Annotated in this window: 59 protein-coding genes (2 of these 59 only partly in view); 33 read left to right on the top strand and 26 right to left on the bottom strand. The window is 55.6% G+C overall.

Translation table 11 applies throughout. From position 1 onward, the window contains the following. The 3 genes in view from Q1A43_RS15055 to Q1A43_RS15045 are tightly spaced (each overlapping or abutting the next) and all read left to right on the top strand, a layout consistent with a single transcriptional unit that may run on beyond the window. A protein-coding gene (locus Q1A43_RS15055) for an Mrp/NBP35 family ATP-binding protein (RefSeq protein WP_299936494.1) crosses the window boundary here: on the top strand, positions 1 to 875 show its 3' portion. Its footprint begins 187 nt before the window's first position; only the last 875 of its 1,062 coding nucleotides appear in the window; its start codon lies off the left edge, out of view; it ends in the stop codon at positions 873 to 875. After that, positions 872 to 1,579: a biotin/lipoate--protein ligase family protein gene (locus tag Q1A43_RS15050; protein WP_299936491.1), complete on the top strand. Its 708-nt coding sequence runs from the start codon at positions 872 to 874 to the stop codon at positions 1,577 to 1,579. The genes Q1A43_RS15055 and Q1A43_RS15050 overlap by 4 nt, the downstream gene beginning before the upstream one ends. After that, the gene (locus Q1A43_RS15045; RefSeq protein ID WP_299936488.1) at positions 1,576 to 2,058 is read left to right on the top strand and encodes a DUF6505 family protein; all 483 of its coding nucleotides are present in this window, start codon (positions 1,576 to 1,578) and stop codon (positions 2,056 to 2,058) included. Before Q1A43_RS15050 ends, Q1A43_RS15045 begins: the two co-directional genes overlap by 4 nt. 74 nt (positions 2,059 to 2,132) lie before the next feature. Here Q1A43_RS15045 and Q1A43_RS15040 read toward each other — a convergent pair whose 3' ends face one another. The 5 genes from Q1A43_RS15040 to Q1A43_RS15020 all read right to left on the bottom strand — a co-directional run bounded on the left by Q1A43_RS15040 (position 2,133) and on the right by Q1A43_RS15020 (position 5,283). Continuing rightward, a complete protein-coding gene (locus Q1A43_RS15040) occupies positions 2,133 to 2,933 on the bottom strand; it encodes a substrate-binding domain-containing protein (RefSeq protein ID WP_299936486.1) in 801 nt (266 codons plus the stop codon). After that, a complete protein-coding gene (locus Q1A43_RS15035; protein ID WP_299922058.1) occupies positions 2,930 to 3,634 on the bottom strand; it encodes an ATP-binding cassette domain-containing protein in 705 nt (234 codons plus the stop codon). Before Q1A43_RS15035 ends, Q1A43_RS15040 begins: the two co-directional genes overlap by 4 nt. Before the next feature lie 5 nt (positions 3,635 to 3,639). Beyond that, entirely contained in the window at positions 3,640 to 4,344 is a 705-nt protein-coding gene (locus tag Q1A43_RS15030) for an ABC transporter permease (RefSeq protein WP_299921996.1), read from the bottom strand. 193 nt (positions 4,345 to 4,537) lie between these two features. Then, positions 4,538 to 5,143 carry a DedA family protein gene (locus Q1A43_RS15025; protein WP_299936485.1) on the bottom strand — a complete coding sequence of 202 codons (606 nt, stop codon included), beginning with the start codon at positions 5,141 to 5,143 and terminating at the stop codon, positions 4,538 to 4,540. Beyond that, positions 5,140 to 5,283 (bottom strand): hypothetical protein, encoded by a 144-nt coding sequence (locus Q1A43_RS15020; RefSeq protein WP_299921994.1) that lies wholly within the window; start codon positions 5,281 to 5,283, stop codon positions 5,140 to 5,142. Before Q1A43_RS15020 ends, Q1A43_RS15025 begins: the two co-directional genes overlap by 4 nt. A 31-nt stretch (positions 5,284 to 5,314) precedes the next feature. Here Q1A43_RS15020 and Q1A43_RS15015 point away from each other — a divergent pair, with 31 nt between their 5' ends. Both Q1A43_RS15015 and Q1A43_RS15010 read left to right on the top strand, forming a co-directional pair. Next, entirely contained in the window at positions 5,315 to 5,770 is a 456-nt protein-coding gene (locus tag Q1A43_RS15015) for a hypothetical protein (protein ID WP_299936482.1), read from the top strand. Between the two features lie 108 nt (positions 5,771 to 5,878). Next, on the top strand, positions 5,879 to 7,489 hold the full coding sequence (locus Q1A43_RS15010) for a choice-of-anchor L domain-containing protein (protein WP_299936480.1): 1,611 nt from the start codon (positions 5,879 to 5,881) through the stop codon (positions 7,487 to 7,489). 45 nt (positions 7,490 to 7,534) lie between these two features. Here the strand turns inward: Q1A43_RS15010 and Q1A43_RS15005 are convergent, their stop codons facing one another. Genes Q1A43_RS15005 through Q1A43_RS14995 form a run of 3 tightly spaced genes read right to left on the bottom strand, consistent with a single transcriptional unit; the run spans position 7,535 to position 11,275 of the window. Then, entirely contained in the window at positions 7,535 to 9,073 is a 1,539-nt protein-coding gene (locus Q1A43_RS15005; RefSeq protein ID WP_299936477.1) for a heme biosynthesis HemY N-terminal domain-containing protein, read from the bottom strand. Positions 9,074 to 9,085: 12 nt separating this feature from the next. Further along, positions 9,086 to 10,519 carry a COG4223 family protein gene (locus tag Q1A43_RS15000; protein WP_299936474.1) on the bottom strand — a complete coding sequence of 478 codons (1,434 nt, stop codon included), beginning with the start codon at positions 10,517 to 10,519 and terminating at the stop codon, positions 9,086 to 9,088. Positions 10,520 to 10,546: 27 nt separating this feature from the next. Beyond that, on the bottom strand, positions 10,547 to 11,275 hold the full coding sequence (locus Q1A43_RS14995) for a uroporphyrinogen-III synthase (RefSeq protein WP_299936471.1): 729 nt from the start codon (positions 11,273 to 11,275) through the stop codon (positions 10,547 to 10,549). A 73-nt stretch (positions 11,276 to 11,348) separates the two neighbouring features. Here Q1A43_RS14995 and tsaD point away from each other — a divergent pair, with 73 nt between their 5' ends. The 5 genes from tsaD (at position 11,349) to Q1A43_RS14970 (ending at position 14,527) form a co-directional block, all read left to right on the top strand. Next, complete coding sequence (gene tsaD / locus Q1A43_RS14990) at positions 11,349 to 12,428, top strand: tRNA (adenosine(37)-N6)-threonylcarbamoyltransferase complex transferase subunit TsaD (RefSeq protein ID WP_299936470.1); 1,080 nt, start codon at positions 11,349 to 11,351, stop codon at positions 12,426 to 12,428. Then, positions 12,425 to 13,375: an NAD(P)H-dependent glycerol-3-phosphate dehydrogenase gene (locus Q1A43_RS14985; RefSeq protein WP_299936467.1), complete on the top strand. Its 951-nt coding sequence runs from the start codon at positions 12,425 to 12,427 to the stop codon at positions 13,373 to 13,375. Before tsaD ends, Q1A43_RS14985 begins: the two co-directional genes overlap by 4 nt. Before the next feature lie 2 nt (positions 13,376 to 13,377). Beyond that, positions 13,378 to 13,644, top strand: a complete 267-nt coding sequence (locus Q1A43_RS14980) for a YciI family protein (RefSeq protein WP_299921979.1) — start codon at positions 13,378 to 13,380, stop codon at positions 13,642 to 13,644. Then, positions 13,644 to 14,063 (top strand): EVE domain-containing protein, encoded by a 420-nt coding sequence (locus Q1A43_RS14975; RefSeq protein ID WP_299936465.1) that lies wholly within the window; start codon positions 13,644 to 13,646, stop codon positions 14,061 to 14,063. Before Q1A43_RS14980 ends, Q1A43_RS14975 begins: the two co-directional genes overlap by 1 nt. A 65-nt stretch (positions 14,064 to 14,128) precedes the next feature. Continuing rightward, positions 14,129 to 14,527, top strand: a complete 399-nt coding sequence (locus tag Q1A43_RS14970) for a DUF1761 domain-containing protein (protein ID WP_299921976.1) — start codon at positions 14,129 to 14,131, stop codon at positions 14,525 to 14,527. 207 nt (positions 14,528 to 14,734) lie between these two features. On the opposite strand, the gene Q1A43_RS14965 is transcribed toward Q1A43_RS14970, so the two are convergent. Together Q1A43_RS14965 and Q1A43_RS14960 are read right to left on the bottom strand one after the other, a co-directional pair. Further along, the gene (locus Q1A43_RS14965) at positions 14,735 to 15,085 is read right to left on the bottom strand and encodes a GFA family protein (protein ID WP_299936464.1); all 351 of its coding nucleotides are present in this window, start codon (positions 15,083 to 15,085) and stop codon (positions 14,735 to 14,737) included. Between the two features lie 65 nt (positions 15,086 to 15,150). Then, complete coding sequence (locus Q1A43_RS14960; protein WP_299936462.1) at positions 15,151 to 15,492, bottom strand: DUF2853 family protein; 342 nt, start codon at positions 15,490 to 15,492, stop codon at positions 15,151 to 15,153. 228 nt (positions 15,493 to 15,720) lie between these two features. Between Q1A43_RS14960 and Q1A43_RS14955 the strand changes: the two genes are divergently transcribed. The 3 genes from Q1A43_RS14955 to Q1A43_RS14945 all read left to right on the top strand — a co-directional run bounded on the left by Q1A43_RS14955 (position 15,721) and on the right by Q1A43_RS14945 (position 20,007). After that, positions 15,721 to 16,323: an HD domain-containing protein gene (locus Q1A43_RS14955; RefSeq protein WP_299936459.1), complete on the top strand. Its 603-nt coding sequence runs from the start codon at positions 15,721 to 15,723 to the stop codon at positions 16,321 to 16,323. Between the two features lie 76 nt (positions 16,324 to 16,399). Then, entirely contained in the window at positions 16,400 to 17,605 is a 1,206-nt protein-coding gene (gene trpB / locus Q1A43_RS14950) for a tryptophan synthase subunit beta (protein WP_299936457.1), read from the top strand. Between the two features lie 266 nt (positions 17,606 to 17,871). Next, positions 17,872 to 20,007 (top strand): response regulator, encoded by a 2,136-nt coding sequence (locus Q1A43_RS14945; RefSeq protein ID WP_299936455.1) that lies wholly within the window; start codon positions 17,872 to 17,874, stop codon positions 20,005 to 20,007. 6 nt (positions 20,008 to 20,013) lie between these two features. Here the strand turns inward: Q1A43_RS14945 and ahcY are convergent, their stop codons facing one another. Together ahcY and Q1A43_RS14935 are read right to left on the bottom strand one after the other, a co-directional pair. Next, positions 20,014 to 21,405, bottom strand: a complete 1,392-nt coding sequence (gene ahcY, locus Q1A43_RS14940; RefSeq protein ID WP_299936453.1) for an adenosylhomocysteinase — start codon at positions 21,403 to 21,405, stop codon at positions 20,014 to 20,016. 130 nt (positions 21,406 to 21,535) lie between these two features. Continuing rightward, positions 21,536 to 21,853, bottom strand: coding sequence for a hypothetical protein (locus tag Q1A43_RS14935; RefSeq protein ID WP_299936452.1), 318 nt, complete (start codon positions 21,851 to 21,853; stop codon positions 21,536 to 21,538). Between the two features lie 203 nt (positions 21,854 to 22,056). On the opposite strand from Q1A43_RS14935, the gene Q1A43_RS14930 reads away from it, so the two are divergent. From Q1A43_RS14930 to Q1A43_RS14920, 3 genes are all read left to right on the top strand, one after another. Next, positions 22,057 to 22,656, top strand: coding sequence for a YfbR-like 5'-deoxynucleotidase (locus Q1A43_RS14930; RefSeq protein ID WP_299936450.1), 600 nt, complete (start codon positions 22,057 to 22,059; stop codon positions 22,654 to 22,656). Beyond that, on the top strand, positions 22,653 to 23,138 hold the full coding sequence (locus tag Q1A43_RS14925) for a GNAT family N-acetyltransferase (protein WP_299936448.1): 486 nt from the start codon (positions 22,653 to 22,655) through the stop codon (positions 23,136 to 23,138). The genes Q1A43_RS14930 and Q1A43_RS14925 overlap by 4 nt, the downstream gene beginning before the upstream one ends. Positions 23,139 to 23,262: 124 nt before the next feature. Beyond that, the gene (locus Q1A43_RS14920; RefSeq protein ID WP_299936445.1) at positions 23,263 to 23,976 is read left to right on the top strand and encodes a hypothetical protein; all 714 of its coding nucleotides are present in this window, start codon (positions 23,263 to 23,265) and stop codon (positions 23,974 to 23,976) included. 37 nt (positions 23,977 to 24,013) lie between these two features. On the opposite strand, the gene Q1A43_RS14915 is transcribed toward Q1A43_RS14920, so the two are convergent. Continuing rightward, positions 24,014 to 24,568, bottom strand: a complete 555-nt coding sequence (locus Q1A43_RS14915) for an ActR/PrrA/RegA family redox response regulator transcription factor (protein WP_299921954.1) — start codon at positions 24,566 to 24,568, stop codon at positions 24,014 to 24,016. 77 nt (positions 24,569 to 24,645) lie between these two features. Continuing rightward, entirely contained in the window at positions 24,646 to 25,272 is a 627-nt protein-coding gene (locus tag Q1A43_RS14910; RefSeq protein WP_299936443.1) for an SCO family protein, read from the bottom strand. A 75-nt stretch (positions 25,273 to 25,347) separates the two neighbouring features. On the opposite strand from Q1A43_RS14910, the gene regB reads away from it, so the two are divergent. From regB to trxA, 8 genes are all read left to right on the top strand, one after another. Then, the gene (gene regB / locus Q1A43_RS14905) at positions 25,348 to 26,745 is read left to right on the top strand and encodes a sensor histidine kinase RegB (RefSeq protein WP_299936441.1); all 1,398 of its coding nucleotides are present in this window, start codon (positions 25,348 to 25,350) and stop codon (positions 26,743 to 26,745) included. A 90-nt stretch (positions 26,746 to 26,835) separates the two neighbouring features. Next, complete coding sequence (locus Q1A43_RS14900) at positions 26,836 to 28,350, top strand: PAS-domain containing protein (RefSeq protein ID WP_299936438.1); 1,515 nt, start codon at positions 26,836 to 26,838, stop codon at positions 28,348 to 28,350. Positions 28,351 to 28,390: 40 nt separating this feature from the next. Continuing rightward, complete coding sequence (gene tsaE, locus Q1A43_RS14895) at positions 28,391 to 28,864, top strand: tRNA (adenosine(37)-N6)-threonylcarbamoyltransferase complex ATPase subunit type 1 TsaE (protein WP_299936435.1); 474 nt, start codon at positions 28,391 to 28,393, stop codon at positions 28,862 to 28,864. Continuing rightward, entirely contained in the window at positions 28,861 to 29,832 is a 972-nt protein-coding gene (locus tag Q1A43_RS14890; protein WP_366944269.1) for a phosphotransferase, read from the top strand. Before tsaE ends, Q1A43_RS14890 begins: the two co-directional genes overlap by 4 nt. Then, positions 29,817 to 30,488 (top strand): nucleotidyltransferase family protein, encoded by a 672-nt coding sequence (locus tag Q1A43_RS14885; RefSeq protein WP_299936432.1) that lies wholly within the window; start codon positions 29,817 to 29,819, stop codon positions 30,486 to 30,488. The genes Q1A43_RS14890 and Q1A43_RS14885 overlap by 16 nt, the downstream gene beginning before the upstream one ends. Further along, positions 30,481 to 33,405, top strand: coding sequence for a double-strand break repair protein AddB (gene addB, locus Q1A43_RS14880; RefSeq protein ID WP_299936429.1), 2,925 nt, complete (start codon positions 30,481 to 30,483; stop codon positions 33,403 to 33,405). The genes Q1A43_RS14885 and addB overlap by 8 nt, the downstream gene beginning before the upstream one ends. Then, positions 33,402 to 36,806 carry a double-strand break repair helicase AddA gene (addA, locus tag Q1A43_RS14875; protein ID WP_299936427.1) on the top strand — a complete coding sequence of 1,135 codons (3,405 nt, stop codon included), beginning with the start codon at positions 33,402 to 33,404 and terminating at the stop codon, positions 36,804 to 36,806. Before addB ends, addA begins: the two co-directional genes overlap by 4 nt. Before the next feature lie 76 nt (positions 36,807 to 36,882). Then, a complete protein-coding gene (trxA, locus tag Q1A43_RS14870; protein ID WP_299921938.1) occupies positions 36,883 to 37,203 on the top strand; it encodes a thioredoxin in 321 nt (106 codons plus the stop codon). Between the two features lie 108 nt (positions 37,204 to 37,311). On the opposite strand, the gene Q1A43_RS14865 is transcribed toward trxA, so the two are convergent. After that, positions 37,312 to 38,274, bottom strand: a complete 963-nt coding sequence (locus Q1A43_RS14865) for a phosphotransferase (RefSeq protein WP_299936425.1) — start codon at positions 38,272 to 38,274, stop codon at positions 37,312 to 37,314. 93 nt (positions 38,275 to 38,367) lie between these two features. On the opposite strand from Q1A43_RS14865, the gene hslV reads away from it, so the two are divergent. From hslV to Q1A43_RS14845, 4 genes are all read left to right on the top strand, one after another. Next, positions 38,368 to 38,925 (top strand): ATP-dependent protease subunit HslV, encoded by a 558-nt coding sequence (gene hslV / locus Q1A43_RS14860; RefSeq protein ID WP_299921934.1) that lies wholly within the window; start codon positions 38,368 to 38,370, stop codon positions 38,923 to 38,925. Beyond that, the gene (locus tag Q1A43_RS14855) at positions 38,922 to 39,956 is read left to right on the top strand and encodes an aldo/keto reductase (protein ID WP_299936423.1); all 1,035 of its coding nucleotides are present in this window, start codon (positions 38,922 to 38,924) and stop codon (positions 39,954 to 39,956) included. Before hslV ends, Q1A43_RS14855 begins: the two co-directional genes overlap by 4 nt. Beyond that, positions 39,953 to 41,260 (top strand): ATP-dependent protease ATPase subunit HslU, encoded by a 1,308-nt coding sequence (gene hslU, locus Q1A43_RS14850; RefSeq protein ID WP_299936420.1) that lies wholly within the window; start codon positions 39,953 to 39,955, stop codon positions 41,258 to 41,260. The genes Q1A43_RS14855 and hslU overlap by 4 nt, the downstream gene beginning before the upstream one ends. Positions 41,261 to 41,422: 162 nt before the next feature. Then, the gene (locus tag Q1A43_RS14845) at positions 41,423 to 42,100 is read left to right on the top strand and encodes a D-lyxose/D-mannose family sugar isomerase (protein ID WP_299936418.1); all 678 of its coding nucleotides are present in this window, start codon (positions 41,423 to 41,425) and stop codon (positions 42,098 to 42,100) included. A gap of 75 nt (positions 42,101 to 42,175) precedes the next feature. Here the strand turns inward: Q1A43_RS14845 and Q1A43_RS14840 are convergent, their stop codons facing one another. The 5 genes from Q1A43_RS14840 to pip form a co-directional block, all read right to left on the bottom strand. Further along, entirely contained in the window at positions 42,176 to 43,717 is a 1,542-nt protein-coding gene (locus Q1A43_RS14840) for an ABC transporter substrate-binding protein (protein ID WP_299921927.1), read from the bottom strand. A 70-nt stretch (positions 43,718 to 43,787) separates the two neighbouring features. Then, entirely contained in the window at positions 43,788 to 45,458 is a 1,671-nt protein-coding gene (locus Q1A43_RS14835; RefSeq protein ID WP_299921925.1) for an ABC transporter ATP-binding protein, read from the bottom strand. Between the two features lie 4 nt (positions 45,459 to 45,462). Beyond that, positions 45,463 to 46,659: an ABC transporter permease gene (locus Q1A43_RS14830; protein ID WP_299921923.1), complete on the bottom strand. Its 1,197-nt coding sequence runs from the start codon at positions 46,657 to 46,659 to the stop codon at positions 45,463 to 45,465. Further along, positions 46,656 to 47,651, bottom strand: a complete 996-nt coding sequence (locus tag Q1A43_RS14825) for an ABC transporter permease (protein WP_299921921.1) — start codon at positions 47,649 to 47,651, stop codon at positions 46,656 to 46,658. Before Q1A43_RS14825 ends, Q1A43_RS14830 begins: the two co-directional genes overlap by 4 nt. Positions 47,652 to 47,753: 102 nt before the next feature. After that, positions 47,754 to 48,731 (bottom strand): prolyl aminopeptidase, encoded by a 978-nt coding sequence (gene pip, locus Q1A43_RS14820; RefSeq protein ID WP_299936416.1) that lies wholly within the window; start codon positions 48,729 to 48,731, stop codon positions 47,754 to 47,756. Between the two features lie 35 nt (positions 48,732 to 48,766). Here pip and ubiG point away from each other — a divergent pair, with 35 nt between their 5' ends. Together ubiG and Q1A43_RS14810 are read left to right on the top strand one after the other, a co-directional pair. Next, positions 48,767 to 49,516, top strand: coding sequence for a bifunctional 2-polyprenyl-6-hydroxyphenol methylase/3-demethylubiquinol 3-O-methyltransferase UbiG (gene ubiG / locus Q1A43_RS14815; protein ID WP_299936413.1), 750 nt, complete (start codon positions 48,767 to 48,769; stop codon positions 49,514 to 49,516). Positions 49,517 to 49,532: 16 nt separating this feature from the next. Next, positions 49,533 to 49,850, top strand: coding sequence for a YciI family protein (locus Q1A43_RS14810; RefSeq protein ID WP_299921915.1), 318 nt, complete (start codon positions 49,533 to 49,535; stop codon positions 49,848 to 49,850). A gap of 12 nt (positions 49,851 to 49,862) precedes the next feature. Here the strand turns inward: Q1A43_RS14810 and Q1A43_RS14805 are convergent, their stop codons facing one another. Genes Q1A43_RS14805 through Q1A43_RS14790 form a run of 4 tightly spaced genes read right to left on the bottom strand, consistent with a single transcriptional unit; the run spans position 49,863 to position 52,160 of the window. Next, positions 49,863 to 50,321 (bottom strand): MarR family transcriptional regulator, encoded by a 459-nt coding sequence (locus tag Q1A43_RS14805; protein WP_299921913.1) that lies wholly within the window; start codon positions 50,319 to 50,321, stop codon positions 49,863 to 49,865. Then, on the bottom strand, positions 50,318 to 51,151 hold the full coding sequence (locus tag Q1A43_RS14800) for a carbon-nitrogen hydrolase family protein (RefSeq protein WP_299936410.1): 834 nt from the start codon (positions 51,149 to 51,151) through the stop codon (positions 50,318 to 50,320). Before Q1A43_RS14800 ends, Q1A43_RS14805 begins: the two co-directional genes overlap by 4 nt. Beyond that, positions 51,151 to 51,408 carry a glutaredoxin 3 gene (grxC, locus tag Q1A43_RS14795; RefSeq protein WP_299921909.1) on the bottom strand — a complete coding sequence of 86 codons (258 nt, stop codon included), beginning with the start codon at positions 51,406 to 51,408 and terminating at the stop codon, positions 51,151 to 51,153. The genes Q1A43_RS14800 and grxC overlap by 1 nt, the downstream gene beginning before the upstream one ends. A 38-nt stretch (positions 51,409 to 51,446) precedes the next feature. Then, on the bottom strand, positions 51,447 to 52,160 hold the full coding sequence (locus tag Q1A43_RS14790; protein WP_299936407.1) for a ComF family protein: 714 nt from the start codon (positions 52,158 to 52,160) through the stop codon (positions 51,447 to 51,449). A gap of 29 nt (positions 52,161 to 52,189) precedes the next feature. On the opposite strand from Q1A43_RS14790, the gene Q1A43_RS14785 reads away from it, so the two are divergent. Both Q1A43_RS14785 and hemH read left to right on the top strand, forming a co-directional pair. After that, positions 52,190 to 53,014 carry a methyltransferase domain-containing protein gene (locus Q1A43_RS14785; protein ID WP_299936405.1) on the top strand — a complete coding sequence of 275 codons (825 nt, stop codon included), beginning with the start codon at positions 52,190 to 52,192 and terminating at the stop codon, positions 53,012 to 53,014. Positions 53,015 to 53,068: 54 nt separating this feature from the next. Then, entirely contained in the window at positions 53,069 to 54,106 is a 1,038-nt protein-coding gene (hemH, locus tag Q1A43_RS14780) for a ferrochelatase (RefSeq protein ID WP_299936402.1), read from the top strand. Between the two features lie 63 nt (positions 54,107 to 54,169). On the opposite strand, the gene Q1A43_RS14775 is transcribed toward hemH, so the two are convergent. Together Q1A43_RS14775 and Q1A43_RS14770 are read right to left on the bottom strand one after the other, a co-directional pair. After that, positions 54,170 to 54,361 carry a ferrochelatase gene (locus Q1A43_RS14775; RefSeq protein WP_299921902.1) on the bottom strand — a complete coding sequence of 64 codons (192 nt, stop codon included), beginning with the start codon at positions 54,359 to 54,361 and terminating at the stop codon, positions 54,170 to 54,172. 142 nt (positions 54,362 to 54,503) lie between these two features. Beyond that, entirely contained in the window at positions 54,504 to 55,103 is a 600-nt protein-coding gene (locus Q1A43_RS14770; protein WP_299921900.1) for a L,D-transpeptidase, read from the bottom strand. Between the two features lie 169 nt (positions 55,104 to 55,272). Between Q1A43_RS14770 and Q1A43_RS14765 the strand changes: the two genes are divergently transcribed. After that, positions 55,273 to 55,567: the 5' portion of a CAP domain-containing protein gene (locus Q1A43_RS14765; protein ID WP_299936399.1), read on the top strand. Its footprint extends 284 nt past the window's final position; only the first 295 of its 579 coding nucleotides appear in the window; its start codon is at positions 55,273 to 55,275; the stop codon falls past the right edge of the window.

Here is a 55,567-nt window from a genome sequence, read left to right as displayed (position 1 = left end):
GGGTCAAGGCGCTGGATGGCGTAGACACCGTGTCGGTCGTCTTGACGGGGCATTCCAACGCCGCTCCGCCGGATTTGAAACCGTCAAAACCTTCCGAGCCCAAGGGGCCACAGCGCCTTCCCGGTATTGCGCATATTATCGCAGTAGCCTCGGGCAAAGGCGGCGTTGGCAAATCCACCGTGTCGGCCAACCTCGCCTGTGCTTTGGCGGCGCAGGGTCGCAAGGTTGGTCTTTTGGATGCCGATGTTTATGGCCCAAGCCAGCCGCGCATGTTGGGCATTAGCGGACGGCCTGCGTCACCGGATGGCAAAACCATCCTGCCGATGCGCAACCACGGCGTCACGATGATGTCGCTTGGCCTGATGACCAATGACGATCAGGCGGTTGTATGGCGTGGTCCGATGCTCATGGGCGCGTTGCAACAAATGCTAACCCAAGTGCAATGGGGCGCGTTGGATGTGTTGATCGTTGACCTTCCACCGGGCACCGGCGACGTGCAAATGACGCTGGCGCAGAAGGCCCATATCGACGGGGCAATCATCGTGTCCACGCCTCAGGACGTGGCCCTTATCGATGCGCGAAAAGGCATTGATATGTTTAACCAATTGAACGTTCCCATTATCGGGATGATCGAAAACATGTCGACGCATGTCTGCTCCAAATGTGGTCACGAAGAGCATGTGTTTGGTCATGGTGGCGTAGCCGCCGAAGCAGAGAAGCTTGGTGTTCCTTTGCTGGCCGAAGTGCCCTTGCATCTTGATATCCGTTTGGCGGCGGATGGCGGTGCCCCGATCACCGTTAGCGCCCCGGATAGCGCACAGGCGCGGGCCTTTAACGACATTGCCAATGCGTTGGTGGCATGGGACAAGGCATGACCGGTTCTGAGCTGCAATTCCCGCCCCTCATGTCTGGCGAAGCCTGTGACGGCGACGCTTTTGACACCGCCTGCCAACGGGCGGTGATGGGCTGCGACGCGGGGTTGATCTGCTATCACTTGGGCACCAGCACCTTGGAGGGCGCTCTTGTCTTTGCCCCCGAGGTACCGTTGCGCCATGCTATGGCGATGCTGCCGCTTTGTGGGATTGGATTTCAGAATGCGCTGGGGGCGTTGGCCCCACCTGAGGTCGCCGTACACCTGGAATGGGCGGGTGGCATTCAAGTCAACGGGGCCGATTGTGGTCAATTCCGTGTCATGGCCTCGGACACCGATCCCGAGGCCGTTCCTGATTGGTTGGTTGTTGGCTTTACCCTGCCGCTTTGGCCCAAAGATGACAATCCCGGCGCAAACCCGCACGAAACCGCTTTGTATTCCGAGGGCTGTGCAGATGTTCAGGCCCCGGCCCTTGTCGAAGCTTGGGCGCGCCACACGCTCAACTGGATTACCCGCTGGGAAGTAGAAGGCACACGCCCGCTCCATGCGGAATGGCGTGGGCTAGCGCACGGTGTCGGTGAACCCATGCAGCAAGGCGGCCTAGACGGCACGTTCCTTGGTGTGGACGAAGATTTTGGCATGCTCTTGCGTGACGATAATGAAACCCATCTGATCCCACTCACAACCCTGTTGGAGAACGACTCATGAAGCTCGCCCGTGCGATCCATTTCGACGAATCCGACCAACGCGTCTTCCATTCTCCGGCCCGAACCGGGGAATGGTGCATTCCCGGCGGGTTTGAGTTTTCCAATTGGTCCGAAGCCGATTTATCCGGCAAAGCGCGTCAGGCCTTTGCCAACGGTTGGTTTGGTTTGGAGACCTCGGGCCGCGTGACATTTGTTGCTGTGACCGAAATAACCGAGGCCGAAAAAACAGACCTTACGGCCCAATTGGCAAATCACTTTGTGACCTACTACGGCGCCCCATCGGTTGAGGCTGCTTTGCCTGTCGCCGCTGAGGAAATCACGCATATGCAAGAATTGTGCGAGGATCACCCTCCCAACACCTTGCTTACCGTCGCCCGAGAATTGACCGACGCCGGTGTCAAAGAAGCGTTTCGCGTGATTGAGCCCCAAGAAGCCGGTCTAGACCAATTCGCTATTCACGGGTCCGTCGACGAAGAGTAGCCATAAAAAAGGCCCCTGCCCGGAAGGATAGGCAGGGGCCGTTGCGGTTTGGGGCGACGGCCCCGCCGCACATCTTATTCGGCGTTGAACACAAAGAGAGTTTCGCCGTTGATCTTGTAGGTATTGATCAGTTCCTTGGCCTTGTCAGAGACCAACCAACCTTCAAGCTTGGCCGCCAAATCGGTTTTGACATGGCTGTGCTTGGCGGGATTGATCGGCAAATAGGCGTATTGATTGAACAGAACCGGATCACCAGCATAGAGCAGCTCAAGATCGCCTTTGTTTCCAAAGTTCAGCCAACTTGCCCGATCCGACATGATATAGGCCCCCATGCCCGCCGCAGTGTTGAGCGACGCGCCCATGCCAGCCCCAACCGCATTGTACCAGCCGCCAAACCCTTTGGCGTCAAGCTCGGCAGACCCCCAAAGGCTCAGCTCTTTCTTGTGGGTGCCGCTATCGTCGCCACGGCTAACAAACGCCGCGCCCTTGTCAGAAATGTTTTGCAAGGCGTTCACGGCGGTAGGTACGCCACGAATGCCCGCGGGATCATCCTTGGGGCCAATAAAAACGAAATCGTTGTACATGATTTCACGACGATGCGTGCCATAGCCTTCGGCAAGAAACTTGTCTTCGGCTTTGCGGCTATGGACAAGGATCGCATCCACATCCCCAGCGCGGCCAAGCTTCAAGGCCTGACCCGTTCCAACCACCAACAGCTGCACATCCAGGTCCAAATCCTTTTGGATTTCAGGCAACAAAATGTCTGCCAGCCCGGAATTGTAGAACGACGTGGTGACCGCCATTTTCATGCTGTCGCCAGCAAAAGCAGCGGTTCCGATAATGACGGCGGCTAAGGTTGCAAAAACCTGTTTCATTCCACGATATCTCCTCTGAGGAATGCAGATGCCTGAGGCGTATCAGGCGACGAAAAGAACTTTTGAGCCGGAGAGTGTTCATGAACCCGGCCCTTAAACATGAAGACTACACTATCTGCCAGCCGCCGTGCTTGTCCCATGTCATGTGTGGACATAATCAGGCGAGTTCCGCTGGCACGGGCCTCTTGCAGGACCTCTTCGATCTCGCGCATCGCGCGGCCATCGAGCGACGCACAGGGTTCGTCCAAAAAAACCAGTTTCGGTTGCACGATCAACGCGCGGGCTAGGGCAAGCTTTTGCTGTTCGCCACCAGAAAGAACCGGCGCGGGACGGCGCAACATATCCTGTAACCCAACTCGTTTGGCCCAATCCTGCGCCTTGGCACGGGCGTCGGACTTCGACATGCCGCGCATCCGCAACGGGTAAATTAGGTTCTCTTCTACCGAACGGCGCAACATGACCGGGCGTTGAAACACAAAAACCTGTTCGTGGTGGGCTTCTTCGGTTGGGCATGCCCATTCGATCGTTCCGGAATTCAAACGGGCCGCTCCGTGGAGAAGGCGCAAAAGCGTGGTTTTACCCGCCCCATTTGGCCCGACCACAACACATGTGCCCGTGCCTTCCAATTCAAGGTCTACAGGGCCAACAAGCGTTTTTCCGCGCCGAGACGTCTGCGCGCCTTTGACGGACAGAGGGAACATATCTCTCACCAGCGGCCCTCCCGTTCTGTGCGCCCTAGCCAGTGGATCGCGAGGTTCACAATGATCGCCAATCCGATCAGGACAAAGCCAAGTCCAAGCGCCAAGGCAAAGTTGCCCTTGCCGGTTTCAAGGGCGATGGCGGTGGTCAAAACACGGGTGGCGTTGTCGATATTGCCACCGACAATCATAATCGCGCCGACCTCGCCGATGGCGCGGCCAAACCCGGCCAGAGACGCGGTAAGCAGTGCGCGCCGTGCGTCCCACAACAGGGTTTTGATCTTTTGGGTTTGGGTGACATTCATCGAGATCAAGAGATCGTGATATTCGGCCCAAAGATCACGGAGCGATTGATGCGCAATGCTGGCAATCAGCGGCACGATGATAATGACCTGAGCAATCACCATCGCCGTCGGGGTAAACAGCAACCCCAGCACCCCAAAAGGCCCGGAGCGCGACAGCAAGACATAGACAACCAAACCAACAACAACGGGTGGCAGACCCATCAATGCGTTCATCACCGCGATAACGCCGCGCCGCGCCCGAAATCGGCGCACCGCCAATAGCGCGGCCAATGGCAGGGCGATGGCGGAGGCAACCACCAAGGCGCTGAGCGTGACCTGAAGCGAGCGCAAGGCGATCTCTACAAGTTCCGCATCAAGCGTCACCACAAGCCAAAACGCGCGGGACAGACCGTCCCACAGGTCAATCATTTCTGTCACTCCCCCTCTGGTGGGCGCAGTATTGCAACCTTGTGCCCTAGGGAACAGCGTCAGAAACCCGGATTTCCGACAAATTTTTTATTTTTCAGCCAATATTTTTGAACGCCCGGACAATTTGACCGGGACATTCGTAACAACCGGAAAAGCCGTGGGAATTTTGTCCATATCTTAGTAAGTCAGAGCGCTACGCAGGGACCCTACGTTTGTTTTTCAACACCGCCCGGATCCACATTGCCGACGCAACGGCCAAGACAACGGCCACCAATAGACCAATCACGTCGCCCATGATTTCAGCCACAGTTGCGACCTGATCCATGAACATATAGCCAAGGCCGACATAGACCGTGACCCACACCGTTTCCCCCAACACATCCCACACGGCAAACCGCCACCAATTCAAACCGGTGGCTCCGGATATGAAATTGACCCATGGGCCAAGCGGTGCCACCGCCCAAGTTGAGAAAAACACGCCCAATCCGCCACGCCGGTCAACAAGTTGCTGCGCTTGGGTCAGCACCTTTGCCCGTGACGGACTTTGCGACAAACGCGCGGTAAGGGGGGCACCTCCAGCACGACCAATAAAGTATCCGGCCTGATCCCCAAGCACCGCGCCAAGATAGGCGGATATGCCGACCGACCAGAAGGTGAGATCCCCAGAGGCGACAAAGGCCCCGCCAGTCAACATCATCAGAGATGTCGGGATCGGCAGCGCCAGACAGGACAAAAACGCGGAAGCGAAAATCACATAGACGCCGTATTGCGCGACGAGGCCAAAAACCGTCTCGGTCATTCGCTGACCTCTGGTTTTACGTGTTGCTCCGGAAGAGGCCGCCCCCGTTCGGCAAATATCGCGGCTATGGCGGCTTCGGCTTCGGCAATGACTTGTTCAACTGGAACACCGCGCATCTGAGCAAGTTCGGTGAGACTCATCGGTCCATCCGGCGGAGGCATCGGGGCCTTGATGGCCTCTGCGAGCACCTTGGGTGGCACCCCCCATGACCGGGCGATATATCGAGGCGTCATCCACGCCGCCACTGGCAAAGCGCGTTCCGATGCCGGCGGTCTTTTTATCCAGAAGACTGTTGCCCTGACGCTGAACACAACTGTTGCCATCAACGCGATTACAAAAACGATGGTCGCCAAGGGGGCCGCCGTCCACATTCTCTTGAAAATAGAGATAAGATTGGAACGCATAATGCGGCCTCTTTGCTCTGAAATACACCGCCATGAAGCGCCTTTTTCAAGTGAAGTACAAGTCCCAGTCACCTTGGAAAGCATTCACATTTTGGCGGTCAAATGCCTGCAGATGGCTGTTTTGTTTGAAAACCCGTTTCTAGTGCGCCCACCCGGAAAATGGCCGAGGAACAAAAGCTTTAAAACTTTAAGCAACTTTCCGGTTTTAAAACGATTTAAGTGACGACACCCAAAAGAAATATCGCAAATATCTCTTTTGCCAATCAGTTTGTTTGAACGTTGTTAAGTGGGCGTTTCTAGACTGACACCGTAACAAGTAAAGAGAGAGCAGATGCCCACCGCTAATGAGTTGCCGATTGATAGCTCTGCGACCGCTATGGATATGGCTGACACCATGTTCGGCGAAGGGGTCTCTATTGTATCCGCAACCTATACTGGGGCCGCAACAGCGTCCGGAATTTATACCAATGGCGACACAGTTGCCCCTGGTGTAACCCCATCCGACAGCGGTGTGATTTTGTCGACGGGAACAGCCGCCGACATCACCAATAGCAGCGGTGACGTCAATGTAACCGACGACACAACAACCATTCACAACACCGCTGGCGACGCAGACCTCGATGCCATTTCGGGCATGACAACCTTTGACGCCGCAGTTTTTGAGGCGGATTTTGTCCCAGAAGGCAGCACGCTTTCGATGCAAATCGTGTTCTCCTCTGAGGAATACCTCGATTTTGTCGATGGCGGCTTTAACGATGCGGTCGGCATATGGGTCAATGGGGTTCAGGCGGAACTCACTGTAGGCTCGGGCGAAATATCGATTGATGAGATCAACGATGTCGACAATTCCAATCTCTATATCGACAATGCGGCCACCGATGACACGTACAATACGGAGATGGATGGCTTCACGGTCACCCTAACCCTCAAGGCACCGGTGACACCGGGCGTGACCAACTCGATCAAGATTGGCATCGCCGATGGCGGCGACGCCGAATATGACAGCAACCTCTTGATAGCTGCGGATTCTGTTCAAACAGAGTTGATTGCCGGTGATGATGAAATCCACGTGCGTTTGGGCGAAGAGGTCAATCACGACCTGCTGGCCAATGATGTGTCCACAACGGATTCCGAGTTGCAAATCACCCACATCAATGGGCAACCCGTCAGCATCGGGGACACAATTACGCTTGCCACAGGAGAAGATCTGCAAGTGACCTCCGAGGGAGTGGTACTTGCTGGGGCGGCGTCGACTGTGGGCGACAACTTTTTTACCTATACGGTCCAAGATGAACACGGCCATACCGATGTTGGTTTTGTCGATCTGATCACCACCGCCCCGTGTTTCACCCATGGCACCCGGATCAAAACCCCGCACGGCGGCGTTCCAATCGAAGCTTTGAACGTTGGGGATTTGGTCGAAACGCAGGATCGCGGGCCTCAGGTTTTGCGCTGGATCGGAAGGTCAGTACGCAAAGCCATCGGGGTGAATGCTCCGGTACGTTTCAGCGCAGGCGCAATGGGCAACAGGCGGGAAACCTGGCTTTCCCCCAATCACCGGTTGCTGGTGAAAAACAGTACGGCCCAACTCATGTTCTTTGAAAAGGAAGTCCTGGTCAGGGCTATTGATTTGGTGGATGGGGACAAGATCACGTGCGTGTCACACGGGCGCGACGTCGCCTACTACCATCTGCTTTTTGATCATCACGAGATCATCACCGGCGATGGTGTTCAAAGCGAAAGCTATCTAGCAGGGCCGCAAACCGCCCGCAGTTTCGACCCATGCAATGACACATCGCTTTTCAATGCATTGCCGGATTTGCAATGCGCCAGTGTTTCGAAAATGACATCGGCGCGTCTGATCTTGAAACCATTTGAATCCCAAATGATCGTTCGAACCATGGCGACCGGAGCACAGCCGGTTAACGACATCAGACCCTAAACTGAAAAGGTGCCCCACAATCTGCGGAGCACCCAAAATCATACGTTATTTTTGACCGGCTGGTACCGGCTCTTCGACGGTTTCGGCATCTTCGATCACCTCGGCCTCAACAGTCTCAGCCGCGGTCTCTGCACCGTCCTCTAAGTCCGGGTTTGCAACGATGATATCCGCCGGTGCGTCTTCGGATTTGTCTTCAAGCGCTCCGACAATCAACGGCAACATGTTGGCACCGGCTGGCAAGACCACTTCGGACTGCGGCGGGCTTGTCCATTCCAGCGTATCAAACGCAGAGCAGCTCGAGCACAGTGGGGCCCATTCGGCATGAATCGTATTGCAGTTCTCGCAAACCCATTGTGGTCCGCGCGGTGCGGTAACCGCCTTGGCCAACCAACCACGCACAACGGTATCTGGCGCACCTTCGCCACGTTCAACCGCCGCCATAATCGCCAAAACACGTGCATCGGGATCGTTTTCGATCAAATCGCCAAGCGCACGACGGGCACCGGGGAAATCTTCGGCCGCGAGATGCAATTCCGCCTTGAGCAGTTTGGTTTCACGATCTTCGGGCAGGATTTTCAACAGTGGATCAAATCGCTTCAACCGCGCCTCGGGTGTCTCGTTCGGCTCAATCGCCGCAAAGGCAGCCGCCAAATCGGGGTGCGGATGCACAGCCCAAGTTTTCTTGATCACCTTGATAGCGTTGCGTTTGCGATTTTGTTCGATAAACCCACGGGCTGCCAAAGCTGCGGCAGGAACCAGATCGGGCGAGGCTTTGTTTGCTGCGATGGCCGCTTCGGCAGCCGCTGCGCTTTCGTCGCTATCCTTGATTTCGATCGCATTCGACAGAGCCAAAACAGCATCGCGGCGTTTGAACACGTCGCGCGGTAGGGCGCCGTTCTTAAGCTTGGTCGACAGGGTTTTGCGCGCCCCACCCCAATCTTTGGACTCGGCCTGCAAACGCAGCAATGTATCGCCCACTTCGCCATGCTTTGGCTTAATAGCAAAGGCACGCTCAGCAAGTTTCAACGCCGTATCTGTATCCCCGGAATCAAGCTTTTGCTTCATCAAGCCGCGCACGCCAACAAAGCGGGTCCGCTCGTCTTGCAACAGTCGTTTATAGACCTCTTCCGCCTTTTGGCTATCCCCAACCATCTCGGCCCCTTGGGCGGTGATCAAGTCGGTCAACTCTGGCTTATGAAGGTATTTGTTGGCTTTTTTGGCCTTGGCCATTGCCAGCTGACCTTCACCAGAGGCCAGCGCCATCATCCCTTCGGACAAAGCCTGGTACCCTTTGCGTTCGCGATTCCGGTCAAAATAACGGCTAATGGCCGTTTCGTCGCCGTTGATCCATCGCAACAAAGCGACAAGGAAACCGGCCAGTTTGAACAACAAGTAGAGCGCGACAACCGAAACGATCAGCACCAGAACCAACATGACGGGACTAAGCGTGTATTCAACACCCATCAGTGTGATTTGAGCCTGCGCCAACCCGGTGCCATCGCTTTCGATGAGAAAACCAAACCCATAGGCCAATGCCGCAACAAGCACGGCAAACACGATAATCTTGATAAGTGACCAAAGCATGTTTCGTGACCCTTACTGTTTGTTCAATTCTTGGGCGAGAGCGGCCGTCGCGGCCAGCGCCTCTTTGCGGGTCGTGGCTTGCGCCAACCAATCCGCCAATTCAGCCTGTGCCGCTTCTGTAAGCGCTGCAACCTCTGTGGTAGCGGTGTCCAAATCACCGGCTTTGACTGCTGCTTCGGCGCGGGACAAAACCGCGTCCGGATCATCGCCTTCGCGTGGGGTGACCGATCGGGCCCCAAGCTGGCTTTGCAAGAAACTGGCAATACCACCGCTTTCGCCTTCGGCGCGATCTGTTTTGCGGGCAACCGTCAAAGCTTTGCGGGCAACGTCGGGAAACTCACCCGTTAGGGAAGCAAGCGTCGGAACCCCATCTGCGGCAACCGCAGCAAGCGCATCAGGGACGGAAACGCCATTGCCTTCTAGAACCGCCAAAGGCGCGGCAAAGGGTTTTCCGGACTGAACAAGCGCTGTGACTTCGGCCAACGCGGCACGGCTAGCGGCCAAGGTGGCTTTTTCTTCAGCATTGCTTTCGGCCTGCATGGCTTCGGCGGCCATGGCTTGAATCTCGACCTTTTGCTCTTCTAGGGCGGCTTGTTGATCGGTGATCGACTTGCGTAGCGCATCAAGCTCCCGCTCATAGGCGGCAATCGATTCAGGTGAAACCGCATCGGCCAGAGGCGCTTTTTCGATGGCTGTCAACCGGCTGTCAAAGCCGGCAAGCTCATCCCCGATGGCCTTTAGCGTGGTGTCCGTCCCGGCGATCTTGTCTTCGATCCCGGCGATAGAGGCCGTGATCGGAGTTAGATCAAGGATCTCAACCGCCTTCTTTGTCTCCTCCGCCTGAGATGTCAGCGCGGTAATCTGTTCACCCTGAGACGTCAGGGCTGTACGCGCTTCTTCTTCAAAGGGGTTCGGAGCCGGAGCCGGCGCAAACGGCAATTGCACATCGGTGAACTGCGCCGCACCAAAGCCCAGCGCCGCCGCAACAACACCACCAAGCGCCGTCGACATGAAACCGCTTTTCTTAACAACGGTTGTTTCGCGGATCACCTGAGGTTCAGGCGTCGTTTCTGGTTCAACCAACTCCGCTTGGGTGGCTTCATCAACAAGATCAACGACCTCATCGGCTTGCTCATCAGCCGCAGGCACATCCTCCTCTACCGGAGCGTCTTTCTCAGCGGTGCCTTCTTCGGCAACAGGGGCCGTTTCAGGGTCTTGCTCAGACGCGACCTCTTCAATCGGCTCATCGCTCACAACGTCATCGACGTTATCTTCTGCGACGGCATCAACCTCGGCGGGGATGTCATCGGACAGGTTTTCTGCCGCATCGGCCACGTCTTGAACGGTATCCTCAACCACAGCCTCTGTGTTTGTCTCAACCGTTTCAACACTCTCTTCGGCTTTGGACTGAGTTCTAACAGTCTTGCCTCTTTTGGACTTTGCCACGTTCCGCCACCCTTTCAACACACCCGGTTAATGCCCAGGCCCATAATCCCATGCACTGGCCGACTTCAACAGATCCGTCACCAAACGCGTCATCTCTGCCGACTCAGGTCGTACCGCAATTTTCAACTCTGTTATATGCAGCGACAAGAGCGGCTTGGCCACAGCTTCGCTCATAGCCGCGACAAGAAGCGGCGCTTTAATGCGGTTTTTTGCCAGTAGTGCCGCCGTTCTGGGCGAAAATACCGGTGCAATCACGGGGATTTCTCCGACCAAAGCATCACGCGCGGCTTTTGATAGGGGTATTTCCGGCTGATCATACAAAATCGCGTCAATTGTTCTGATTCCGGCGTCACTCAACCGCGCCGCCACATCCCCCCGTGCATACACCCCTCGAATATGCAGCAAAGGCGCGGGCGGAAGCGTCGCTATCAACGCGCGCACCAAAGCATCGGCATTCTGGTAAACCTGCCTCACGTCCCAGCCACTATCGCGTGCTGCCTGTGCAGTGTTTTGACCAACAACATAAGCAGGAAGGGGCGGTCCATCGGCCGTATTCCCGAGCGCCGCAACCCCATGCGCCGATGTGAATATCAACCCACGCACGCCATCCAAACTCGGCTTTTCGGGCACATAGTCGATCCCGATAAGCGGCGAAAGAATGGTCTCACACGCCCACGCCCCGCCCAAATTAGCCAAGAATCGCTGTGCCGCCGCCTCCGGTCGGGTCATCAGCAAAATGGGCTTGGGCTTGTGCATTCTCGCTCCGGGATTGTCGCGCGCCTTTGTGGGTGGTACTCCCTGCCCGTCGGCAACGCAACGGAAAGACCGGATGACACCTCCCCTGATACTTGGGCTGGAAAGCAGCTGTGATGATACCGCAGCCGCGGTGTTACGGGGGCGCGATGTGCTCTCCTCGGTGGTTTTGGGCCAAACCCAGCTTCATGCGGATTTTGGCGGCGTTGTCCCGGAAATTGCCGCGCGCGCGCATGCCGAACGGCTGGACGGTGCCATTGTGCAAGCCGTGAAAGAAAGCGGAACCTCGCTTCAAGAGATAGACGCCATTGCCGTCACCGCTGGCCCCGGTTTGATCGGCGGGGTGTTGTCCGGCGTCATGATGGCCAAGGGTCTCGCCGCTGGTCTCAACAAGCCCATGATTGGGGTGAACCACTTGGCCGGGCACGCCTTGACGCCGCGCCTGACCGATGGCCTTGCTTACCCTTACTTAATGCTGCTGGTTTCTGGGGGGCATTGTCAGTTTCTAATCGTGCGAGGCGTTGACGATTTCACCCGTCTTGGCGGCACAATTGATGACGCCCCCGGCGAAGCCTTTGACAAAACCGCCCGGCTTTTGGGCCTTCCGCAACCCGGTGGTCCATCGGTTGAAGCGGCCGCAAAGAAGGGTGATGAAAAGCGGTTTCGTTTTCCACGGCCGTTGCTTGATCGCCCCGGTTGTGACCTGTCTTTCTCGGGTTTGAAAACGGCATTGCTGCGTCAACGCGATCAGATCATCGCCGATCAGGGCGGATTAACCGAACAAGATCGCAATGATCTTTGCGCCGGGTTTCAAGCCGCTGTGCGCGACGTTCTTGTCGAAAAGACCCGCCGTGCCATCACAGCATACCTTGACGAACACCCTTCGGACCCCGCTTTGGCCGTTGCGGGCGGCGTAGCGGCAAATATGGCGCTTCGTGCCGGGTTAGAGACTGTTTGCGCCACTTCCAACATACGTTTTACCGCACCGCCGCTTGCGCTTTGCACCGATAACGCCGCGATGATTGCCTACGCTGGGTCAGAATTATTGGCTCTTGGAAAAACCAGTGACATGACTCTTTCAGCGCGTCCAAGATGGCCTTTGGATCAAAATGCAAAACCGCTGATTGGATCGGGAAAGAAAGGCGCAAAAGCATGAGTGTTTCAGTTCTCGGAGCCGGAGCTTTTGGCACCGCCTTGGCCATTTCCTTGGCGCAAAATGGCCCGGTGACCCTTTGGGCGCGGGATATTTCGGACCTTTTGGCTACGGGTGAAAGCCCAAAATTGCCGGGGCACAAACTCCCCCAAAACATCCAAATCACTCAAGATCTTGACCGAGCCGTCACCAATGACGTGCTGTTGTTTTCAACACCGATGCAAAGCCTATCCGGCCTCCTAAACCGCATCAATTCCGACCTCACTGACAAGGCCTTGGTCGCGTGTTGCAAAGGTGTTGATCTGCGAACCGGGCGCGGACCAGTGGGGATTTTATCCGCTGCAAAGCCAGACGCGACCGCCGCTATTTTGACCGGGCCGAGCTTTGCCGATGACATTGCGCGCGGATTGCCAACCGCTCTGACGCTTGCCTGCTCCGATGATGACATGGGCAAACAGGTTCAGCATCGACTCGCGACCCCAAACCTTCGCCTGTATCGCAGCACCGACACCATTGGTGCCGAACTTGGGGGGGCGCTGAAAAACGTTATGGCGATTGCCTGTGGCGCGGCGATTGGTGCCGGGCTTGGCGACAGTGCGCGCGCTGCATTGATGACCCGCGGGTTTGCCGAAATGACCCGCTTTGCCGCCGCCCAAGGCGCGCGGCCCGAAACGATGGCTGGGCTGTCCGGCCTTGGTGACTTGGCGCTGACTTGCACGTCTGAACTGTCGCGAAACTACCGGCTCGGCTTGTCTTTGGGGCGCAAACAAGCGTTTGACCCCGCCATCACCGTCGAAGGGGCCGCCACTGCGCAGGCCATGGACCGTATTGCTATCGACACCGGCCTATCGCTCCCCATTTGTCACGCCGTCGCCGCCTTGACCCAAGGGCGTGTAACCGTAGATGACGTTATGACCCAATTGCTATCTCGCCCGTTGAAAGAGGAATAAACATGCTTATCGCTTTGATCGCCAAGGATAAACCCGGCGCGTTGGCCATCCGTCAGGAAAACCGCCCCGCCCATGTGGAATACCTAAAGGCCACAAATGTTGCCCAAGCCGGGCCATTGATGGATGACAACGGAGAGATGTGCGGCTCTCTCGTGATCCTCGATCTTCATGACATGGCCGCCGCCCAAGATTGGGTTGCCCATGATCCCTACAACAAGGCCGGCCTGTTTGAATCGACTGAACTGATCGTTTGGAACAAGGTGATCTGATGCGTTACTGGCTGTTCAAATCAGAGCCATCCACGTGGTCTTGGGATCAACAGGTCGCCAAGGGTGACACCGGCGAAGAATGGGACGGCGTCCGCAATTATCAGGCGCGCAATTTTATGCGTGAGATGTCCATTGGGGATCGCGGCTTTTTCTATCATTCGCAAAAAGAAAAAGCCGTGGTCGGTGTCGTCGAAGTCTGCGCCGAGGCGCACCCCGACAGCACAACCGACGACGACCGCTGGGACTGTGTCGACATCCGTGCGGTACACCCGGTTCAAACGCCTGTCACCTTGGACGACATCAAGGCCCATCCCGACTTGTCCGAAATGGTTTTGGTCAAAAATTCCCGACTATCCGTTCAGCCCGTGACAGAGACGGAATGGGCGCTGATCTGCACACTGGCCGGGATTTCCCCCTAGGCGCGCGGGACAAGCTGCGGCAAACTGCCCTTGCGAGACGTCTTTTGACGAACAGGAGGGGCAGAATGCTCGAAATTATCAATGTGCTTGTGGCAGCCGTCGCATCGTTTGCGGCCGGGTCGGCCTATTACATGAAACTGGCCGAACCGTGGATGGAGGCATCCGGCGTGCCCCGCAATGATCAGGGTCAGCCGGTCAACGGGGCCAACCCGATGCTCTATGTCGGAACGTTTTTGATGCAGCTGGTTGTGGCGGGAATGATGCGCCATGTGTTCGAGCTTGCCAGTATCGATACCTTGGGCAAAGGCCTGATTTCCGGCATCGGGATTGGATTGTTTTTCATCACACCTTGGATTGCGATCAACAATGCCTATGGCAATCGGCCCAAAAAACTCACCCTGATTGACGGCGGGTACGCGACCATCGCCTGCGCCATCATGGGGGTGGTGTTGACATTGTTCTAGAATTTATGACGGAGGGCACCGGTACATACCGGAACCCTCCGTCCACCCACGTGCTCCCTACGCACCACACGTGTAACTGAAACTTGGTCCCAGCCTTCTAGCCGGTTCTTTTTCAACATAGCCAAACACCCGTGTCCTAGCAAACTCCGAATACCTGCAATTTCAGGTAATTGTGCATGGAAACGGCTTGAAAACACTCACACCTTCTTAATCCACGAAACGCCATGTATCGGCACCGTCAAAGTGACGTAACGGTATCTGAGCGCCGATTTCGCGATCCGCCAGCTTTAGGTTTACGGCCATACGCCCGGACTCCGGCTCCTTCAAATTGGCCCAATGGGTCGTACATCCACAGGTCACACAGCTATGAAAGGCAAGGTTCTTATCACCATATGCATAGGCTTTGGTTGCGCCTTTGATAGTAATATTCGGCCGATCCGAGTAAATCCAATGTGTGCCAAGTCGATGGCAGACTGAACAATTGCAGGACACGGAAAATTCAGGCGTGTCATTAAATTTGATGCGAACCGCACCGCAATGACAGGTGGTTTCGATCATAGTATTCTCCCAAAACAAAAGGCCCCCGAAATTCAGGGGCCTTGTTAAATCGCTTGTCAACTTACTTAGCCGTAAACCGACTCTTTGCCGAACTGTTTGACCAGAAGGTAATAGAACACCGCGCGGTATTTGTTGCGCTCGGATTTGCCATAGGTTGCGATCGCCTGCTGGATCGCATCCATAAGCTCGGGGCCATCAGCTAGACCAAGCTTCTTGATCAGGAAGTTGTTTTTCACTGTTTCAAGTTCAGATTCCTGCGACCCAGCAACAGTCGAGGCGTCGTCGTTGTAAATCGCCGGGCCGCAGCCAATGGTGACTTTGGTCAGCAGGTCCATGTCTGGCTCCATGCCGCATTTGTTTTTCAGATCGTCCGCGTATTTCGCAATTAGCTCGTCGCGCTTGCCCATAGGTAACTCCCTCATATCGGGGTCCCACACCCCGTTTAACTTGGTATTGAAGGCCCTTTTGGCCATCTGACGCAAGATTAATGGTTATTCACAGGCAGGCAATGATAAAAACACCCGCGCTTTCCCATGTGCGGGGCGCGACGCGTTTTGGTCGGAGATGGTCAAGACTGCGCACATAGACACCGCAAAACTGATCCTGACCAACAAGGCCAGCAGAGGTGTTCCGCAATGCAAGACAACCAAGTCTCCTTTACCCAGATGAAAGACGGGACCAAGGACGAATATCTTTTGCTGCAAAAGCTCGAAAAACCCTATTTGGCCATGACCGCGGATCGCATCCTTGATGAACTTCGTCGCCAAGGGGAGGTCAGCCTCGAAGGCTACAAAGTCAACCGGCTTGAGCATGGTCTTCAATCCGCCACACGGGCCGAACGGGATGGGGCCGATATCGATTGGATCGTTGGGGCCTTGCTGCATGACATCGGCGACGGGTTGGCCCCACAAAACCACGATCGGTTTAGTGCCGAGGTGATCCGCCCCTTTGTTCGATGGGATGTCGCATGGGTCGTTGAACATCACGGCATTTTTCAGATGCTCTACTATGCGCATCACTATAACTGGGATGAAAACGCCCGTGATCAATTCAAGGATCACCCCTGCTTTCAAAGTTGCGCTGCCTTTTGCGAGCGCTGGGATCAGTCTTCTTTTGATCCTGATTACGACATGCAGCCGCTAGAGCATTTCGAACCGATGTTGCGCAAGGTTTTCGCGCGCAAAGCCTATGACCCCGACGTCATCCGCGAAGGGTTTGTTTCTTCTCTAACATCATGACATGCGTCAATTTCCCACTTTGCTCATCGGGTTAGGCTGCGGCCAACCTGAGCGCCAGAAAAGTGGGAGGCACATCATGACATCTTATTTGAAAAACACGCCCAACGCGGATGGGTTCTTTGGCGACTATGGCGGGGCGCAATTACCGCCGCCGCTTGAGCCGCATTTCAAGGAAATCCGCGAAGCCTATGAGAAGATTTCCAAATCGTCCGAGTTCATTCGCGACCTGCGCTATATCCGCAAGCATTTTCAGGGCCGTCCAACCCCGGTGTCCCATCTCAAAAACCTGTCCGATCTAGCTGGTGGTGCCCAGATTTACGCCAAGCGCGAAGACCTGAACCACACTGGCGCACACAAGCTTAACCACTGTATGGCCGAGGCGCTTTTGGCCAAGCACATGGGTAAAACCAAGCTGATGGCGGAAACCGGGGCCGGTCAACATGGCGTCGCGCTGGCGACTGCCGCCGCCTATTTCGGCATGGAATGTGAGATCCACATGGGTGAGATCGACATCGAAAAAGAAGCGCCCAACGTCACCCGGATGAAACTTCTTGGCGCGACGGTTGTTCCGGTTGGCTTTGGCGGTCGCTCGCTCAAAGAGGCGGTTGATAGCGCCTTTCAGGCCTATGTTCCACAAGCGGATCAAGCCCTATTTGCAATCGGTTCTGTGGTCGGCCCGCATCCCTTCCCAATGATGGTGCGTGATTTCCAACATATCGTTGGCATCGAAGCGCGGGAACAATTCCTTGAGATGACTGGCGAGCTTCCAGACATCGTGGCCGCCTGTGTTGGCGGTGGGTCGAACGCAATGGGCCTCTTTGCTGGGTTCATCGAAGATGACGTCCAACTTTACGGTGTTGAGCCGCTCGGAACATCATCCAAACTGGGCGAACATGCCGCCACGATCACCTATGGTGAAGACGGCGATATTCACGGGTTCCGCACCATGGTTCTCAAGGACGAAGCCGGGGAACCCGCGCCGGTTCACACCGTGGCGTCGGGCCTTGATTACCCCGGCGTCGGCCCGGAACACGCCCACCTTTATCGTACAGGCAAGGCAAACTACACCGCCGCCAACGACAAAGAGGCGCTCAAGGCGTTTTACGACCTAAGCCGTCACGAAGGCATCATTCCCGCCCTAGAAAGCGCCCACGCTGTGGCCTTTGCCCAACGCGAAGCGCCTAAAAATCCGGGCAAGTCAATCCTGATCAACCTGTCAGGTCGCGGTGACAAAGACATCGATTATGTCACTGAAACCTTCGGTTTTGGTGACGCTCTCTGACAAACGCCCCCTGCCGATCCAGCTCAAAACCTCGGCAGGGGCACTTATCAAATTCAGATAATTGACTGCAGTTATCTGCCTCTGACACAACTCTTCTTTGTCGCACTTCAGGGCTCGTTAACAAGGACCGTTTAACAAAGTCAGACGCCGAATAGGTACTTGTCTGAATGCGCCGAACTCTAACTGTCTTTTTCGCGTCTTTTGTCGCCTTAGCTCTGTGCCTTTGGCTCGGTAGTCGGCTTAGCTTTTCCGCTGCCCAAGGAGAGATGACCGCGCGCGCAGAACAGTCTGCGCAAATGTGGCTTCGCATTTTAACCGCAGAGGAATCTCAGATTGAAGGCTGGTTAAGTGGAACACCCTTGTCCGCGGAAGAACAGGATCGCCTTGAAAACTATCGCAATTCCTCTGACGTATTTCGATTCAAACTATTTAATCTTCAGGGGCAGCTTGTCTTGGAATCCGGACATAGCGAGATTTCAAGTGATCCGCACGACACCCATTTAGGGGCAAGCACACCGCTTCATCATGTACTGACAACTGGGCAACCGGCGACAGAGATATGTGATGGGTCCCATGACCTGAGCGCACCGGATCACTTTGCCGAATCCTATATTCCTATTTTCATTGATGGGCAGCTTGCCGGCGTGTTCGAAGCCTATCTTGATGTGACAGATGCGGCGGTTGATGTACGGACACTGTTTACCAAACTGATTTTGACCATTGGGCTGTTGATTGTGGCGGCCATGATTATTCCGTTTGGGATTGTTCTGGCGTTTTGGTTTCGACTAAGGAAACTGGTTCTGCATCTGCGACAGGCCCGCCAACGGGCGGAAAAAGCAGAACAAACAAAATCTGCGTTCCTTGCTCAGATGAGCCATGAACTTAGAACGCCGATGAATGGCGTCATCGGCATGTTTGATTTGTTGGAACGATCAGAGTTGAATTCTGAACAACGATCCATCGTTTCCACGATATCTCAAAGCTCAACCGCTCTGCTGCGCATCATCAATGATCTGCTTGATTTCTCCAAGATTGAATCCGGTCAACTCGAGCTGGTCAACACACCGTTCAACTTGCGCCAACTGGGTGAAGATGTTGCCACTATTTTTGCGTCCTCACTTTCGGCAAAATCTGTCGAAATCACCGTCGACAGCGAAATGCCCGACACGCTGTGTTTTGAAGGGGACGCTGCGCGTATACGCCAATGCTTGTTAAACCTAGTCGGCAACGCCGCGAAATTTACGATGGCCGGTCATGTCAGCATTTCGCTGGGAAACACTCAAGACGGTCAAGTCACTATAACTGTATCGGATACCGGTGTTGGCATAGCAGAAGACCAGCTTGATAAGATTTTTGAGGCTTTTTCCCAGATCGAAAACGGCGCAACCCGACGCTTTGATGGCGTTGGACTTGGCTTGACGATCACATCCAAACTGACGCGATTGATGGGCGGTTCCCTATCCGCGGTCTCTGACCTTGGGATGGGGTCAGAATTTGAGATACGCCTGCCCCTCAAACAGATTGAATGCTCAAAAGACAGCCAAGAGTACTGGAATAGGTCACAGGATTTGCTCGCGGGCAAGCGTGTTTTGATAGCAGAAAGCCGCCAGAGCATGAGCCGGTCACTATGCAGAACGCTCCGCCTCTTTGGGGCGCAACCCGTGGCGTGCCCATCCGGTCGCAGCGCGTTGGAAATGCTCGAAACCCTGAAAAATCAGAGTATTCAACCGGATCTTTGCCTGATTGACCACGGGATTGGTGACAAGAATAGCGCTGACTTGATGGATGAGATGAAATCTATCACCGATCTTCCTTGCATTATAATGCTGCGTGCCGATCGCGATCATTCTTCCAACAAAATCAAACAGCGGGGGTTTTCGGGGTCGTTCCGCAAGCCCATCAAACTCCGAGAGTTTAGCACGGCGCTCTGCCGCGCTCTGGATCAAAGTTTTGGAAAACAGCCAAACACCAAAATCAATTCACAAGACCCAGATTTGTCCAAGGTTCGCATCCTCTTGGCTGAGGACAATCGAACCAATCAACTCGTTGTCCAAAAGCTGCTTAAAAACACCGGGGCCAATATCAATTTGGCCAATAACGGCCTTGAAGCCGTCGAGATGTTTGAAACACTGCACCCTGATCTTGTGTTGATGGATATCGCCATGCCGGAAATGAACGGACATGAGGCGACACAGTTAATCAGGATGATCGAAGAAAAACAAAGCTCCCGGAACACACCTATTTTGGCGCTGACCGCCAACGCTTTACCGGAGGACCGCAAAGCATGTCGCGCGTCGGGAATGAATGGGTTTTTGGCCAAGCCAGTAAAAAGGGCCAAGCTGATCGACACAATCGTCGCTCACCTTGGCCCCGATAACACCGGTCAATCACCGGGTCCTTAGGTCTTTTTAGTAGCGGTAGTGCTCTGGCTTGAACGGGCCTTCGGGTTTGACCCCAATATAGGCCGCCTGCTCTGCCGACAGCTCGGTCAGTTTAACACCGATCCGCCCCAAGTGTAGGCGCGCAACTTTCTCATCCAAATGCTTAGGGAGAATGAACACGCCCGGCTTGTATTCGTCGCCATTTGTCCAAAGCTCAATCTGTGCCAGAACTTGGTTGGTAAAGGACGCCGACATCACAAAAGACGGGTGCCCGGTGGCATTGCCAAGGTTCAACAAACGACCCTCGGACAGCAGGATGATCTTGTTGCCGGATGGCATTTCGATCATGTCCACCTGGTCCTTGATGTTGGTCCATTTGTGGTTTTTGAGCGAGGCAACCTGAATTTCGTTGTCAAAGTGACCGATGTTGCCAACGATGGCCATGTTCTTCATCTCGCGCATATGCTCGATGCGGATCACGTCCTTGTTGCCGGTTGTGGTGATGAACACATCGGCAGAATCGACAACGTCTTCCAACAAAACAACCTCAAAACCGTCCATCGCCGCCTGAAGGGCGCAAATCGGATCGGCTTCGGTCACTTTCACACGGGCACCAGCACCGGCCAGCGACGCCGCAGAGCCTTTGCCAACATCGCCATAACCGCAAACAACCGCGACTTTACCGGCCATCATGGTGTCGGTGGCACGACGAATCCCGTCGACCAGAGATTCTTTACAACCGTATTTGTTGTCGAACTTCGACTTGGTCACACTGTCGTTGACGTTAATCGCCGGGAACGGCAGCTGACCGTTTTTCGCCAAATCATACAAGCGGTGAACGCCGGTGGTTGTCTCTTCGGACACACCCAAAATCGCTTCGCGCGTTTTGGTGAACCAACCGGGGCTGGCGGCCATGCGCTTTTTGATCTGAGCAAAGATGGCTTCTTCTTCTTCCGAAGTCGGAATTTCGATCAAATCCACTTCGCCTGCCTCAACGCGCGCACCCAGCAACACATAAAGCGTCGCATCGCCGCCATCGTCTAGGATAAGATTAGCCCCTTCTGGGAACATGAAGGATTTATCAAGGTAATCCCAATGCTCAACCAGCGACTGACCTTTGATGGCGAAAACAGGAACTCCTGCCTCGGCAATCGCCGCGGCTGCGTGGTCTTGGGTCGAGAAAATGTTGCACGACGCCCAGCGCACATCGGCCCCCAAGGCAACCAGCGTTTCGATCAATACCGCGGTTTGGATGGTCATGTGCAACGACCCGACGATCCGCGCACCTTTTAGCGGCTGGCTTTCGCCAAACTCTTCGCGCAGTGCCATCAGGCCCGGCATTTCCGTTTCAGCGATGTCGAGCTCTTTGCGGCCAAATTCGGCCAGCGCAATGTCTTTGACGATGTAATCTGCGGCCATGAGCCTGCCTCCGGTTGATTGATCCGTTGGCGCACGGCCTATCATTCCCCGAACGCGCGGGCAACGCGCATAAACCAGCAAAGCAAGCTATTCACGTTTCCTTTACACCCAATAGAACAAAGAGCGTTTGTTAACTGGGAATTCCATCCGACTTCTTGATCGGAGCGGCTTCAAAAAACTCGGTCCCCGCAGCGACGATGCAACTTAGGCCAGAGGCCGTTGAAACCAAAACGGTGAAGGATCCCGTTTCCTTGGATGTCCAGATTTCGACAACAGATTTGGCTGGGTCACCTTGTGTTAATCCGCCAGAGGTGAGTTGTTCGGAATAGGCTTTCTGCAAACGCTCCACCACAACGTCGCGCGGGGCGCAATGTGTTTGGGCAAATGCGGGTGGGGCAATCGCGGCCATTCCGAAAACGAGGGCGGCATTCATGAGACGTTTGAACATGACGTGGTCCTTTCATATTGCTGTGAATATGAGGAGGGCACGCCGGGAGAGGAACATGCCCCCCTCGGTTCAAATATGGGATCAGATCAGGCACAAACCCAAACACGTCTTGTCACGTGTAAGTCGGCAGCAAGTGATCCCAGACCTTTAGCATGCGCATCAAATGTGGCAATTTCGCGGCAACACAAAACGAGGGTGGCAGAATGGCAACAAAGCAGACACGGGCATGGCAACGAATGCTATCGGGGCGCAGACTCGATCTGTTGGATCCCACTCCTGTTGATATCGAGATCGAGGATATCGCCCATGGCTTGGCTTTTGTGGCGCGTTGGAACGGTCAAACCAAAGGCGATTTCGCCTATTCGGTGGCCGAACATTCCCTCTTGGTCGAGGAACTTTTTGGCCGAATTCACCCCAAGGCCACAACGGCTGAGCGCTTGACCGCTCTGTTGCATGATGCGCCGGAATACGTGATTGGCGACATGATTTCACCGGTCAAAGCCGCCGTTGGCCCCGATTACGAAGAGCTCGACAAACGATTGACCGCCGCCATTCACATTCGGTTTGGATTGCGCGCGACCACGACGGTTCGGCTTAAAAAGCTGATCAAAAAGGCCGATCGGATCAGTGCGTGGATGGAAGCGGTTGAGATTGCCGGGTTCACCCGAGACGAAGCCGACAAGCTTTTTGGCGCGCCTGATCTTGATCTTATTTCCGATCTTCACATCAAACTCCGCGCGCCGGTTCTAGCAAGACAAGATTTTACCGCTCGCCATGCCGCCTTGATGAAGGACATGTCATGATTACTGTGCGCCGCGCTGGCCCCTTAGATGCCCGTCCGATGGCAAATTTGTTAAATGAGATCATTGCCGAAGGTGGGACAACGGCATTAACCACTCCCGTTTCGCCTCAGGACCTCCGGGATTGGATGCAAAGCGATACCAATGTGTCAGCCTGGCACATCGCCGAAGATGAAGCCGGTGACGTTTTGGGATTTCAACTGATCAAACCAGAAGCCTATCTCCCGGACGAGGCCGTGGATATCGCGACTTTTGCCAAGGTTGGTCGGGTCAAGATGGGGATCGGATCCAAGCTATTTGAGAAAACCAAGGAAGCGGCACGGCAGCTTGGCTATCGGTGGATCAATGCCAACATTCGCGCCGACAACAGCGGCGGCCTTGCGTATTATCAAAGCCGGGGGTTCGAAGATTACGCGATGAAACGGGGTGTGATCCTGGACAGCGGTGAGGCGGTAGACAAGGTTTTGAAGCGCTACGACCTGTAAGTTCGCCCAAAAGGTTAATTTTTCGCGCATTAGAAACAAATCTTCCACATTCTTGCCCCAATTGCAGGCGATAGAGTTTTCAACAGGGGATTTCCCCCTAAAAAGATTTGTTTGGAGACCAGTCGTGTTTCGTCTGAAATCAGCTTTTGCCGCCATTCTTGTGTTAACCGTCGCAGGTTGCGCACAAACCAAAACACCTTTTGCATCCTCGATGAATCGGGATGCCATGCCGATGGTTCAGACCGAACAAGAGCGGACTTTGGCCCATCAGGCCCAAGCATTGGACCGCATGTCCAAAGACCTCGTACGTAAAACAACATTCAAGGGTGCCGCCCTTGGGGCCGTTGCGGGATGTGGGTTGGCGATTGCTGGTGGCTCCAAAGCTCAATGCGCTCAGGCGGCCCTTGTCGGCGGTGTGATCGGCGGCGTTGCCGGAAATGCCACTGGCAAAGCACAGGCGAAAAAGCGGGTTGAGATCGTCGAATTGAACCGCGTTCTTCCAAGCCTACGCAAAACCAATGATCAAATGGATGTCGTTTCAGGTGGTGTTGCCGAACTTGTCGCCAAGCAAGATGCCGAAATTGCACAGATGAAGCAACAAATGGCCCAAGGGAACCTGTCTCAACAGGCCTATGACGCCAGACTTGCCGAAATTCGTCAGGTGCGCGGTGACGTTGCCCAAGCTCTGACGCTAAGCGCCAGTCAAGCACGCCAAGCGAAATCCGCGCTGATGGATGCACAGGCCCAAGGGCAAACAGGCATTGATTGGTACATCGCGGAAACAAACAAGCTAGAAGCCGAAGCCGTATCGGCCCGCGCTCAGCTGTCGTTGCTTTAAAGCACCAGAAAGGCGTGATCTCTAAACCGATCGCGCCTTAACGTGGGCTGCGTTTAGCCAATATCCGCTGCAAAGTCCGGCGATGCATGTTCAAACGACGCGCCGTTTCCGACACGTTGCGATCACACAATTCATACACCCGTTGAATATGCTCCCATCGCACGCGATCCGCGCTCATGGGGTTTTCTGGTGGCGGAGGAAGATCATCCCCCTTGGCCAAAAGTGCATTCATGATGTCGGTTGCATCGGCCGGTTTGGACAAATAATCGGTCGCGCCAATTTTCACCGCGGCAACCGCCGTCGCAATTGCGCCATAGCCGGTTAGTACGACCACGCGGCTGTCGGGGCGCTTTTCTCTCAGAACTTCAACCACATCGAGCCCATTGCCGTCCTCTAGGCGAAGGTCAACAACAGCGTAAGCCGGGGGGCGCGCGGTGGCGACTGCGGATCCGGCGGCAACCGACCCAGCCGTTTCCACATCAAATCCACGTTTTTCCATCGCTTTGGCCAATCGCCGCAGAAAAGGTTCGTCATCGTCCACTAGTAACAGGGACCTATCGTCGCCGAGTTCCTCGATGCTGCGTTCCGCCAAAGCCTATCCTCCCGGATGAAATCCCGCCAATAACGCTAAGTATTATATGCGTAATATGGCATGGTCAAACCCGGTTTCTACTTTCCCGCGGCCTTTGCAAAGCAAGCAACTTGATCTGCCATCTGTTCCGGAGTGGTTTCGCGGCGGAAAAACTCGACAAATCCGACCTCGGGCAACACCAAATAGGTGAAGGTCGAGTGATCCACCAAATAGTATTCATCCTCGGCCGGCTGGGCTTTGAAATAGGTGCGATAGGTTTGCGACGCCGCTTTGACCTGCTCCGGTGATCCGGTCAGGCCGATCATCTTTTCATGGTTGTTATATGCAAATTCGCCAACAACTTCGGGCGTGTCACGTTCTGGGTCGATCGAAATGAAAACCGGTGTCGTACTAATTCCGCGTTCGGCCAAAAGATCAACCGCTTCGGAATTGCGCGCGCTATCGAACGGGCAAACATCCGGGCAGAACGTATAGCCGAAATAGATCAGTGACGGTTCGGTGATCACATCCACATCGGTCACAGTTTGGCCTTCGGAGTTCACCAAGGTGAACGGTCCGCCAATCGCGGCTCCACCGCCGGCAACGGCGCCCGTGCGGCATTGCTCAAACGGATCATCCGACGAATTGCCCAACGTCATATAAGCCGTTGCACCAATCAATGCGACAACAGCAACAGAGGCGGATATGGCAGCCAAACGAGACATGGCTCTCTCCCTTTCAATCGAACTCAGGCACAGGTAACACTTGGGGCACCCCGCGCAAGGGGCGAAAGGGCACATATGACACAAAGTGAACTCGGCCTGATCAGCGAAGACCAACGCAGCAATTGGATTCGCCTGCGCACGATGATTTTGTTGCGGTGGGTTGCGATTGTTGGACAGATCACCGCGATCACAGTCGCGCAACGCATGTACAATCTGCAACTCGAATTGGGCCTGTGTTACCTCGCTATTGGTGTGTCGATCATAGGCAACCTTATCGCGATCTTTGTGTTTCCGGAAAACAAGCGGTTAAGCGAAACGGAAAACTTCTTGATGGTCATGTTTGACCTTTTGCAACTGTGTTTCCTGCTTTATTTGACCGGTGGTTTAAACAATCCGTTTTCCCTGCTTGTGCTTGGGCCCGTGACTGTGTCTGCCTCTGTTTTGACTCTGCGTTCGACGCTTATCCTCGGATCAACGGCACTTGTTCTTGTGACTCTGATGGTGAATTTTCACCTGCCCTTGCGCACAGAAGATGGGTTTGTTCTGCGTATCCCCGACATTTTCGTCTTTGGTCAATGGATCGCGATCTGTATCGCGTTGCTGTTTATTTCGCTCTATTCTCGGCGGATAACGCTTGAAATGCACTCCATGTCTGATGCACTGGCCGCGACGCAAATGGCCTTAGCGCGCGCGCAGAAACTGAATGATCTGGGTGGCGTTGTTGCTGCGGCTGCACATGAGTTGGGAACGCCTTTGGCAACGATCAAGTTAACATCCTCCGAGCTGGTTGATGAGTTGGAAGATCGGCCCGAGCTAAAAGAAGACGCCGAATTGATCCGCGAACAAGCGGATCGATGCCGCGATATTTTGCGATCTATGGGGCGGGCGGGCAAAGACGATTTGCATATGCGCCAAGCCCCATTGATTGAAGTCATTCGCGAAGCAGCCGAGCCACATCAGGATCGCGGGAAAGAAATATTAATAGAAGATGGCCCCGGACCAGGGGGTGAAAATGCGCAACCACAGATTCTCAGGCAACCGGAAATCATCCATGGGTTGCGCAATCTGGTGCAAAACGCCGTAGATTTTGCCCGCACTTCTGTCTGGATTGAAGCCCTCTGGACCGAAGACATCATCTCAATCAGAATCGTCGACGACGGGCGCGGTTTCCCACCTCATCTCATCGGGCGGATCGGGGATCCCTTCATGCGCCGGCGTCGGAGCGAGGGGGAAAAAAAGGCGCGCCCAGAGTATGAAGGCATGGGTTTGGGCCTCTTTATCGCCAAAACACTGCTGGAACGCACCGGTGCCGAGCTTAGCTTTGCCAACGCATCTGACCCCTACCAATCTGACCGGAGCACCGGGCAACGCAAGGGCGCGATAGTTGAGGTCGTTTGGCCACGCGCGTTGATTGTTCCGATTCCGCTAGAGATCGGAATGGGTGTGGGGGAAAACCAGCCAATCAAAATTTGACTCTACCTAAGGTTGCGATATACACCTTAACTCGCTGTTAACCAGTATTGATATATTAGGAAGAGCCAATTTGTTGAAAGGTCGGGGATCGTGAACGAAATAATGGCCATCGGTGTCGGGATCGGCGCAGGACTTGCTGTTTTAGCCGGTGCTGCGATCCTGTCATGGTACGTTTTCAAACCGAAAACGGTCCCCACCTACGGCCCTGTTTCCTCGCAAATCGCTATCCTTTTCAGGAATGGCATCGTGGTCGATAGCACGGAAAGCGCCGCCGACATACTTGATCGGACGTTTCTGAACGGTGTCTCTTGGGCGGAAATAAAAGAGGATTTGTCAGAGCAATTTCCTGATCTTCCCGATGCGCTACCCAATGAGACAAAAACTTATTTCACTGAAGCTGACGGTGAAACGACCCTGACACTAACTCAGCAAAACGACTCGGTCCGACTTGAGATAAAAAGCCAACCGCTGTCCCCCGAGCAAGCCTTTGAATTCAGGCGCAAAGAGTCGCGAAACCAACGTCTTGAGGCCGCGATTGAAACGTCCCCCAATCCGATTTGGGAAATGGATCAAAAGGGAGCAGTGATCTGGCACAACCCGGCCTATGCGAAAATCTGCAAAGATACCGGCAACACAGTTGGCCGGGATTGCCCGTTCGAACTGGCACCGCCGACAACCAACAGCCCGCGTTCATCCCGAGTTAGCCTGCCGTGCGATGACGGTAGTCGGCGTTGGTACGAAGTGAGCTCACAACCTTATAATTTTGGTTGGATGCACTTCGCCTGCAGCATCGATAATCTTGTCGAAGCAGAAATGGCGCAGCGCAATTTTGTCCAAACACTGACCAAAACATTTGCCCATTTGCCCATCGGATTGGCGGTATTTGACCGTGAGCGGCGCTTGGTATTGTTTAACCCCGCACTTGTCGACCTAACCCACCTTCCTGTGGATTTTTTAAGCTCCAAACCCAATTTGCTTAGCTTTTTCGACCACATGCGCGAAAACCGCATGATGCCCGAACCCAAAAACTATTCCTCGTGGAAAGAAAAGCTAACCAATGTTGTCTCTGCCGCACGAGAGGACAGGTATTGCGAAACTTGGACCTTGCCGTCGGGATTAACCTACAAAATCACCGGTCGCCCGCATCCAGATGGGGCCGTGGCCTTTTTGATCGAAGACATCAGCGCTGAGATTTCATTGACCCGTCGTTTCCGCTCAGAACTTGAATTGACCCAATCGGTGATTGACTGCTTTAGCGACTCTGTTGCGGTGTTTTCGCGGCTTGGCGTGTTGACCTTTAGCAACTCAGCCTATCGAAAACAGTGGAAATGTGACCCCGACAGCGCCTTTGCCGAAATCACCATCGTTGACGCGACCAAAGACTGGCAAGCCGCCTGCGAACCCAGCCCAATTTGGTCGGAACTGCGCGAATTTGTGTTGACCCTACGGGACCGAAGCGCGTGGACAGCGCAGCTGGCCCTAACCACCGGTGAAGCGGTTCAATGCCATATTGAGCCCGTCGCTGCGGGGGCGACCATGGTCAAATTCACCATTGAAGAACGTGCTTTGATCAAAGAAAGCCAGTCTGAGATCGTCAACAGCTGATCGCCCTTGCAGCGCGGGTGTGGCACGGTATCTTCGCGCCATGACCACGCATCGCATCACAACCACCCTTTCTTCGCCCGACGCTACAACCGATTTGGCGCGCGCCTTGGCACCCGCCTTGACCCCCGGCGATGTTTTGTTGCTAGAGGGCGGAATTGGGGCCGGGAAAACCCATTTTGCCCGCAGCTTGATCCAGTCATTGCAAGACCCGCCCGAGGACGTCCCCTCGCCCACTTTCACCTTGGTTCAGGTCTACGACACCCCCGCCGGCGAGGTTTGGCACACCGATCTCTATCGCTTGGGCTCGGCGGATGACTGTGTTGAACTTGGTCTCACCGACGCGTTTGAGACGGCGATCTGCCTTGTGGAGTGGCCGGACAAGCTCGAAGAGCTCACCCCGCAAGACGCCCTTCACTTAACTTTTTCAGATAGTTATCAAGATGACCGGCGCGATCTAACCGTCACGTGGTCGGCCCCCCGTTGGACCAAATTGATGACCGGATTGATGTCATGATGAAATTTCTTGACCAAGCAGGGTGGGGTCACGCCAGCGCCAAACCTTTGGCCGGCGATGCGTCCACCCGCCAATATCAACGCCTATCCCTAAACGGGAAATCAGCGATTATGATGCAAGACTCTGACGGGGACGTAGATCTTTTTGCCCGGCTATCTCGCCACCTGACCGGTCTGGGTCTCAGTGCCCCTCTGATTTTGGCGCAAGCGCCGGGGTTGTTGTTGCTAGAAGACTTGGGCGATGGATTAATTGCCAACCTGGCCTCTGATCCTGACATGGAGAAAATCCTGTATCTGACCGCTGTTGATGCGCTGTTGGAGTTGCACCAACATCCGGCCCCGCCCGACATCCCCATCGCGTCGCCGCAAACGCTAGCTCAGATGACGGATTTGGCGTTTGACTGCTACGCCGCCGGGGCGGGCGCGGACGGTTCAGCCTATCGCGACCAAGCAATCACGGCGTTTATCCCGATTCTGGAAAAACACGGCGCACCGTGTAACGTCATGATTATGCGTGACTACCACGCCGAAAATATCCTCTGGCTACCTGACCGCAAAGGCGCGGCCAAAGCGGGCCTTCTCGATTTTCAGGATGCTTTGGTTGGCCATCGCGCCTATGATCTGATCTCCCTGATCGAAGACGCCCGCCGCGATGTGCGCCCCGCCACTGCCAAGGCCTGTATCGATCATTATCTTGCCAATTCATCGCAGGGTGAAACCGGTTTTCGCACATCACTGAGCGTGCTGGGGGCCCAACGCAACCTACGTATTCTCGGCGTTTTTGCCCGGCTGGCGGCGACCCGTGGCAAACCTCACTACGTTGACCTGATCCCGCGGGTTTGGGCGCATCTGCAAACCGACCTGCAACATCCCGCTTTGGCCCCGATCAAATCCATCTTGGACAAGGCTTTGCCGCCTCCGACGCCAGACGTCTTACAAAGGTTGAAATCCCTATGCCCAACGCCGTAATGCTTTTTGCCGCCGGATTTGGCACGCGTATGGGCGCACTGACCAAAAACTGCCCCAAGCCGCTTATCCCGGTGGCGGGAAAGCCGCTTCTTGATCACGCATTGGGCCTAACCGCGTCCATTCCAACCCGTGTCGTCAACGCGCATTATCATGCCGACCAAATCGAAAGCTATGCCAAGGGCAAAGACCTCATTGTCTCACATGAAACACCCGACGTCTTGGACACCGGCGGTGGGTTGCGACACGCCATGCCGCTACTTGGCCCTGATCCGGTTTTCACTCTGAACACGGATGCGGTTTGGTCCGGCCCCAATGGTTTGGACCTTCTGACACAAGCCTGGAACCCAGACAAAATGGACGCGCTTTTGCTCTGCGTACCGCTGCGAAACGCGATTGGGCGCAAGGGCGGCGGCGATTTTCGCCTATCTGATGATGGGCAACTGCATCGCAAAGGTGACCTCGTTTACACCGGTGCCCAAATCATCAAGACGGACGGGCTAACGGATATTCCTGATACGGTGTTCTCGCTCAACCTTTTGTGGAACAAAATGGCAAGCCACGGCCGGTTATGCGGCCTTTCCTACCCCGGAAAATGGTGTGATGTTGGCCACCCCGAAGGCATTCAGCTCGCTGAGGAGATGTTGCAACGTGTTTAATGGTTCTGGCCCTCGTTTATTTGCCCTGCCACCCGGTGTTGATTTCGCCAAATCGCTTGTTGCGGGTCTTCAGGCCCGCGCTGCCTCTCAAATCGAACTGGCCCAAACCGAACTTTATGTCGGCACCGAACGCATGTCGCGCCGATTGCGCGGCATTTTCGATACCGGACCGGCAAGTTTGCTGCCACAAATTCGTATGGTAACCGACCTCGCGGACCCAATCATTCGCGCGCAGTTGCCTGAGCCCGAACCTGCGCTCCGCAGACGACTAGAACTCACCGGCCTAATCTCCAAACTCTTGGATTCACAGCCTGATCTTGCCCCACGCAGTGCGCTTTTTGATCTGGCCGATAGCCTGTCGAGCCTGATGGAAGAGATGCAAGGCGAAGGTGTTGCCCCCGAAACCATCGCCGCGCTGGATGTCAGCGATCAATCCGGCCATTGGGAACGCGCACTTAGTTTTCTGAAAATTGTTCAGCATTATTTTCAAGACGAAGGCACCCCCGACTCCCCCGCTTTTAACCGGTTGGCCATGCAATTGCGGCTTGCGCAATGGCAGGACACCCCCCCCCAACACCCGATCATCGTTGCCGGGTCGACTGGCTCTCGTGGCACCACCGCCGAATTCATGCGCGCCGTCGCCACCTTGCCCCAAGGGGCCGTCATCCTGCCCGGTTTTGATTTCGACATGCCGCAAGCGGTTTGGGACCGTTTGGATGAACCTCTGTCCGGCGAAGACCACCCGCAGTTTCGCTTTTCCCGACTGATGCAGCAGCTTGACCTTGCCCCCCAAGATGTTGAGCTATGGGATCGTACTCCGGCCCCTGACCCCGATCGCAACCGGCTGATTTCTCTGGCGTTGCGCCCTGCCCCCGTCACCCATCAATGGATGAGCGAAGGCCCGGACCTTCCCGATTTGCGTGACGCCACCGCCAAAATGACCATGGTTGACGCTCCGTCCTTACGTGACGAGGCGCTTGCCATTGCGCTGCGTCTGCGACAGGCCGCAGAAGATGGGACAACCGCCGCTTTGATCACACCTGACCGGATGTTAACGCGGCAGGTCACGTCAACTTTGGACCGCTGGGGAATTTTGCCCGACGACAGCGCCGGCGTTCCCGCACAGCTCACCCCTCCGGGGCGGTTTTTACGGCATGTTGCGGCGCTATTTTCACAACCTCTTAGCGCCGAGATCCTATTAACCCTGCTCAAACATCCGCTATCCCATACGGGTGCGGGGCGTGGTCAACATCTGCAAAACACCCGCAATCTCGAATTACACATTCGCAAAAAGGGCTGGCCTTTTCCCCGCGCTGACCTGATCCGCGCTTGGGGTGTGGCCAAGGAGCAACCGGTTTGGGCCGACTGGGTCGCCACCCGGTTTTGTGACTTACAACGACACGGGCTTTTGCCTCTGAGCACCTGGGTTGATGATACCATCACCATGGCCGAAGCCATCGCCGGTGGATCCGAAGACGATGGCCCAGGCACGCTTTGGCAGGAAAATGCCGGACGCAAGCTCACTCAGATCATTGACGAATTGCGCACCGAGGCGGGGTACGGGGCCGATATGGACGCGCGCGATTTCAACGATCTGTTCGGCGCTGTCATTGCCAAGGGTGAGGTGCGCGACCGCGACAAGCCCCACCCCCATATCCTAATCTGGGGCACGCTTGAGGCGCGGGTGATGGGGGCTGATCTCCTCATCCTTGCCGGTCTCAACGAAGGCAGTTGGCCCGAGCTTCCCGGTGCAGACCCTTGGCTCAACCGGAAAATGCGGGCGGACGCCGGGTTGTTGCTACCGGATCGGCGCATTGGCCTGTCGGCCCATGACTTCCAACAAGCCGCCGCCGCGCAGGAGGTTTGGCTCACCCGGTCACTCAAATCGGATGAGGCGGAAACCGTGCCGTCGCGTTGGGTCAACCGTTTGACCAACCTGATGACCGGCCTTCCGCTACGCTTTGGACCCGAGGCGTTGAAAACCATGCGTATGCGAGGGGCCTATTGGCTAGCACTTACCGAAGCCGCCGAAACGCCTTTGCCGAGCCCTCCCGCAACGCGCCCGTCACCCGCCCCGCCGCTCGAAGCCCGGCCTCGCGCGCTTTCGGTCACCGAAATCAAACGTTTGGTCCGCGATCCCTATGCGATTTATGCGCGCCATAGCCTGCGCCTGCGTGCCCTTGATCCGCTGATGCGCGCGCCTGATGCCTTGATGCGGGGGACACTGCTTCACGAAGTGTTGGAGCATTTTGTCAAAGACGCGACCTCCGACCCGACCTTGATGACGCCGGACGCACTGAACACCAAGGCAAACGCCCTGATCGGCGATCCCGACAAGGTGCCCTTTCCGACCATCCGCCAACTTTGGCTATCGCGCATGGCGCAAGTCGCCGATTGGTTCGTCGAATCCGAAACGGCCCGCCAATCCATCGCCAGCCCTGCCAAGTTCGAAGTGCACGGCAAAGCGGACATCCCGGCCTTGGGTTTTACCCTCAAGGGAACGGCCGACCGGATCGATATCGATACTCGCGGTGGCGCGCATATCTACGATTACAAAACCGGCACTGCCCCGACCAAAAAGGAGCAAGAGCATTTTGAAAAGCAACTCCTGCTCGAAGCCGCGATGCTTATCAAAGGCGGGTTTGACGGCCTCGATCCGCGTTTCGTTGAAAGGGCGGCGTTTATCTCTCTGAAACCCGGTGATCCCAAAGAGGTGCCCGCCCCGCTTGAAGATATGGACCCAGAAAAGGTTTGGGAGGAATTCACCCAACTTATCACCGCCTATCTCGACCCGGACAAGGGGTTCACAGCCCGACGGGCTTTGATGAAAGACACGGATATTGCCGATTATGACCACTTGTCGCGCTTTGGCGAATGGGATGTCACCGACCAAGCCGAAAGCGAGACCCTGACATGATCCGCGATCTCGCCACCCAACGGCAGGTTGATGCCGCCCGCCCCGGCAACTCCACCTGGCTTGCTGCCAATGCTGGCTCTGGCAAAACCCGCGTGTTGACCGACCGGGTTGCCCGGCTTTTGCTGGATGGGGTCTTGCCCGAACACATCCTTTGCCTGACCTATACCAAGGCCGCCGCCACCGAGATGCAGAACCGTCTTTTCAAGCGATTGGGCGGCTGGGCGATGCTTGAAGACGGTGATCTGAGGCGCGAGTTGGGCGATCTTGGGGTCGAAACTGACCTGACCCAAGACTTCCTACGCGATGCCCGCACCCTGTTTGCCCGCGCCATTGAAACCCCCGGTGGGTTGCGCATTCAAACCATTCACTCTTTTTGCTCATCGCTATTGCGGCGCTTTCCTCTTGAGGCGCGGGTTAGCCCGCAATTCAAGGAGATGGAGGATCGCTCCGCCGAATTGCTGCGCGCCGATATCCTTGACCGCATGTCAGACGGAGACCAGGCCTATCTGGTTCAGGGGATCGTTCCCTTCATCTCCGGTGACGACACCGAAACCCTTCTGGCCGAACTCTGCCGCCACCGCGAAGCCTTTGCCACGCATCGAACCGCTGATGGTATTCGCGCCGCCTATGACCTGCCCAATGGTCTGACACCTCAGACCCTGCTCGACTCCGTGTTTCTCGGAAACGAGATGCCGTTGCTAAGAACGGTGATCGACACATTGATGCCGACCGGCGGCAACAACGAAAGGGCGGCGATCAAGCTTTCTGCGATCAAGGAACCCGGCCTTGAGGCGCTGCAAATTCTGGAATCGACCCTGTTGACTGGGTCCGGTGCCAAAGAGCCATTCACCGCAAAAATCGGCAGCTTCCCGACCAAACCTGTGCGCGAAGGCGCTCTTCTCCCGCATATGGATCAGCTCGAAGACCTGATGCGCCGGGTGGAAGACGCGCGCGACAAACGCCTCGCCCTCGCCGCCGCCCAGCGCGATATAGTCTTGCACAACTTCGCCCATGCCTTCCTTCCGGCGTATGAGGCGGAAAAAACCCGCCGCGGTTGGCTCGATTTTGACGATCTGATCACCCGCGCGCGCGATTTGCTCTCTGACCCTGCGGTGGCGGCATGGGTGCTTTACCGTCTAGATGGCGGCATCGACCACATCCTTGTCGATGAGGCCCAAGACACCAGCCCCGTGCAATGGCAGGTGATTGAACGCCTAGCCCAAGAATTTACCAGCGGCGAAGGGGCCCGCACCGATGTGCGCCGTACCATCTTTGTTGTCGGTGATAAAAAACAGTCGATCTATTCGTTTCAGGGTGCCGATCCGTCCGAGTTTGACCGGATGCGAGATGAGTTTCAGGACCGCTTGCTTGCCACCGACGCGCCGCTTCATTCGATGATACTTGAACACAGTTTCCGCTCGGCCGAGCCGATTTTGCGATTGGCGGACAATACCTTTGACGGGGCGATTTCATCGGGCTTTACCACCGATCAAAAACACGTCGCCTTCAAAGATCGCATGCCCGGTCGTGTCGATCTTTGGCCCTTGGTGCAAGAGGTCAAAGAAGACCCCGATGGCGCATGGTTCGAGCCGCTTGACCGGATCGGCAGCACCCATCACACCGTCATTCTTGCCAAACGCGTCGCCCATTTCATCCGCACGACGATCGAAGCGGAAACGCCCCTTCCCATCGAAAAAGGGTTTAGCGGCGACTATGAAGCCCGCCCCGTTCATGCCGGTGATTTCCTGATCCTCGTGCGCGGACGGTCGCGGTTGTTCAAGGAAATCATCCGCGCCTGCAAACAAGAAGGCCTGCCTATCGCTGGCTCAGACCGGCTCAAGGTCATGTCCGAACTGGCGGTGCGCGATATTCTGGCCCTGTTGAATTATCTTTCAACCCCTGAGGATGATCTCGCATTGGCCACGGCTTTGCGCTCGCCCCTGTTTGGCTTTTCTGAACAGCAACTCTTTGACCTCGCCCATCGACGCGGCGACAAATACCTTTGGGAAAGCCTGCGGGATCGCCGCGATGAATTCCCCGAGGCGATGGCCGTTCTGGATGATCTTCGTGGTCAAACCGACTTCCTGCGCCCCTATGATCTGATTGATCGCATTCTGACCCGTCACCTTGGGCGTCGCCGTTTGATTGGCCGCCTTGGCCCCGAGGCCGAGGATGGCATCAACGCCCTGCTGGGTCAGGCGCTAAGCTATGAGCAATCCGCTGTGCCCTCGCTCACCGGGTTTTTGCAATGGGCCCAGAGCGACAATCTCGAAATCAAACGCGCCCCAGACAGCGCCGGTGAAACCCTGCGGGTGATGACGGTGCATGGCTCCAAGGGGCTTGAGGCCCCGATTGTCATCATGCCCGATTGCGCCGCCCCACGCCGCGACCTGCGCGATGCGATTTTGAACGATGAACATGGCGCGCTCTGGAAGCAAAGCGCAGCCACCCGTCCGACCCGGCACCGCGACGCCATCGCCGCGCGCGAGGAAAAGGAACGTCAAGAACGCGACCGCTTGCTTTATGTCGGCCTGACTCGCGCCGAGAAATGGCTTGTTGTCGCCGCCTCGGGCAACTTGGGAAAAGGCGAGGACGTTTGGTACAAACAGGTGCAACGCGGCATGGAGGCCTCGGGCGCGGTTGATGTCGACTATGACTTTGGCGAATTTGGAACCGGTTCGGGCCGTCAAATCGGCAATCCCGATTGGTCACACCTCACCTTGACCCATGTGGACAAACCAACCGTTTCCAAGACGCCGCTGCCTGACGTGTTTGAACACCCCGCCCCGCAACCACACGCCGCGCCTGAAACACGATCCCCCTCTGATCTTGGTGGTGCCAAGGCGCTGGCGGGTGCGGGTGGTGACACCGAGGAATTGGCCAAAGCCCGTGGATCAATCTTGCATAGCCTTTTGGAGCATCTCGCGCCGCTGCCCGAAGATCAGCGCCCACGCCGTGGCGAGCAGCTTTTGGAGCAGTTGGGCAATGAGTACAAAACACCGGGTATTTCGGACGTATTGCCCAGCATCCTGACCGAAGCGCTGACCGTGTTGAACACAGCATCACTCGCCCCCTTTTTCGCGCCCGGCACCTTGGCCGAGGTTCCGATCACCGCCGAGATTCCCGACATCGGGCGCATTCACGGAATCATTGATCGACTGCTTGTGCGTGACAAAAAAGTCATCGCCGTTGACTTCAAATCCAACCGAACCGTGCCGGGTTCCGTTGCGGAAACCCCCGAAGGTTTGCTGCGCCAAATGGGGGCCTATGCCGCTGCTTTGACCCAAATTTTCCCGGATCACGAGGTTGAAACCGGGCTGATTTGGACGGCCACAAACCACTACATGCCGCTACCGCACGATCTCGTGACACAAGCACTTGGTCGCACTTCGACACCTTGACGACTCTTGCCCCCCTACCTACCTTCCGCTACCTGTCAGGCGCCGCTTAATGCCGCCTAAATCCAAGGAGAGACCCATGGCCACCGTCGCTGTCACCGACGCCACCTTTGACGCAGAAGTCAAAAATTCCGATGTCCCAGTAGTAGTCGATTTCTGGGCTGAATGGTGTGGCCCTTGCAAGCAGATCGGCCCCGCATTGGAAGAGCTGTCTGCCGAATATGGCGACAAAGTCAAAATCGTCAAAGTTGACGTAGACAGTAACCCAAACACCGCTGCCGCTATGGGCGTGCGCGGTATTCCGGCGCTGTTCATCTTCAAAGATGGCGCACCGATTTCCAACCGCGCCGGTGCCGCCCCTAAGGCCGCGCTGCAAAGCTGGATCAACGAAAGCATCTAAGGCTTTTGACCAAAGAATTCAGGCCTCGCTTTTAAGCGGGGCCTTTTTTGTGCTTTCACCCCGTCAAATACATTTCGGGGTGACTTTGGCCACCAAAAGGCGCTGGCCCTAGCGCCCGGGAAATACGCGTTCAACCAGTGATGATATCCCCTGCCAACGCAGTTCCTGCGCGACGCTGCGGCTCTCTGGTTGATCTGGCAATCCCCACCATTCCGCTAAAATCCGATGCCGAACCAACAACTGGACCGACGGATCTTCGGGGCCTACCAATCCATAGCCATCAAAAAACGCATCTCGCACCGTAATCGGAAGAACCTCGCCGGGGCGGATGTCATCATGGGGGGCGCGTAGGATCGCGTAATCCGACAACAATCTGCCAATGTCATGGCCAACAGGGACAACACGACCGGCGGAAAAATCGATCCCTTTGACCTGTTCGCCCATCATCACATTGCGCATGTGCAAATCGCCATGGGTCTGCGCCGCTTTGGTTTTTCGACCCTCAAACAAGGCCTGACGACCACACAACGTATCCGCACAGGCCAAAAACCGCCGGGTATCCGTGACCTTGCGCTTGCCAGTTCGAACCTCGTCACTCACCTCACGCAGATAGCCAAGGGTGTATTTGGGTTGAAACACCCGTGTTTCGCCCAAAGTCGCGCGATGGAATTCACCCAACCAAACCCCGACTTGCCGCATGATCCCGGCCTGGGCCTCAATCGGAACTCCTTCTAGCACCGTGGCCAAAGGCGTTCCGCTGACAAACTCCATGACACAGGCTTGGGCATCGAAATCTACGGCCAATAGCTCAGGCACACCCTCTGGAAACGCTTCATAGGCCCCCATATGGCCCTGCATGGCTTCTGCAAACCCCTGCGCATCCACGGGCCGCATTTGCTGCTTTAGCACCAAAGGCCGACCAGCGGGATCAACGAGTTTCAGCACGACCATCGTCACGCGGTCATCTTCACGCTGAGCGAGCGGTTCAACCCGCAACGCCCCACGCGCCATTCCTATTTGCTTGGCCAACCCCGGCCATATCTGCATCGCCTGTTTGCTCAGCTGATCCATTCCAATTCCCCGAACGTTCCGCTATCCCCAATGGGGCGCCTTGCTGGGGATATGTCCAGCCCCCATATGGGCGTCACAGGAAAGGAATTTAGAATGGCAGAGAGCGAATTTCCCGGATGGCACGGCACCACGATTGTCGGTGTGCGCAAAGATGGGCAGGTTGTGATTGCAGGTGACGGTCAGGTTAGCCTTGGCCAAACCGTGATCAAGGGCACCGCCCGCAAAGTCCGCCGCCTAAGCCCCGGTGGCTATGACGTTGTGTGCGGCTTTGCCGGATCAACCGCCGATGCCTTTACTTTGCTTGAACGGCTCGAAGTCAAACTAGAGGCCACACCGGGGCAATTGCAGCGGGCCTCGGTTGAGTTGGCCAAAGATTGGCGCACCGACAAGTATCTGCAAAAGCTCGAAGCCATGCTGATTGTCACCGACGGCAGCCATCTTTTGGTGATCACCGGTGCCGGGGATGTGTTGGAACCAGAACATGATGTTGCGGCGATCGGGTCGGGCGGCAACTTTGCCCTCGCCGCCGCCCGCGCGATGATGGACACCGACAAATCAGCCGAAGAGGTCGCGCGCCAATCCATGGCCATTGCCGCCGACATTTGCGTTTACACCAACGGTAGGCTGACTGTCGAAAGCATCAAAGCATGAGCGACATGAGCTATACGCGCCTTGGTAAATCCGGGCTTGTCGTGTCGCGCCTTGCGCTTGGGACGATGACATTCACCCACGGGTCCGATTGGATTCCCGGCGTTGCCAAGACCGGTTTGAACGACGCCCAGCGCATGGTTGATACAGCGCTAGAAGCCGGCGTGAACTTCTTTGACACCGCCGACGGGTATTCCAATGGTGAGGCCGAGGATATCCTTGGCAAAACGCTCAAGGGAAAGCGGAACGACGCGGTGATTTGCACCAAGCTTGGCTTTCGCCAAAGCGAGCGCATGACCGATGCCGGGCTATCGCGGGGTCACATTTTGTCGTCGGTTAACGGGTGTTTGACGCGCCTCGACACCGATTGGATCGACCTTTTGGTGCTGCACAAAACCGATTTCACCACCCCGCTTGAAGAAACGCTAAGCACCCTGCAACGCGTTATCGACGCTGGTAAAGTGCGCTATATCGGCGTGTCGAACTGGCCCGCGTGGAAGGTTGCGCAAGCGGTCGAGATGCAGCGTGCCAATGGGTTTGACCAGTTTGTCACCGGTCAGTACCTTTACAATGCCGTCGCCCGCGACATCGAAGTGGATGTGTTGCGCATGGGCGCTGAGCTTGGCCTTGGATTGATGGCGTGGTCGCCGCTTGCTGGTGGTTTGTTGACCGGTAAATATGATCTCAACAAGCTTGATGATACCGAAGGCCGCTTGGCCGAGGGGGATTTCCTGCAAATCTCGCGCGATCAAGCCGAGGTTGCTCTTGCGGCTTTGCGTGACGCGGCCAAGGCACATGATGCCACCCCAGCGCAGGTCGCGCTGGCGTGGATATTGCACAAGCGTCGCGATCACACGGTGATTGTTGGGGCTAGCAAGCAAAGCCAACTAGAGGCCTCCCTGGCCGCAAGTGGCATCGCGCTAGATGCTGACCAGATGGCCGCCATTGACACCGCCGCCGCCCCGACCCGTCGTTACCCCGAATGGTTCGACGATATGATGACTGATGAAATTTATACGAAGGCCCTGTCATGACCGATATGACCCCCCGCGAGATTGTCTCGGAACTCGACCGTTTCATTATTGGTCAATCAGACGCCAAACGCGCCGTTGCCGTCGCGCTGCGCAACCGTTGGCGCCGCAAGCAACTGTCGGATGACCTTCGCGACGAAGTTTATCCGAAAAATATCCTGATGATTGGCCCCACTGGCGTAGGTAAAACCGAGATCAGTCGCCGCTTGGCCAAGCTGGCCAAAGCTCCGTTCATCAAGGTGGAGGCCACCAAATTTACCGAAGTGGGCTATGTCGGCCGCGATGTCGAACAGATCATTCGCGATCTGGTGGATGCCGCCATCATTCAGGTGCGCGAGTACATGCGCGAAGACGTCAAGGCCCGCGCCCATGAGGCCGCCGAAGAGCGCGTGATCGAGGCCATTGCCGGGAAAGACGCACGCGACGCCACCCGCGATATGTTCCGTCGCAAGTTGAAAACCGGGGAGTTGGACAATACCGAAATCGAGCTCGACCTTGCCGATACGGCATCGCCGTTCCCGATGATGGATATTCCCGGCCAACCCGGCGGTGGCATGGGGATGATGAACCTTGGCGATCTCTTTGGCAAAGCCATGGGCGGGCGCACAACCCGCAAGAAAATGACCGTCGCCGCGAGTTATGAGATTTTGATCGCCGAAGAAGCCGACAAACTTTTGGACGACGAACAGATCAAGACCGCCGCACTTGAAGCGGTTGAGCAGAACGGTATCGTCTTTTTGGATGAGATCGACAAAGTCGCCGCCCGCCAAGAGGCGCGAGGTGGGGATGTGTCCCGCGAAGGGGTACAACGCGATTTGCTGCCTTTGATCGAAGGCACAACCGTCAGCACCAAACATGGGGCGGTCAAAACCGACCACATTCTGTTCATCGCTTCGGGCGCCTTCCACATCGCCAAACCGTCGGATTTGCTGCCTGAACTTCAGGGTCGTTTGCCGATCCGCGTGAACCTGCGGGCGCTCACCGAAGAAGATTTCGTTCGCATTCTGACAGAAACCGACAATGCGCTGACCCTGCAATATACGGCGCTTATGGCGACCGAAGAGGTCACGGTGAGCTTTACCGAAGGTGGGATCAAGGCGCTTGCCAAAATCGCCGCCGATGTGAACCAATCGGTTGAAAACATCGGGGCACGGCGGTTGTACACCGTGCTTGAACGGGTGTTTGAGGAGTTGAGTTTTGAGGCACCGGACCAAGCCGGAACAGAGGTCACCGTTGACGAAGCTTTCGTTGAAAAGCACTTGGGTGAGTTGACCCAATCAACAGACCTCAGCCGCTACGTCCTCTAATAATGGGGGGTAATCCCCCCATACCCCCGGAGTCCAACGAGCAAGATGAAATGGCACCCCCGTTTTCATCTTGCCAAATAAACTCCCTCTGGAGGCATCTTGGCTCTGGCCCAAGCGCCTTCCTTTGCTATGTTGGCGCAAACATTTTGCTGAGAGGCTCTGATGAAACGTTCCCGTATCAATGAAATCCTACGCGAAGGCGACGCCTTCATTCGCTCCTTTGGCTATGTGATGCCGCCTTTTGCATACCTCTCCCCAGAGGGATTGAAATCGACCGAACACGATCAAATTAAAGCACGCCGTATGGGCTGGGACATCACCGATTATGGTGCCGAGAAATTTGATGAAATGGGCCTGTTTTTGTTCACCACCCGCAATGGGTTGAACAAAGATTTGGGGCAGAAGTCGGCCATGCTTTATGCCGAGAAGATCATGATCTCCCGCGAAAAGCAACTGAGCCCAATGCATCGCCATGACGTGAAGGTCGAAGACATCATCAATCGCGGTGGTGGCAAGCTTGTGCTGGAGCTTTTCAGCGCCGACAGCGATGGCAACATTGACCGCAGCGCGGATGTAAATGTCATGGTCGATGGCATGATGCGCAAACTGGACGCAGGCGGTTTGCTTAAGCTGGATCCCGGTGAATCAGTGACGCTTTTCCCCAATACGTGGCACGCATTTTGGGGCGAAGATGGTGATGTTTTGATTGGTGAGGTTTCGACGGTGAATGACGATCTGACCGACAATATCTTTGAACAGCCTATTGGCCGGTTCTCCAATATCGACGAAGACGAAGCTCCACTGCACTTGCTTGTGTCGGATTACGACACGCACCTTTAGCCAAAGCGTTCTAACCAAACAAACAAAAAGCCCCGCCAAATTGACGGGGCTTTCTTTTGTTCATTGGCAAAAAGTTTACGCGAACCACCATCGTTCGATCATCCGCGAGCTGTCCATCTGGAAGACGTTACCGATGGTGCCCGAGTTGGTCAGCTTGTTCGAATGCGCGTCAACATAGTTGGCGTACATCGGGATAACTGTTCCGCCTTCTTTCGACATCAGCATCTGCATCTCGTGATACTGATCTTTACGCTTAGCACTATCCAGTTCGGCACGTGCACTTAGCAGCAGCTCCTGGAAGCGGGCGTTTTCCCAACCGGTATCGTTCCAGGGCACACCTGTTTCATAGGCGGTCGAGAACATCCAATCCTCGGTCGCACGACCGGACCAGTAGCACGCACACCAAGCTTTCTTGAGCCAAACATTAGACCAGTAACCATCGGCAGGTTCCTGAACAACGTTGATATCAATGCCCGCCGACTTGGCAGACGCTTGGTACAGCAGCGCCGCATCAACAGCACCAGCAAAGGCCGCGTCAGAAGCAGACAGATCTACCTGAAGACCGTCTAGGCCGGCCTCTTTGATAAGACCTTTGGCCTTGTCGGGATCGTATTCGTTCAGTTCAAGATCGCTGGCGAAATACTGGTTTGCGGGACCGATTGGAATGTCGTTCGCAACAGCACCGTGGCCTTGAAGAACCTTGTTTACCATTTCCTGACGGTTGATCGAATGCTTGAGAGCCTGACGAACCTTGAGGTTATCAAATGGCGACAGCCCGGTCAGCATTGGGAATGTGTAGTGTTGGTTACCCGTCACCTCAAACACGTTGACCATTGGGTTGGCTTTGAGAAGCGATTCCGTTTTGAAATCAACGCGGTTGACCGCGTCAACCTGACCTGTCATCAGAGCGTTCATACGAGCCGAAGCGTCGTTGATCGCAATCAGTTCAACACTGTCAAACCAGCCAGCTTTGCCATCTTTGTAGTGGCCATCAACACGGCTCAGCATCGCGCGAACACCGGGGTCGAACGCCTCGACCTTGTACATGCCTGTGCCGATACCTTTGGCGACCGCTTCTTCGACCTGACCCGCTGGATACATACAGATGTGGTAGTCAGAAAGCAGGAACGGGAAGTCGGCGTTGCCGGCTTTGAGCGTCATCTGAACTTCGTGTTCACCCAGCTTTTTCATCTCGGTGATGGCGGAAACGATCGGTTTGGCCGCCGATTTCGCGCCTTCTGCGACGTGCATGTTTAGCGATTCGATAACGTCATCCGCGCCGAATGCTTTGCCGTTGTGGAAGGTCACGCCGGTCTTGAGCTTGAACGTCCAAGTTTTGGCGTCTGGGGTGGCTTCCCAGCTTTCAGCCAGTTCGCCAACCAGTTCACCATTGGCGGCAACTTCGGTCAGTGTATCAAACACCGCACCATGCGCCGCCATGATCATGAAGCTATCGGAATGCGTCCGTGCGTCCCAGCTGTCGGATGTGTTGGCGCCTGCAAGACCAAGGCGCAAGGTGCCGCCTTTTTGCTGAGCGCGAACCGGCATGCCTGTTGCGGCCAATACGCCCGCTGCGGCACCCGAGGCCAAAAGGCCGCGTCTGCTAATGTTGTTCATGTGTCGTCTCCCTTGTTGTTCATTGGCGGTGTGTCCCCCGCCCATTCTTGCACCCGTTTATGGGTGATTCTTATGTTATCTTACCAACTGCCGCGTCGCCGATGTTATCAACTCCGCGTTCTTTGAGCAGATTTGTCAGCCAATCCGGGTCCATTTCGGGCACCGAGCTTAGCAAAAGATCCGTATAGGCATGATGCGGAGGCGTAAACATTTCCGTCTTGGGCCCCTGCTCAATGACATCACCATCTTTCATCACAACCACTTCATCTGCAATGGATTTTACCGTTGCAAGATCGTGAGTGATGAACATGTAACTTAGGTTAAGCTTGTCCTGCAAATCCGCCAAGAGCCGCAAAATACCTTCGGCCACCAGCTGATCCAAGGCCGAGGTGACCTCATCACAGATAATGAACTCAGGTTCCGCCGCCAATGACCGGGCGATACCGACCCGCTGTTTTTGACCACCCGACATTTCCGATGGCAGGCGGTCGATGAATTGCGAGGCTGGCAGCTCGATCTGATCCATCAGCTCTTCGACACGCTTGCGCCGCGCTTTGCCCGTCAGGCCGGTGTAAAATTCAACAGGACGGCCAATGATGTCCCCAACGGTTTGACGCGGGTTAAGCGCCGTATCCGCCATTTGGTAAATCATCTGAATCTTCTGCAACTGGGATCGATCGCGCTTGCGATAATCCAGCGGCAGAGGGTTTCCATCAAGCTCAATCGAGCCGATCCGCGGCGGCAAAAGCCCGGTGATACAGCGCGCTGTGGTCGATTTACCCGAGCCGGATTCGCCCACAACAGCGACTGTGCGACCTTCGTGGATGTCAAAGCTAACGTCATGCAACACGTCGATCTTGCCATAGGCGGCGGTGACGTTTTTGACCGAAATAACCGGCGTTGATCCGGTGATAACCGCCGGCTTTTGAGGCCGTTGGAATTCACGCACCGCCCACAGGCTTTTGGTATAGTCCTGCGTTGGATGGGATAGCATTTCGCGGGTTTCGGCCTCTTCGACCTCGTCCCCTTTGAGCAGCACTTTGATCGTGTCGGCCATCTGAGCCACAACTGCAAGGTCGTGGGTAATGTAGATCGCGGCGGTGTCGAACTCCTCGACGATCTCACGGATCGAGGCCAAAACCTCGATCTGAGTGGTCACGTCAAGCGCGGTGGTCGGTTCGTCAAAGATGATCAGATCAGGACGACAGGCCATGGCCATAGCCGTCATAGCGCGCTGAAGCTGACCGCCGGAGACCTGATGCGGGTAACGAAAGCCGATTTCATCCGGGTTGGGCAGACGCAGCTTGCGATAAAGCTCCATCCCGTCGGCTTCGCTCTCGTCTTTAGACATGACGCCGTGTTGGATCGGGGCTTCTGTGTGCTGATCGATTAGACGATGGGCCGGGTTAAAGCTCGCTGCAGCGGATTGGGCCACATAAGCGATCCGCTTGCCGAGCAATTGGCGTTTTTCCTCGGAAGAGGCCGCCAAAAGATCGATCCCGTCAAACATGACCGACCCTTTGGAAATCCGGACGCCGTCGCGGCAAAACCCCATCGAGGCCAACCCAAGGGTGGATTTTCCCGCCCCGGATTCACCAATCAAGCCAAGGACTTCGCCCTTGCGAAGGGTCAGATCAACACCGTTGATAATGGGGTGCCAATCCTCATCGGATCGGCCCTCCATCCAGATTCCCTTCATTTCGACAAGGGTTTCCGCGTCTTTGAATGCATCATTGCTCATGAGATTATTCCTTTAGCCCTGAGCTGCGATGCAGCATCCAATCGACAACAAAGTTCACCGCAACCGTCAGCAGCGCAATCGCACTGGCGGCCAAGAGCGGCGCGGCGGAAACCTGCGGCGCAAAGGCGGCGTAGTTGATAAAGGATGACATATCTTTGACCATGGTCCCCCAATCCGCCAGCGGCGGCTGAATACCCACACCGAGGAAGCTCAGCGAAGAAATCGTTAGGAAGACAAAGCAAAAGCGCAGACCAAATTCCGCCAGCAAAGGCGCGGTGGCATTGGGTAGAATTTCACGGAACACGATGTAGGACAGGTTTTCACCGCGCAGCTTTGCCGCTTCGATGTAATCCATCACCACAATGTTCATGCCGACGGCACGCGCCAATCGGAACACCCGAGTGCTATCGATCAAGGCCATGATCAAAACCATCGCAACGGTCAAACCCCAGCCGGTCACCCATGCAGACGCCACAGTGATCAGCAAAAGCGCAAAGATCAGAGCCGGAATCGCCATCAACACGTCAACCGTACGGCTTAGGAACTGATCCAGCCAGCCACGCAGCGTTGCCGCCAGAAACCCGAGGCTTCCGCCAACAAAGAACGCTATCAACGTGGTGACAAAGGCAATGCCCACAGTGTTTTGCGCGCCATATATCAGACGGGACAGGATATCTCGGCCGATTTGGTCAGTGCCCAAAGGAAAGGCAGGGTCGCCGCCCAGCGCCGGATTGCCACCCGGAACAACGTTGGCCTGCGCAAACACTTCTTCCTGACCATGCGGGGCCAAGACCCCGGCAAAAATCGCCAAGATTGCGTAGACAAGGATCACCAACACCCCAAAGGACGCCGTTAGCGGCATTTGGCGGAACAATTTGCGTGTTCCAGCCGTTCCAACCGCGCGCCCAAAAACCCGGAACACCCAAGCCGCAACCGAAAAAATGATGAAGGCGTGGATGGCGACAACAAAGTAGAAGTATTTGTTCGCCTCCGCTTCGGGAAGAAGGAATTGCGCTTTGATATAGGTCCAGACGGCCCAAAGGATGACCGCAAGCCCCAGCATGTAACCAAAGGCCACCGCATAGGGCATGTCGCGGAACATGGGCGCGTTGTTGGTGAGTTTCTGCCCGGCCAAGCGGAACGCATAGCCAAGAGCAGCGATCACGGCCAGCGCGATCAATATTGTCATCAAACCGCTCATTTCGGATGCCTCAGACGTGGGTTAGAAACGATCGAAAGAATATCAGCTGTCAGGTTCAGCAAGATATACGCCGCTGCAAAGATCAGACAGCAGGCCTGAACAACCGGAATATCGCGGATTTTCACGCTATCAACGAACAGCTGACCAATACCGGGATAAACAAACACCACCTCGACAACGACAACGCCGGTGATCAGATAGGCAAGGTTCAACGCGATCACGTTGATGATCGGAGCAAGCGCATTTGGCAGCGCATGTCTCACAATCACCCGCATTGGGTTGATCCCCTTAAGGCGCGCCATCTCGATATAAGGCGAGGCCAGCAAGTTGATGATCGCCGCACGTGTCATCCGCATCATATGTGCGGTCACAACAAGCGTTAGTGTCAAAGCCGGAAGTAAGGTTTTCTCAAGCCGTTCGCTAAAGGCCATACCGTCATAGATATTGGACAAAGACGGCAGCCACGGGTTCAAAACTGCGAGGAACAAGATCAAAACATAGGCCAAAAAGAATTCCGGCGAAGAGATCGAGCTAAGCGTCAAGATGTTGGTCGCACGGTCGAATACCGAGTTCCGGTAGAGCGCGGCCAAAATGCCCAAAGTCACGGCAAAAGGAACAGCAATCGCGGCTGTGACCCCCGCAAGGAACATCGTATTGGCAAATCTTGGCGCGATTTGCTGCGCAACTGATGTGCGAACGCCGCTATCGTCCCCTACGAAGCTGGCAAAGTTCGCCTGTGCGAATGAGTTGCCTAGGTCGCCCTGAAGTGCGCCCCCCAACCATTGCATGTACCGTTTCACCGGGTGTTGATCGAGGCCAAGATCCGTCCGGATCGCCTCAACCGCCTCAGGCGTTGCACCTTGGCCTAGAATAGCCTGTGCAAAATCCCCCGGTAGCAAGTTCACCGCTGCGAAGATAACTATCGAAACGATGAAGAGCGTCAACAAGCCTAAAGCTAGGCGCTGCGCTATGATTTTTAGAACTGAGTTCAAGATCCCTGTCGGTGTTTTTTTCGTGTAAAATTAGGTTAGCGACTAGGTGTCTCATGTAAAGGGTTCAAAAGCGAACCTAAATGTCGGAAAACCGTCAGACAGTTAATTCAGCTGCGCCGCAATCCGGTCCATCGCCGAGACAAGTTCGCTGCTGATTCCGGGTTCTGACAGGGCATGACCGGCATTACGAATCATCCGCAAATCGGCTTCTGGCCAAGCTTTGGCCAATTCCCATGCGCGTTGTGGCGGACAGATCATGTCATAGCGCCCCTGAACAATAATACCGGGTATATGCTTGATATTACTGATATTATTCAGAATCCAGCCGTCATTTTCAAGGAAGCCTTTGTTGACGAAATAGTGGTTCTCAAGCCGGGCAAAGGCGCGGGCATAATCACCGGGCGGCTCACCCCCTTGGCCATTTGAATAAACCGACGCCAGCGCGTTTTCCCAAACCGACCAAGCTTGCGCAAACCTGATTTCCTGACCAAGATCACCGCTAAATAAACGTTTGTGGTAGGCGGTAATCATGTCACCGCGCTCGTCTTCTGGGATCATATCCCGGAAACGTGCCCACGGCTCTGGCCAAAACTGACCCGCGCCGCCGCCATAAAACCAATCAAGTTCGGCTTGCGACGACAAGAACACGCCGCGCAAAACGAGGTGAGACACCCGGTCCGGGTGGCTAATGGCGTAGATCAGCGCAAGAGTTGCGCCCCAACTTCCGCCAAAAACGATGAAGTCTTCGATATCCAGAGCATCGCGGATGCGTTCGATATCGGCCACAAGATGCCAAGTCGTATTGTCTTTGACGCTGGCATGCGGGCGCGATTTACCACAACCGCGCTGATCAAACAGAACAACACGATAAACATTCGGGTCAAAATAGCGCCGCATCGCCGGGCTACACCCGCCTCCGGGCCCGCCATGCAAGACAATAACCGGCACACCATCGGGGTTGCCGCTTTGCTCAACATAAATCTGGTGCCCGTCACCAACCTCCATCATACGCTGATCAAAGGGGTCGAGCGGGGGATAAAGATACTGCACTGCGCGCTTTTGGCCCGTGAACTTGTCCATAACCCAACTATATTGTGCAGCGCAGGGAAAAGACCATGGGGAAAGTTATGGTGACCACCGTTGATGCATCCGAAGTTGCCAAATTCGAGGCAATGTCCGCCGAATGGTGGGACCCGCATGGCAAGTTCAAACCCTTGCACATGATGAATCCTGTGCGGCTTGATTACATCACCACTCAGATTGCGGGAGAATTTGACCGTGATGTCACGGCCAATCATCCCTTTGACGGGCTGCGCATTCTCGATATCGGCTGTGGCGGCGGGTTGCTGTGCGAACCCATGGCGCGGCTTGGGGCCACCGTGATTGGGGTGGACGCCGCCGGTGGCAATATTCCCGTCGCTCAAACCCACGCCCGTCAATCCGGGTTGGACATTGATTATCGCCACACCACCGCCGAAGATATGGCCGCCGCGGGTGAGCAATTTGACGTGGTGATCAACATGGAAGTGGTCGAACATGTCGCCGATCCGCAAGCCTATCTAACCGCCTGCCAACAGTTACTGAAACCCGGCGGGTTACATTTGTGTTCCACCATCAACCGCAATCCCAAAAGCTTTGCCGTGGCGATTGTCGGGGCGGAATATGTGATGCGCTGGCTCCCCAAAGGCACCCATGAATGGCAGAAATTCATCACACCGGATGAACTATATGACCTAATCAGCAAGGCGGGTTTGACGCCGGTCGATCGCAAAGGGTACGTCTTTAACCCGGTAACGTGGCGCTGGAGCATCTCGGATCGGGATCTTTCGGTGAACTATGTCACCGCCGCGATCAAACCTGCGTAACGCAAAAGGCCTGCCTATGTCTGTTAACCCCGAGCCTGTTATCCCTGAGGGTCACAATCTCTTTGCCATCGACATTACCTATAATGTCCCCCTGAGCGAGGTCGATCCGCATATAGACGCCCATATGGCGTTTATCGCCAAAGGTTATGCCGAGGGGCGGTTTTTGGCCTCGGGGGCCAAGGTGCCGCGCACCGGTGGGATGATCATCGCCATTGGCGCGGAACGCTCCGAGATCGAAGCCCTGATGGCACAAGATCCCTTTACCATCGCCGGTGTTGTGGCGCTTCAGATCACTGAGTTCAAGGCGGCCAATGTGGCGGATATTTTGAAGTAGAAGGTTGGCGGGTCACCCGACCTTGTCACCTTTTTCGTCTTCGTCCAGACGCAAGCGCAATTCGCGCAGCACCGGCAAAGCGGCGCGCACCTTGTCTTCGCCCAGCTCGCTCATCATCGTGTCGAGCATCGGCACAATCGCGGCAAGCGCGGCGTCACGGGCGGATCGGCCTGCCGGACTTATCGAGACCAGCTTGCGTCGCGCATCGTCCCAATCGGGCCGAATATGGACGTAACCGGCAATCTCAAGCTTACCCAATGTGTTGGTCATGGCCCCACGGGTCAAGTGAAAGGCCCGCGCCAATTGCGCCGGGGTTTTTTCGCCGCCGCGGGTCAATAGGTTGAGCACAGAGAAGTGCGAGAGTTCCATTTTATTGGGCAGCACCTTGCCCAAACGCGCGCGCAACAACTGATCAGCGGTCAAAAGCTCGCTGATCAGGGAAATTGCCAATGCGCCTTCGGAACTGCTCATTTTAGGGCCTCAAATGTACGATCATGGGTCAAAGAGGGCACCTTGCGCCGGGCCTCGTCAACCTTGTCCAAATCAATATCAACGCAATACACGCCCGGTTCGGTCCCGGCGTCCAACAAAACCTCGCCCCAAGGCGAAACGACCAAGGAATGACCATAAGTCGACCGGGATTTGCCCATCGACGCCTTGTGTTGCCCAGTTTGCGCCGGAGCCAGCACGTAGCAGCCGGTTTCAATTGCGCGGGCTTGCAGTAGTGGCTGCCAATGCGCCGGGCCGGTGCCGGGTGAAAACGCCGCCGGGGCGGTGATGATCTGGGCACCCGCCTTGGCCAACTCACGGTGAAGATAACCAAAACGCACATCGTAACAGATGGTTAGCCCAATGTTTCCGATGTCGGTCCGCGCCAATACCGCGCGATCACCGGGGGCAAATCCAGCGGATTCACGGTAGGTTTCCTCGGCGCTGACCTGCACATCAAACATGTGGATCTTGTCGTAGCGGGCCGAAATGCCCCCATGAGGATCAATCAAAACAGAGCGATTGGCGAAACGCGTTTCCGGCGGATTGGAGCGCAGAGCCAATGACCCGGCCAACACCCACATCCCCAGATCCTTCGCTTCATCCCGCATTGCTTGCAGAACAACATCCTCGGCTTCGGACACCACAACCGCCTCTTGTCGCTGGCGCGAAAAGCTAAGGACATTGGTGACCTCAGGGGTCAAAGCGAACTCTGCCCCCTGATCCTTGGCCGCGCGCAACATGGCGCGGACGTTTGTCATGTTCTCTTCGGGATCATCCGACGAACTCATCTGCAAGATGGCGACGCGCATTATCCCTCCAGCAGCCGATCAAGCTTGCCCGCTTGTTCAAGCTCATAGAGATCATCGCAGCCACCCACATGGGTGTCGCCAATAAAGATTTGCGGAACAGTGTGACGGCCACCGGCACGATCCATCATTTCCGAACGGCGATGTGATTCGACCAAAATATCAACTTCGGAAAACGACACGCCTTTCTTTTTCAAAAGACGTTTGGCCGCGTGGCAAAAACCGCAAAGCGGCGATGTGTAGATTTCGACAGATTGCATGGGCATTCCTTAGAACTGTGTGCATGTTCTAAGGGCAGTTAGGGTCCTTTGGCAACGCGTGCCATAACGCTCACGAAAACCTGAGAGGCACCAGCCGCCCAACAGGCCTCGGATGCGGCGGACAACGTGGCCCCCGAAGTCAGCACATCATCGACAATTAAGACCGGTCGATCACGTAGCAATTCCTCACGATCCGCCGAAACGGTGATACGCCCGGATACCGTTTCAAACCGCTCTGACGGCGATTTTCCGTCAAGGGTTGGGGTTGGGCGTGGACGTTGAAGCGCATCTGGACACCAATCAAGGTCCAACTCGTGGGCCAAAGCTTCGGCCAAAAGCGCCGATTGGTTGTATCGACGCGACAAATGTCGATGAAGATGCAAAGGCACCGGGACAATAATCATGTCGTCCTGAACCAAATCCCGTGTGACCCGCGCCATCCATTTGGCGGCGGGTTTGGCAATATCCTGACGATCCCCGTGTTTGAACGCCAAAACCAAGCGCCGCCCCTTGTCTTTGTATTCAATCGCGGCGCGTCCACGCGACCACGGGCGCTCAACGGTCAAGCATTCATCGCAATGTTCTATCCGGTCCGATTGTCCCGGAAGCGGAACGCCGCATTGGTCACAGCTAAGCCCGGCAATAAACGGTGTGTCGCGCCAACACGCGCTACACAATCCGAAATCCGTTTCGACCAAACCGCCACAGGACAAGCACCGCGGCGGGTACATCAATTGCACTAGGGTTTGCATCCCGGTCGCCCACATTCTATCTGCCTTTCATGTCACAAACACCGCGCCTGACCGACCGCCACGCCCTGAACCGCAATCGCACCCGCGCATTGGGGCGTGAGCCTGCGCTGTTTCTGCACGAAACCGCACTGGACGAAGTGCAGGATCGGCTCTTGATGGTTAACAGAGAGTTTACGGATGTGGCGATCGTCACACCTTTTGCGCAGGTTTGGCGACCTGTGTTCCCCAAGGCACGCATTGTCACTGATGACGAGATGCTTGACCTAAAAGAGGGCGCGCATGATTTGGTTATTCACGCCCTCGCGCTGCATTGGGCCGACGATCCGGTTGGTCAGTTGATCCAATGCCGCCGCGCGTTGCGTCCGGATGGGCTTTTCCTTGGGCTGACATTTGGCGGGCAAACATTGCACGAATTGCGCGCCGCTTTGGGCCAAGCAGAGTCCGAAGTCACAGGTGGTCTTGCCCCCCGTGTTGCGCCAATGGGCGAGATTCGGGACCTTGGCGGATTGCTTCAACGGGCTGGCTTGAACCTTCCGGTTGCTGACGGCGTGCCATTGACCGCCAGTTACCAAAGCCCATTGCATTTGATGCACGAGCTGCGCGCGATGGGGGAAACCAACGCGTTGCACAACCGGTTGCGTCATCCGACACAGCGCGCGGTGCTTTTGCGGGCAATTCAGCTATACATAGAAGAGTTCGGAACAGAGGACGGCCGTATTCCTGCAACCTTTGACATGATCACACTGACCGGATGGTCACCAGATGACAGCCAACCCAAACCTTTGCGCCCCGGATCTGCGGCGCAACGCCTCGCTGATGCGCTTGGAACCGTTGAAAAACCGCTCAAAGATTGACGCAGCCGTTTCAAACGATACTTACGAGTGTGACGCCAAGGCCGAGGACCCAAAATGCCCGATATGATCAAACCCGCTGACCACCCTACCTTTCCAAAACAAAAGGTCGGAATCCTGGTGGCGAACCTAGGCACTCCCGACGCGACCGACTATTGGTCGATGCGCCGATACCTAAACGAATTTCTGTCGGATCAACGGGTTATCGATTTTCCAAAATGGAAATGGCAACCACTTCTTCAGCTGATCATCCTATCTAAACGCCCCTTCACCTCGGGCGAGGCTTATCGCTCGATCTGGAACACCGAGAAGGATGAAAGCCCGTTGATGACCATCACACGGGATCAGACGTCAGCGATTTCTGAAAAGCTGGCTGAGCAATATGGCGATCAGGTCATGGTCGATTTTTGCATGCGTTATGGCAATCCGTCGACCAAATCCAAGGTGGATGCCATGGTAAAAGCCGGCTGTACGCGCATTCTTTTTGTGCCGCTTTACCCGCATTACGCCGGTGCGACCTCTGGCACCGCAAATGACGAGTTTTTCCGAGCCCTGATGGAGCAAAAACGGCAACCCACAGCGCGCACCATCGACCCCTATTTTGAGCATCCCGCCTATATCGAGGCATTGGCCAAATCGGTCGAAGAGGGCTATGCCAAATTGGATCACGAACCGGATGTTTTGGTGGTGTCGTATCATGGCATGCCACAGCGGTATCTACGCGAAGGCGACCCCTATCATTGCCAGTGTCAGAAAGCGTCGCGTTTGTTGCGTGAACGTCTGGGCTGGGATCAGGATAAGATCGTGACCACCTTCCAATCGGTTTTCGGCAACGAAGAATGGCTACGGCCCTACACGGTCGAGCATGTCGCCGAATTGGCAAAGCAAGGGAAAAAGCGAATAGCCGTGATTGCACCGGCGTTTTCGGCCGATTGCATCGAAACGCTAGAAGAGATCAACGAAGAGATTTATGAAAGCTTTGAACATGCCGGTGGCGAAGTGTTCAGCTATATTCCGTGCCTCAATGACAACCCCGAGCATATCGACGCTCTTTGCCAGGTAATCACCGAAAACCTCGGCGGGTGGATCAAATAATCGACACCCCAAAAGAAAAAGGCGGCACCGTCGCGCCGCCTTTTAAACTGTAGTCCGAAACTCTTAGCGAGTTGCAGCTGCGGCCAGAACGGCGATCAGCAGCAGAGGGATAACGATCCCAGCAGACGAAGAGGACTGTTGTGTTTCTTCAACAACAACAACAGGCTCCATTACAACGTCGTCTTTGGCGTAGGAACCGGCCATTGCGGTGGATGCTGCGGCGGCAAATGCGACGGCGAGTGCGATTTTTTTCATGTTCTTCTCCAGATATTCGCCTGTTGAATCAGATATTGCTCAACAAGCTCCCAAGACTTTCCTCGTGAGTCTGTCTAAACAGCAATTATCGGAAAATGCAATTGCCTCCAATGCTGTGGACATCACCACCGCCATAGTGTCGTCAAATAAGCAACACTTGCGTGCCAACTTTGGCCATTCCAAAAAGTTGTGCAATATGCTCGTTGTACAGACCGATGCAACCGTTCGAAGAGCGACGGCCAATCTTGCGCGTATCATGCGTTCCGTGGATTCGGTAGTACGTCCAGCTCAGGTACAGCGCATGTGTCCCAAGTGGATTATCCGGACCCGGACCGACAAATTCCGGCCACTCGGGGTTACGTTTGCGCATCGACGGGGTTGGGCGCCAAGACGGGCCTTCGACCTTACGGATAACCGAGGTCCGACCGCGACGTGTGAGATCTTCGGTCAAGGGAACAGAAGAGGGGTACAGGTGATAAGTTCCTGATTCTTCCCAATAATGTAACGCTCTTGACGACAGGTCGACCAAGATCGCCCCATTGGTAAGGTTGGTGAAATAGGGTTGCCAATCCAGCGTCCGAAAGCTTGAAATGTTTCGACGAACGAGAGCGGAAACATCACTTTCAATCTCTACCGTGCCTTGGCCATCAACATCTTGGGCCAAAACCGGAGTTCCAATTGCAGCGGCAGTGCCAGCCATAAAGGCACGGCGACTGAAATTTTGTCCTGCCAGCTTTTTCATTGTCCAAGCTCCTCTCAGACCAAATACATTTAGCGGCCATAATATGGCGCGAAAGCCTCAGTCGCAATTCAAACACTTGTTAACAGGCATGCTCACGCCGATGTGGGTTTGATTGGCAACGCTAGGTTCGTTAAAGATTGCCGCAACAGAACGATTTAAGAGCAGTCATATGAACCGTCGCGCCTTTCTTGCCATGTCCTCGGCCGTTGCCCTCGCGGCTTGTGGCGGCACCCCGCAGCAAGCTCCGCTAGGGGCGGATGGACGTCCAAAAACCAAGATTTACCGCATTGGTCCGGGTGCAGCGAATCGCATTCAGTTTAGGGTGCTAGACTCTGTAAATGCTCTTCGGCAGGCAGCCGGAGCTGGAACACTTCAGATGAATGCCAAGCTTAACGCCGCGGCGGCCACCCATTCGCGCGACATGTCGGTGCAAAACCGCCCTTGGCATTTTGGCTCTGATGGCT

The organism is uncultured Pelagimonas sp., from assembly GCF_947498515.1.
Lineage (GTDB): Bacteria > Pseudomonadota > Alphaproteobacteria > Rhodobacterales > Rhodobacteraceae > Pelagimonas.
Note: the sequence above shows the minus strand (reverse complement) of the source record. Positions and strands in the feature narration are given on the sequence as shown.

Excerpts from the sequence above, each read along its gene's own strand:
- Q1A43_RS14890 (WP_366944269.1), top strand. The coding sequence starts at position 28,861 with ATGATGAAATTTCTTGACCAAGCAGGGTGGGGTCACGCCAGCGCCAAA.
- pip (WP_299936416.1), bottom strand. The coding sequence starts at position 48,731 with ATGGACAAGTTCACGGGCCAAAAGCGCGCAGTGCAGTATCTTTATCCC.
- Q1A43_RS14965 (WP_299936464.1), bottom strand. The coding sequence starts at position 15,085 with ATGATCGAAACCACCTGTCATTGCGGTGCGGTTCGCATCAAATTTAAT.
- tsaD (WP_299936470.1), top strand. The coding sequence starts at position 11,349 with ATGACACCTCCCCTGATACTTGGGCTGGAAAGCAGCTGTGATGATACC.
- trxA (WP_299921938.1), top strand. The coding sequence starts at position 36,883 with ATGGCCACCGTCGCTGTCACCGACGCCACCTTTGACGCAGAAGTCAAA.
- trpB (WP_299936457.1), top strand. The coding sequence starts at position 16,400 with ATGACATCTTATTTGAAAAACACGCCCAACGCGGATGGGTTCTTTGGC.
- grxC (WP_299921909.1), bottom strand. The coding sequence starts at position 51,408 with ATGCAATCTGTCGAAATCTACACATCGCCGCTTTGCGGTTTTTGCCAC.
- hslV (WP_299921934.1), top strand. The coding sequence starts at position 38,368 with ATGGCAGAGAGCGAATTTCCCGGATGGCACGGCACCACGATTGTCGGT.
- Q1A43_RS15015 (WP_299936482.1), top strand. The coding sequence starts at position 5,315 with ATGGCCTCTGCGAGCACCTTGGGTGGCACCCCCCATGACCGGGCGATA.
- Q1A43_RS14945 (WP_299936455.1), top strand. The coding sequence starts at position 17,872 with ATGACCGCGCGCGCAGAACAGTCTGCGCAAATGTGGCTTCGCATTTTA.
- Q1A43_RS14830 (WP_299921923.1), bottom strand. The coding sequence starts at position 46,659 with ATGAGCGGTTTGATGACAATATTGATCGCGCTGGCCGTGATCGCTGCT.
- Q1A43_RS14770 (WP_299921900.1), bottom strand. The coding sequence starts at position 55,103 with ATGAAAAAGCTGGCAGGACAAAATTTCAGTCGCCGTGCCTTTATGGCT.
- Q1A43_RS14785 (WP_299936405.1), top strand. The coding sequence starts at position 52,190 with ATGTCACAAACACCGCGCCTGACCGACCGCCACGCCCTGAACCGCAAT.
- Q1A43_RS15020 (WP_299921994.1), bottom strand. The coding sequence starts at position 5,283 with ATGAGTCTCACCGAACTTGCTCAGATGCGCGGTGTTCCAGTTGAACAA.
- Q1A43_RS14935 (WP_299936452.1), bottom strand. The coding sequence starts at position 21,853 with ATGTTCAAACGTCTCATGAATGCCGCCCTCGTTTTCGGAATGGCCGCG.
- Q1A43_RS14960 (WP_299936462.1), bottom strand. The coding sequence starts at position 15,492 with ATGGGCAAGCGCGACGAGCTAATTGCGAAATACGCGGACGATCTGAAA.
- Q1A43_RS14805 (WP_299921913.1), bottom strand. The coding sequence starts at position 50,321 with ATGAGCAGTTCCGAAGGCGCATTGGCAATTTCCCTGATCAGCGAGCTT.
- Q1A43_RS15010 (WP_299936480.1), top strand. The coding sequence starts at position 5,879 with ATGCCCACCGCTAATGAGTTGCCGATTGATAGCTCTGCGACCGCTATG.
- hslU (WP_299936420.1), top strand. The coding sequence starts at position 39,953 with ATGACCGATATGACCCCCCGCGAGATTGTCTCGGAACTCGACCGTTTC.
- regB (WP_299936441.1), top strand. The coding sequence starts at position 25,348 with ATGACACAAAGTGAACTCGGCCTGATCAGCGAAGACCAACGCAGCAAT.
- Q1A43_RS14835 (WP_299921925.1), bottom strand. The coding sequence starts at position 45,458 with ATGAGCAATGATGCATTCAAAGACGCGGAAACCCTTGTCGAAATGAAG.
- Q1A43_RS14925 (WP_299936448.1), top strand. The coding sequence starts at position 22,653 with ATGATTACTGTGCGCCGCGCTGGCCCCTTAGATGCCCGTCCGATGGCA.
- Q1A43_RS14865 (WP_299936425.1), bottom strand. The coding sequence starts at position 38,274 with ATGGATCAGCTGAGCAAACAGGCGATGCAGATATGGCCGGGGTTGGCC.
- Q1A43_RS14790 (WP_299936407.1), bottom strand. The coding sequence starts at position 52,160 with ATGCAAACCCTAGTGCAATTGATGTACCCGCCGCGGTGCTTGTCCTGT.
- Q1A43_RS14775 (WP_299921902.1), bottom strand. The coding sequence starts at position 54,361 with ATGAAAAAAATCGCACTCGCCGTCGCATTTGCCGCCGCAGCATCCACC.
- ahcY (WP_299936453.1), bottom strand. The coding sequence starts at position 21,405 with ATGGCCGCAGATTACATCGTCAAAGACATTGCGCTGGCCGAATTTGGC.
- Q1A43_RS15005 (WP_299936477.1), bottom strand. The coding sequence starts at position 9,073 with ATGCTTTGGTCACTTATCAAGATTATCGTGTTTGCCGTGCTTGTTGCG.
- Q1A43_RS14810 (WP_299921915.1), top strand. The coding sequence starts at position 49,533 with ATGTCTGTTAACCCCGAGCCTGTTATCCCTGAGGGTCACAATCTCTTT.
- Q1A43_RS14910 (WP_299936443.1), bottom strand. The coding sequence starts at position 25,272 with ATGTCTCGTTTGGCTGCCATATCCGCCTCTGTTGCTGTTGTCGCATTG.
- Q1A43_RS14855 (WP_299936423.1), top strand. The coding sequence starts at position 38,922 with ATGAGCGACATGAGCTATACGCGCCTTGGTAAATCCGGGCTTGTCGTG.
- tsaE (WP_299936435.1), top strand. The coding sequence starts at position 28,391 with ATGACCACGCATCGCATCACAACCACCCTTTCTTCGCCCGACGCTACA.
- Q1A43_RS14930 (WP_299936450.1), top strand. The coding sequence starts at position 22,057 with ATGGCAACAAAGCAGACACGGGCATGGCAACGAATGCTATCGGGGCGC.
- addA (WP_299936427.1), top strand. The coding sequence starts at position 33,402 with ATGATCCGCGATCTCGCCACCCAACGGCAGGTTGATGCCGCCCGCCCC.
- Q1A43_RS14955 (WP_299936459.1), top strand. The coding sequence starts at position 15,721 with ATGCAAGACAACCAAGTCTCCTTTACCCAGATGAAAGACGGGACCAAG.
- Q1A43_RS14970 (WP_299921976.1), top strand. The coding sequence starts at position 14,129 with ATGCTCGAAATTATCAATGTGCTTGTGGCAGCCGTCGCATCGTTTGCG.
- hemH (WP_299936402.1), top strand. The coding sequence starts at position 53,069 with ATGCCCGATATGATCAAACCCGCTGACCACCCTACCTTTCCAAAACAA.
- Q1A43_RS14885 (WP_299936432.1), top strand. The coding sequence starts at position 29,817 with ATGCCCAACGCCGTAATGCTTTTTGCCGCCGGATTTGGCACGCGTATG.
- Q1A43_RS15050 (WP_299936491.1), top strand. The coding sequence starts at position 872 with ATGACCGGTTCTGAGCTGCAATTCCCGCCCCTCATGTCTGGCGAAGCC.
- Q1A43_RS15030 (WP_299921996.1), bottom strand. The coding sequence starts at position 4,344 with ATGATTGACCTGTGGGACGGTCTGTCCCGCGCGTTTTGGCTTGTGGTG.
- Q1A43_RS15035 (WP_299922058.1), bottom strand. The coding sequence starts at position 3,634 with ATGTTCCCTCTGTCCGTCAAAGGCGCGCAGACGTCTCGGCGCGGAAAA.
- Q1A43_RS14845 (WP_299936418.1), top strand. The coding sequence starts at position 41,423 with ATGAAACGTTCCCGTATCAATGAAATCCTACGCGAAGGCGACGCCTTC.
- Q1A43_RS15045 (WP_299936488.1), top strand. The coding sequence starts at position 1,576 with ATGAAGCTCGCCCGTGCGATCCATTTCGACGAATCCGACCAACGCGTC.
- Q1A43_RS14840 (WP_299921927.1), bottom strand. The coding sequence starts at position 43,717 with ATGAACAACATTAGCAGACGCGGCCTTTTGGCCTCGGGTGCCGCAGCG.
- Q1A43_RS14985 (WP_299936467.1), top strand. The coding sequence starts at position 12,425 with ATGAGTGTTTCAGTTCTCGGAGCCGGAGCTTTTGGCACCGCCTTGGCC.
- Q1A43_RS14980 (WP_299921979.1), top strand. The coding sequence starts at position 13,378 with ATGCTTATCGCTTTGATCGCCAAGGATAAACCCGGCGCGTTGGCCATC.
- Q1A43_RS14975 (WP_299936465.1), top strand. The coding sequence starts at position 13,644 with ATGCGTTACTGGCTGTTCAAATCAGAGCCATCCACGTGGTCTTGGGAT.
- Q1A43_RS15040 (WP_299936486.1), bottom strand. The coding sequence starts at position 2,933 with ATGAAACAGGTTTTTGCAACCTTAGCCGCCGTCATTATCGGAACCGCT.
- ubiG (WP_299936413.1), top strand. The coding sequence starts at position 48,767 with ATGGGGAAAGTTATGGTGACCACCGTTGATGCATCCGAAGTTGCCAAA.
- Q1A43_RS14995 (WP_299936471.1), bottom strand. The coding sequence starts at position 11,275 with ATGCACAAGCCCAAGCCCATTTTGCTGATGACCCGACCGGAGGCGGCG.
- Q1A43_RS15025 (WP_299936485.1), bottom strand. The coding sequence starts at position 5,143 with ATGACCGAGACGGTTTTTGGCCTCGTCGCGCAATACGGCGTCTATGTG.
- Q1A43_RS14800 (WP_299936410.1), bottom strand. The coding sequence starts at position 51,151 with ATGCGCGTCGCCATCTTGCAGATGAGTTCGTCGGATGATCCCGAAGAG.